This is a genomic window from Citrobacter rodentium NBRC 105723 = DSM 16636, assembly GCF_021278985.1.
GTDB lineage: Bacteria > Pseudomonadota > Gammaproteobacteria > Enterobacterales > Enterobacteriaceae > Citrobacter_A > Citrobacter_A rodentium.
This window is the reverse complement of sequence record NZ_CP082833.1, coordinates 5,221,966-5,277,992: the sequence shown is the minus strand read 5'-3', so window position 1 is coordinate 5,277,992 and position 56,027 is coordinate 5,221,966. Positions and strand designations below refer to the sequence as shown.

The window sequence follows — 56,027 nt, the reverse complement described above, 5'->3', positions numbered from 1 at the left end:
CAGCCATCATCTGACGGGAAAGCACATCAAACGCGTAGGCCGCAATTTCCGGGCGGCTGTCATGGCCATAAAAACGCACGTAACGTTTGAGTGAACCAGAAGCCCGGTACTCACCGGAGATGTAACACTCGACACCGAAGGCTTTACATACCAGGTCACACAGGATGTGCATATAACGCGGCGGCGTACTGGCATCGCTCGGCGCACCCGCGCTGGCAGCTTCCTGAATGTCGAACAATTCCGCGTCGTTTTCGCTGATACCATGCTGGCGCATATAAGCCTGGGCTTTTGCAATAGCGTTAGCGGCTTCTTCCGGGCTTGATGTTCCTCTGGCAAGGCGTAACAGTTTTTTGATTTTGGCAATGTATTTATCTTTCATGGTCGTCTGAACCTCAGCATCCTGAATTCTGAATTACGCAACTTCCGGCACGGCCTTCAGGAGCGTGGGGAGCTCGTTCTGGCTGCGGCGCTGAATGAACATCTGCTGTTGATTGAGAACTGGTCGCAAGACGATTAAAACAAACGATTGTCAGATTAATTTCGCGGACGAACTTTTTTTGCTTAGCGATATTCATAAATAAACTCTCTCTGATTCAGGCGTAAGCCAGCCCCGGCGGGTTTACGCCATATACAAATAAAATTAAAAACAGACTTATTAACTACGACGTTCAGCTTTCCGGTAATGGCGGTCAACAGACTTAACGAACGCCTTCACATCACGGGCAATCGAATCCAGCAGATAATATTCATCCAGCAGTTCCATTCCGCTGAATCGAATCTGAAAAAAATCAGGCTTATCTTTATATGACTCCATCAGGTCAATAAACCGCAGCTGACGCGGGAGGGATTCCTGCACACCTGAGATAGTGAGCAAATCATCTTCAAGGATGTATGCGAGGTCTTCCATATCCTTACAGTCAGACAGCATGGATATTCTTGTCAGTATGTTCCGTGTGGCGATATACAGCGCTGCTGTGTCATTCGCCATCATGGCGAACAAATCCCCCTGAATATAATCCCCCTTACTGGCCATAGCATTCCCGGCAATCTGTGCATCAAGTACCACATACATAAAATCGGCAGGTGCTCCCAGATGGCCCAGCAATGATGACGCCCATAACGTTACATTGGTTAACTTCTCAGATGAACGGGTAGCAAAACCTTCAGGAGTAACAATAAAATCCCAGACTTTATCTTTCATATACAAATCCCCTTAATTCAGGCGTAAGCCAGCCCCGGCGGGTTTACGCCTGTTTTAAATAACAATTAAAAACAAATTAAATTAATGCGGTGCTTTCAGTGTTTCGACTTTTACGAAATAAGGCTCGACATTAATTTCAACCACACAACCACATTTAAAATCTCTGGCTGGCGCAACAGTTTTCACCACACGACCACAACCAAACACTGCGCTGTCGGTATGTGTAAAACGAGTCCCCACCGGATATAGCTGATTAAAGTTCTTCGCATTCATGGCGTGGCCTCCAGCCCTTCAGGTGAGCGTTAGCGCAGAACTCCGCACGATGTTCAGCCCAGATGCGGCGCAGGGTGCTACACGGGCTTTGCGCTGCCTTACGCCACAGTTTTTCAGCCTCAGCATAATCGCCGCGTTGTTCTGCTCTGGACGCGCCCAGCGAATACGCCGCGCAACTATTTCCGGCTCTGTACTCTTTGATATCCTGATGCATGTTAAACCCCTGCAATATCAAGCGGGATTGCGCGGTATTCATCAGAATCACCGACGCGCTCATACACGCGGATATAGCTTTTGCTGCCAATCACCTGGACCGCTTCGCCAATCAGCGTCATGGCGTTATTCCAGCGTTCGTCCTCAATTTCGAGGCGACGCAGGGCCAGAACGCGCCCGGTATTAATGTTGCCTTCCTTGTCCGTGCTGAATGCCTCGCTGATGATGGCTTTTATTTCAGGGCGCGCACCTTCCGTCCAGTCAGCCAGGCAATCATCAATCAGCGACTTCGCGGTCTGAATGCGTTCATCAAACGCGATACGGTCCTGCATGGCGCGCTGAATCTTGTAACGCCCGTCAAAGCTGTAAAGCGTGATATTCCCTTTTTTACCGCCTTTCACAGCGCCGTATTTTTCCGCCGACAGGTCAATAAACGCCTGAATATCACCAAAGGCACGCAGTTTCAGTTCCCGCAGTGAGGCGGAGGCAGCAATCACCATCTCCACAAGCTCACCGACCAGCTGCTCGCGGTCGCGGTCAATATCTTTGATAAGGCTTTCAGGTGTCATTACGCCACGGGCATCCACCCAGTAACCTTCAGGCGCTTGAGTTTTCGTGTATTGCTTAACTTTATTTTCAGTCGTCATAATTAAATTACCTCAGTAATATTTACAGATTAATTTGTGTTATGTGCGCAAGGCGCAACGTTTTCAGAAAAAAGATTCACGCCGTTATAGTCATTTCTGAGCGTTTCCTTGATAACATCATGTAATCTTGTTGCCACCTGAAACTCCTTTTCGGAAGCTCCGTCCTTCGAATAACTCCCCGTGGTCTGGGTTAAAACACAGCCTTTTTCATTGGTATAGATAATTACTTCCAACTTAACCGCCATGTTTTTCTCCTTTGAAATCAAACGATTTAAAAATAATTTCGTTCATAAAACAGTGAGTTTTTATGATAATGTCGGAAACCTGCTCTCCCGTGACATCAGGCGGCAACTGATACGTCGCGACGGTTTTCTCCGGTTTACCAGGCCTGTCCAGGCTGAAAGTTAGCTCAAGCTCTAATGACATTTTCAGTTCCTCGTTTTACTGCCATACGACGGTGCAGCCGTCGATACAGGACGTTTTCACCACGCGGCGCAGGCCGCTGAATGTCTGGATGATTTCCGTTACCGGCCATACAGGACCACCCACAGGTGGGCAGGCATAAACCACAGGTAAACGGTGATGCTGCCCCGTTACACGACCGCCGGTGGTGTGGATGGCCACACGGGCACGGGAACGGACGGCGTTAATGGTCTGCTTGTCCATCGTCTTGTTCTCCATCAGTGAATTAACATTTCTGCGCTGCATTATCTGAGTGCAAACGCAAGTCGTGACTGATAACGGGGAAGACGGGCACACATACGCGCAAGACGATAAGCCCGACGAAACCCCTGTAAAGTCTGCTCAAAAGGAATAATCATTAATCGCGCACAGCATTCATCAACATCCCAGTCGTCGCTGGTATTTCCGGTTCCATTGATTTCCCGTTCACGGGAATACAAATCAATGCGCAGTTCACCCGGCACGAAGCAATCAACAAACGGAATAATTTCACCAGGGGTTCCATTAGAATAAACACAACCATTACGACCAATACTCTGTAGTGCCCTTATTTCATTTCTGAGAGCCATTTTTTCCATGCGCAAAACTCCAGTCACTTAATTAACATTTTGGAAAATTTCTCAATGGCTTCCACGCTCACCGGTACTTTGGTGACATCGCTCATCCGGTACACGCCACGCACCAGTTTGAACAGGCGACGGGCGTTACCACGCGAATATGTATAAAGCGCCTCGCCGATTTCTGGCGTTTCCGCTTCCGGCATCAATTCTGTGGCTATTGGAGTAAAATCCTCTGGCGACAACGTATTCCCCATATCAAGCGCCACGCCCACACGACTGTATAACTGAGCGAACTCCCCACGATTACCCTTAAGATTAGTCACAAGGCGCGGCATACCCGCCAGGACAATCCCGATACCCGCTTTGTCATGCAGACGGCGCAGAACCTCCAGTGCACGGTAGGGGAGTAGCTCGGCTTCATCCACCATCAGCAGACGACCGGAATCACGCAGTTCGCGCACACAGACATCAATCAGTTCGTGAATGTTGCCGCGAACCTTTACCCCCAGCTGGCGGCACAGCTCCCCGAGTAGCGCCCTGGCTGTATAGCCTGTGTCGGCCTCAATCAGTATCGCATCCCGGTTTCTGGCGGCGTATTCACGCAGAATCATTGTTTTTCCAAGACCAGCCTCGCCATGCAGCACACAGATTTCACAATACGCATGAGCATAAGAGAGCATTTCCAGTCCGTTATCTGCTATTTTCGTGGAGACAAATTGCGCTTTAACGCGACGATTACTTTGCTTCTCCAGCTCACGACTGACAAAGGAAGAGATACGCTCTTCAACGTCAGTAACGTCACCTACATATTTACCCTGTAAGTACTGGTTGATAACGGCGCTACTACGACCAATTGCGCGACCAACGTGGGTCTGCGTATAGCCGCAACGGGCCATTACGTCATTTAATTGCGTAATTAAACTCATATTAAATACCTTTTAAATTAACGGTTGTTTGTGCCGTCTTTCTTTAAATTGCGGTCACGCTCGGATGCAAAGAAATAAAGTTCTTCTTTTTTCTTTTCCTCCTTACGCTCCAGACCAAATCCAAAATTAAAGTCAGGTTTCTGCGTAATAGCCGGGGTAAGCTCGCGTTTAGCCTCTTCGATTTTCTGCGTGGCCCGTGCAATGCGGCCCCTGACGCGTTTCTCCAGTTTTTGCTCGATAACTGGTTTAGCGAAGGCATCAACCTTGTTACCGTTCCAGATGGCATCGCAGATATAAGAGCCATCAGCCCGCCGGACAATGACGCTGTTTGCATCATGAATATCGTAACTGACCCTGACTTCATTCCCGTGCTCTGCGGCCAGATCATATGAGTAATAAATATTGTTGAATAACTGAATTTCCCCGCGAAATGTTTTGCGCGTCACTTCCGGTCTGAACATTTCATGCAGTTCTTCCGGCGACAGGAAATCAATTTCAACATTCTGCTCTTTTATCAGTTTCCGGCGATACGCTGCCGGGCTGTAATGTTCGCCATCCTCTTTGCGGGGAAGGCTGCTGTGTGGCCGGTTGTTATAGCGTCTGACCTCCAGCTCTATGGCTGCCATCAGTTGCTCAAAGGTAGGGATTTCATCCCTCGCCTTAACCTGCCGTTTTGTCAGCTCTTTCCCTTTGTGGGTGGCCTTAATGGCTGACTGCATAATCCGTTGCTGCATCATTACGGTTTCCTTGTCTGCTCCCTTTGAGCAGTACGTCCGGAAACTCAGGGCCACATCCCGGGGAATTTCCTTGTTAAGCCTTTCAATCACCCCGCGCCCCTGTGGGTTACCTGGTATCCCCGTGTGATGCTCCACACCCAGCCGGGGCAAAATCCCGGTAATATCGGCGTCAAGCACCCGGTTTTTTTCGCCGCCCCCGTTATCGGAGTAATAAATCAGCGGTATCCCGTGCTGCGCCATGCCGTAACGTAACGCATCAGCAACGGCTATCACGTTCTCCGACAGGGACAGTGACCAGCCCACAACAAAGCGCTGCCCCGCATCCATAACCAGCGTCACCTCTGGCCGGAAAATATTGCCGGTCAGGGGGTTAAACGCGGTCATTTTCATACAGTGACCATCCCCGACCCATACCGCATTAACCGGTAGCGATGTCCAGTCGCGCCGCACAAAGGGATTGAGCGAACGCCAGGCTGAACCTGTGGAGCGGAAACGCTCCTTAACAATCACCGGGACGCTGCTTAACACCCGTCTTACTGCGTGAACTGAAGGCAGTGCCGCCAGCATTCCCGCATCATTCGCGTGCTTTTCATGCCACCAGGCTGAAAACTCGCGATACGCATATTCAACGGTCGGTCGCTTCCATGAACGATAGAACATAAAGAAATCGCTCAACCACCAGACCTGCTCCCACGGTGTTCCCTTATGATGACCGGGAGCCAGTAACGCCAGTAACTGATTGGCATCACCGCGCGCCATCAGCCAGGCGGAATACCATTCCTGCAAACTTCCCCAGCTGACGCCAGTTCGCTTACCCTGTCTGGCGTTTGCAGTGCCTGCGGCCTCAATAATGCGCTCAGGCAATGCCCCCTGACGAATACCATCAACGATGTGTTTTACTGCTGCTGTCCTGGACATTCCGGCATATTCACGCAGTTTATGCACTTCGGTAGCCAGCAATATCCGCGCATCAGCGATGGCCTTTTGCTTGTCGGTCAGTGCCTGGACTTCGCGTAATGCCAGTTCCGGGCATTTGACCATCACCTCCAGTTCATCGCGAACGGTGACGTTTTTAACTGCCTTCTGCTCAACCACTGCGGGCAGTTGCGTATCTTCCAGGACCTGATGGGTCAGGCGCTTACGTAAAACTTTCTGCGCTTCAGCGGGCAGGCAGTCGATGTGATACTCGAATGCTTTTGTGCCTTCACGCTTGCGCTTCCATTCCGGGTGCGTCTCTGTGATCCGATTGAGCGTCCAGCGCACCCCCTGAACTGTACCGGGCAAACCAGGAAGACCGGCCAGCTCATTGGCTGAATAAAACATTACGCCGCCTTACTGGCATACCGGCTTGGCCAGATCTCCGCAGGTTCCACACCAATAGCATCGGCTATGATGCGTTCATATTTAGGGCATGAGCGATACAGTGCATTTTTTAAAGAGTCTTTTTTTAGACCAGCGCGTTCAGAAAGTTCACGCAATGTAAAACCTTTGGTGTGCACAGCGGCAACGATGTACTCGCGGTGCCAGTCTTTGTTCATTACTTCATTTCTAACCATCATTAGGTTACCCTTAAAAGTTATCCGTGCGGATAACACCGCCGTGTTATCCCTTCGGATATAAGTATTGATCCATATGTAGCCCATGTAAAGCAAAAATAGCCCTTTCTTTGTATTTTCTTTTTGATTTTGGTCTTTATGTGGTTTTTGCAATTAAAATCAACTAGTTATAGAGGAAAGAAAAAATGACCAGAAATGATGATGCTTTTTCTTTTGTCGACCGGGGAAAAGAAAGTTTCAGAGAGCGTTTAGTAAAGCTGATAGGTAACCGCAGTGTCAGAACTGCTGCGAGTGATTGGGGAATCCCCCCTTCAACCTTAAACAACTACATTCATAAAGGAACAGAGCCTTCTTTTAAAATAGCTTGCCTTATCTCAGATAAAGAGCAAGTGAGCTTAAATTGGCTCGCTTACGGTGAAGAACCCACCGCCAAAGAAGGTTCTCTATCAAATCAAACAGCGCAGCCTTCTCCCGATATTACAAACGAGCTAGTTAACGAGTTATTGAAAAGAGCGTCCACAGAAGTTAAGGAGCAACTGATAAGTGCAATATGCGATATGGGCATTAAAGGAATCTTGGAACGCCTACAGCAACCCACCAAGCAAACTAAGCAGGCCGACAGCGACTTGGATGAACTGGAGAATGCCATCAGAAGATTAAACATCAGGGAATCGCTTAAAGACACTATTTGCATGGCATTGGCTGGTAATGAAGAAACTGACAAAGAGATTTTGCGCCGTATCGAATCTCGTATACGAGCTGGGTCGCCAGGTGGTCATACCGTTGCCACGCCGGAGCAAGAAACGAAGCCTGTAAGCAAAAAATCAGCATGAGCGCCTACTGCCTGGTGGGCGCATGCTGCCAACTAATTAGCGACATCCACAACAAGCCCAATACAGAAGACGGATAAGAAAGGAACAAATCAAGCAAGGTTAAAACAGTTTTTAAAATCTTTTAAAAGGCGATCGCTTTCCTGCACCACCAGATCAAAGTAGTCCAGAATAAAGCGCAAAAAAAGGCACTTTTGGTCATTTCTTTCAAAACGATCCAGAATCGGCAAAATCTCTCACATCCCGCACCACTCAAGGCTTGCAGGTTCGTCCAGGCTGCTCGGGCTCAGTCCAGAATTGATCACCACCCCACAGTTAACGGCATTTTGCTGGAAAGCGTCGGCTGTCCGCTGGTGACCGGCCAGCTGTGCCGGATTGAAAGCGCCGATCGTACCCTGATCGACGCCCAGGCGGTGGGTTTCAACCGCGACATCACCTATCTGATGCCCTTCAAACATCCCGTCGGCCTGATGGCGGGGGCGCGCGTTTTTCCGCAAGAGAAAGCCCAGGAGATCCTGATTAGCGACAGCTGGCTGGGCAGGGTCGTCAACGGCCTCGGCGAGCCGCTGGACGGCAAAGGTCGCCTGAGCGGTAGCGACGTGCTGCCGCCGCAGGCCCCCTCCATTAATCCGCTCAGCCGCCGGGCGGTGCATCAGCCGCTGGATGTCGGCGTCAGGGCGATCAACGGGCTGCTGACCATCGGCAAAGGCCAGCGCGTAGGACTGATGGCGGGCAGCGGCGTCGGCAAAAGCGTACTGCTGGGGATGATCACCCGCCAGACCAAAGCCGATATCGTGGTGGTCGGCCTGATCGGCGAGCGTGGCCGCGAAGTGAAAGAATTTATTGACCATTCGCTGGGCGCGGAGGGGCTGGCGAAGTCGATTATCGTGGCGGCGCCAGCGGATGAGTCGCCGCTGATGCGCCTGAAGGCCACCGAGCTGTGTCACTCCATCGCCGCCTGGTTCCGCGACCGCGGCCAGCACGTCCTGCTGCTGGTGGACTCGCTGACCCGCTACGCGATGGCGCAGCGGGAAATCGCCCTGTCGCTGGGCGAACCGCCCGCCACCAAAGGCTATCCGCCTTCGGCTTTCGGTATGATCCCGCGGCTGGTGGAGAGTGCAGGCAACAGCGAAAGCGAAGGTTCAATGACCGCGATTTATACGGTGCTGGCGGAAGGGGACGATCAGCAGGATCCGATCGTTGACTGCGCGCGCGCGGTGCTCGACGGTCACATTGTCTTAACCCGTAAACTGGCGGAGGCGGGGCACTATCCGGCGATCGATATCGGCCAGTCGATCAGCCGTTGTATGACGCAGGTGACCAGCCGCGAGCATCAGCAGGCCGCCCGTCAGTTGAAGCAGAACTACGCCGCTTGGATGGAGATCAAACCGTTGATACCGCTGGGCGGCTACGTGGCGGGCGCCGATCCCGGCGTCGATAAAGCCGTCAAACTCTATCCGGCGATTGAGCGTTTTCTGCGTCAGGAGGTCAGCGAACCCGCCTCTCTGGATCGGGTGCTCAACCGTCTGCAAACCCTGTTTCCGGTCGCCAGAAAAGCCGAAGGTAAATAACGATGCGGCAGATTATCGATACCCTGGCGCAGCTACAGCGCCTGCGCGATAAAGCGGTAAAAGACATGACGGCGCAGCTGGCGAAACAACAGCAGCTGTGCGCGGGCTATGAGAACAACATTAAGGCGCTGGGTTATCTGATTCAGAAGACCTCCGCCGGGGCCGGAGCGCCCTGCGTCGAATCGCTGAAGAACGTCACGGACTATAAAGGTACGCTGCGCAAGGTTATCGCCTGGCAGGAGCAGGAAAAGACGCTGGCGAAAATCAAGGAGGGGCGTATTCAGAAGAACCTTGTCGCCGCCGCCTGCCAGGAAAAGGTGGTGGCGATGACGCTGGATGAGAAGCGTAACGAACTACGCGACGAGGCTTTCGCCAAAGAGCAGAAGGCGGTGGACGAGATCGCCGGTCAGTGCTGGCTGCGCAATAAACAGCTGGGGCAGCGATGAAAACCGTCATCACCTTCGGCACCTTCGATGTCTTTCACGTTGGTCATTTAAAAATTTTGCAGCGGGCAAGCGCGTTGGGAGAGAGACTGGTGGTTGGCGTTTCATCCGATGCGTTAAACATCCGCAAAAAGGGGCGCGCGCCCGTGTACAGCCAGAGCGACCGTATGGACATTCTGGCAGGCATCAAGGGGGTGGATGAGGTCTTTCTCGAAGAGTCGCTGGAGCAAAAAGCGGACTATATTCGCCGCTTTCAGGCCGATATTCTGGTGATGGGCGACGACTGGCGAGGAAAATTCGATAACTTATCCTGGCTTTGTAAGGTGGTGTATTTTCCCCGCACCCCATCGGTTTCCACCACCTCCATTATTGAAGTCATCAGAATCCAGCAAGATTAACCAGCAAATGCGAAAGCATCAGGCTGTCTTTGCTTTTAATAATATCCTGAAGTGTGGCGGTGCGATAAATTTCCGGCGTCCAGGAGTTGTGCAGAGATATCATCCCCCCTTTCACCCTGGCGAGTAATTCATTCAGCGGTTGCGCTGGCGGCGTAAACCAGAATTTAATATAGCGGTTCCAGGGATTTTCATCCGCGACGGAAAGCTCGAGAATATTGCCGAACGCCTGCGCTTCCAGAATTTCATAATGCGGCTTCATCTCATCTTTCCTGAGCAGAGGGTTGATAATGGAATTGCCTACCCAGTCCCAGGGCAACGGCGAGGGGAGCGGCTGCGCCAGTCTTTTGCCGATTTCGGTTATCCATTGGTAAAGTAAAGGGTTTTGTCTGCGCTGACAAAACAGGATGGCAAGGTGGATCTGCTGACGTTGCTGATAACCGAAAGCGTACAGCGTTGCTTCGTTAAAAGCGCCGGTTGCAAAGGGATTGGCGGTCATGATGGTATCCACATCAATAAACATTCCGCCACGCGATAATAACACCCATACGGAAACCACATCGGATTGCATCGCCAGCGGCAGGTTAAAGAACGCTTCGCTGAGTAATGTTCCGGGCAGGTATTGCCGGATGTTGTCATGGTTAATAATTACTATCTTAACGCCCGGAATAGCCTTTATCCATGTCTGCATACAGAGCTTAAGATAATCCGGCATACTGCTGCCCGGCTGGTTTACCCAATAAGTATAAATGTGCATCGGTGGTGTCCTGAAAATAATGTTCCCGGGCGCTGGCGAAAAAGTGGCTAAAATAATTTTTTTTGCAGGCTGGTCAGGAAACGGTTTTCACGCACGAGCTCAGAATTGGCTATCGCTGAGATAATCTCCTGCGCCGCGCGCTCCCCGGCCCGGCCATCCATAAAAGGATCGCAGTAGTGCTGTCGAATATCGTCCAGCCGGGAGTGACGCGCCGCCCAGTCAGCGTTGATGGATAATGCGTCTCGTAGCTCGCCGGTATTACGGACAACCGGTAATACTTCCCGAAGGCGCTGTTCTGCGCTGTAAGGGCTGGAGTAGCTTTGCTGGCTGCGCAGAAGTGAGTCCAGGCCTGGCCAGTCGAGTAAAATAACTTTTTTACCCACATGGATCGCATCGAAAATAAACCCGCTGTTGTCCGTTAAGACATAGTCGGCGCAGGCCAGCAGCGGCAACACATATTCCGGCCCGTCGAGCCTTTTTCGCAGGTGTTTATTCGCCAGCGCCAGAGCGGTTTTTTCCTCGGGGCGCGAACAGGTTCCGTGATGCAATTTGGTGATGATATTGTAATCCCGGCTCAGGCTTTCGAGTTTCTCTGCCCAGTGCGGCAGCGAGCTGAGCGCGCCGTAGGTTGGCGCATACAGGAGGAGCGGTTTTCTGGCGTCCAGCTTCAGTGATTCGGGAAGCGAGGTATCCACCTTCCCCTGATGCCACAGGTCGAAGCGCGGGTTGCCGACAACTTTTGCGCTGCCATTAATATCCAGCGCCTGCTGGCTGTAGGGACCATAACACAGAATGCGGTGATAAAAGGCATTCCACCAGGCATGGTTCCACTCTTCTTTCGCCAGGCCGTACATCGCCCGTACCTGAATTTCCGCCAGATTATTAAGATCGGGAACGTAATAGGGGCTCACAAGGCATTTAAAGCGTTTCCCCTGCGCCATGATCTCAGATATCCGCACGCCGCCGAGGGCGGGATCGTTAATGGTTTTAATCGTGGCCAGCATTTCATCCAGAAACGGCTTATAGGTGCGATCGTTAATCAGCAATGTGCAGACGTGCCCCTTCGCCTGCAGCGCCGTAATGATTGGCCGGTAGATCGCGTAATGAAAGGCAGTCTCCATAAAGAAGGCGATAAGATTGTCAGTGGCCGCCGCGGAAGGGGGCTGTGCGGGGCGCGCAGGCTGAACGCTTGCCGGTGATTTATTGATTTTATTGAAATAAAAACCAATATTGTCGGTCTCTTTTTTCTCAATATCGCTGTAGCCTGGCCGCTGATAGCACAGGCTCGGATAGCAGGCCAGCCATTTGCCCTCACGCAGCAGCGGCTGCCACTGCGCTTCCGGGGTAGCGGAAGGATCGTGCTGCAACTGCTGCGCCAGCGTCGCGTAATAGCTGCCGTTTACCAGATAAGCGCAGACCTTCCGGCAGTCGCGGGCGTGAATCATGCCGTTCAGGCTTTTCAGCACCGTCCCCTGACGGATTTTACCGCCGAGGATCACCACCTCCCACGGCAGCTTCGTCAGCGCCCCCAGCAGGGCGTTGAGGACGCTGATGTGTTTCTCCTGCTTGAGGATCACCACGTCATCTTCCAGCAGCAGATAGTTGCGCCAGCCCTGCTGTTGCGCCATCTGTAGCGCCTGCTGGTGCGACTGGCGACGGCCCGACTGACCATTTTCCGCAGCGCAGGCCACCAGGCGGACAATCTTCTCTTCGGGTACGTTGAGCAGGGCCAGCTCCTAGCGGATCTGACTCAGGCGATCCGTTCGCCGATCGAGATTGACGATCACCAGCCGATCGAGCGCCTCCCAGCAAATCGGCTGATGGTGGGTGGCGTTATGCAGGCTCAGATACCAGTTACGCAGCAGCGGGTCGCGAACCGTCTGCTCAAGGGTGACGTCCAGCGGTTCGCTGGCCCCCAGCACAAAGTCTTTATCGAAGGTATTGTGGCTGTGCGAAATACACAGAATCGTGCGTTCGCCCGGCAGCTGAAGCGGGTTGGCAGTAAATTTATTGGTAAAAGCTTCCTCTTCGCTCAGGTTGCACTCATCGTCGTAGCGGTGCTTCTTCAGGTAGTTGCGGTGATAGCAGAAGGTGCCGTTAAGAATATTTTGCGGACCAAAGCTGCGGGTCTTAAACAGGCGGTTGAGATGGCTGTACCAGACGGGGATGCGATCGGAACCGGAGATCAGCGCCCGGTGGCGCTGCATCATCGCAATGGTGTAAGAGATTTTATCCGGCGGATAAAAGTCGTCGTCATCCATGCACAGGATGTATTCCCCTTTCGCCAGCGCGTTGAGCATATTGCGCTTTTTCCCCAGCGCCAGCCTCTGCGGATGATGGATATAGCGAATGTTGAACGCGGCGGGGTTGCCCTGGGTCAGCTGGTCGATAAGCGGCAGATGGCTTTGCGGCGAATCGTCAAGGATCACCAGCTCCCGGCGATCCGCCGGGTAATCCTGATAGCGAAACATATAGATAAGCCAGGGCAGAAAAGCGCCGCGATTCCAGGTCGGGGTGACGACGCTGACAAACGGTTTTTCGCGGCCGGTATCCAGCGTTTTGAAAACGCCTGCGGGAACGGTATGGGCTTTAGACGATTTTGACATGGTGAGATTCGCGAAAAAAAAACCGGGCCGTAGCCCGGCAAACGAGCGCTAACAAATCAGCAATGAAAAAGCAGACAGCAGGTGGTCGGTCGGCAACCGGCTTTCGGCCTGGCGGCGCAGGAAGGCGGCGCTTTCGCTGTGCCGCCAGCGTTCAAACAGGGCGAACAGCGCGAAGATATCCGCATGGCTCAGCGACGAACCGTCGAGCGTCCAGAGGCTGAACAGCGTACGGATCAGGAAAAAGTCACATGCCAGCGCGAAATAGCGTCCGGCGACGCCTTCTCCGTCATGCTGTGGGAACATATCGTGATACAGACGGTAAATCAGGTAATTGCTGAAAATCCACGCTTCGTGGGCAAAGTAACGCTCATGCGTCTCCTGCCATTGCGCCTGTAGCTGCTGCTGCAATAAGGCTTCGCTGTTGGCATCCTGTAGCGCCAGCAAGCTGACCTGCAGTGGCAGGCTTATCTTACGCGCGCCGTCAGGCAGCGTTTGCCAGTCAAATTCCTGGCCGCCGAGCAGGGTGATCAACCGGCACTGTAATTGCGGCACCGACGGCAGTAGCGCGAACTGTTGCTGTAATTTCCCCGACCGGGCAAGGTTGGCGAGGCTGGTCGGCAGCGATGCGATTTGCGCGAGCGTCTCCTCGCTGTTGCCCGGCAGTTTTTCGCTGTACGAAAGCAAAATGCCCAGCGCGTAGAGGCGCAGCTCCGGTTGCAGTGCGGGCAGGGTGACCGCGTTCAGCGCCGCCTGGTTCAGCGTCTGCTCGCGCAGGGAGAGCGGCTGGCCGTCCGGCATGGCTTCGCACTGGCTGGTATGCAGCGCAAAGGCGTGCGGATTGCCGAACGCCGCCTCGCAGCTGGCGGCGTCGGTTAGCGTCAGGCTGTGGCGGATTTCATCTTGCCAGACCTGACGGGTATGCAGCGGGGAGCCGGGATGGCGGGACAAAAACGTGCGGACAAAGTCCGGTTCATAGCATTCAATCATCTTCATTTCGTTTCTCGGATATCCCGCAATTTATCTCTGGCTGACCCTAAGCAAGTTGTATGCCGCTTTTACGCTGCAATGAAATCAACGCGTTACTGAAACAGAGGAAAATGCGCTTCCACCCAAAGGAAAGGGCGGAAGCTCAGGGCTGATAGATAAAATCGGCTTCGGTGCCTAAAAACGACTGAATAAATACATACTGGCGGATAAGCAGATCGCCGTTCTTTTCGTTGTAGGCTTTGCAGCGTTCCGCCTTATGTTCAAGACGTTGCCACCCGCTCCGGGCGGCGCTTTTCTGCGGCGCGGGCAGCCAGCTAAACACCTCTTCCATACCAGCCCGGCTGGCGCTTACTCCCAGCAGTTGCAGAAGCGTGCGCCGCTGCCTGCTGTTCTCTTTCAGCAGTTCATAATGGGAATGAATGGTTTCATTCACCGCCAGCAGCTCTTCGCTGGCGCGGCGGATCATGCACAGGCGCTGTTGCTCCAGCAGGTTTCGCAATCCGTCATACAGTGTGTCGTCTTCGCGGATCCCCTGCAGCAGCATTTTGACCTGTTGTAGCCTGGTGCTCACTTTTCTGGCCTCGTTTTAGCGGAAAAAGTTCAGCATATCGCCGGCTAACTGGTCGGTATCGACGCTCAGTTCGCCCGCCGCCAGCGCGGCCTGCATCTGAGCCACTTTGTCATAATCGATATCGCCCTGGCCGTCGTCGTTCAGCGCCTGTTGCGCCGACTGCAATCCCGCCTGGGTGATATCGTCAGCGGAAAGCGACGTGGCGCTTACGGCACCGCGCGCGGCGCTGTTTTTACTGCTGTTGCCAGCGTCGGCGGCCGCTGGCGTCGGGCGGTTGCCGGAGAGTGTCGGGGTAATTTTCATATCAACCTCGTGCCTGTCCCGTCTGGTTGTTCATCTGTTACTGGGGTAAAGCGGTTATTGGCGGCGAAAACTTTAATCAGTAGCCAAAAAAACGTTTAGCCGCTGGTGTTGAGGGGGGATACCACCCCGGCGTCGTCCACCACGCCGCTGATGATCCGCTGGCTGGCGGCGTTGCGGATCTTGATCACCTCGCCTTTACGACCGTTTTTCAGCGCCACGCCGGGCATGGCGGCGGTGATCCCTCCCAGACGGGAAACAATCATCACCGGCTGGTCGCGCTTCACCAGAACGGGGGCCACCAGCTGCGCGCGGTTAAGCGGTTTGCCGGGTTGCAGGGGGCGTTTACTGGTCATGCCGATAGCCTCATTCAGATCCATCAGCAAACCGCTGCGCTGACCGCTGACGTTGTACCGCTTTAGCAGCACATCGTCGGCGGTAATGACCGTGTCGCGCGCAATCAGCGACTTCGGCATCACGACCGGCACGTAGACGTCCGGGCGCACCGCCACGTTCACCTTCCATCCGCCCTTTCCTGGACAGCTGACCGTAAAGTTCATCCGGCTGAGCGCCATCTCCGCCGCAGAGGTGGGGGTGACGTGCGGCGTGCCCGGGCAAAGCGCGGCGGTGGCGATCGCAGAAGGGATAAAGACATTGAAGGTGTAGCGGTAGTCATGCCACTGCTGCCTGCGCGCCAGGGCGTCGATCTCCTGACCGGAGGCGCTGAGCACCAGCGCGTTGATCTGTTCCCGGGCGCTGTGCTGCACGGGACGGATGGCGGCATGAAGGGGGGAAACCAGCATCAGGGCAAGAAGCGTTTCCGTCATAAGGCGGAAAATCGTTTTCCGCCTGCGGCTCTGTATTGTCATAAAACCATTTCTCATCAGTCACTTAAAAGTTGGCATGTAAGTTGCTAATACAAGCAAAGTGAATGCAGGAGTGATGCAAGAAATGGGAATCAGTTTTCAGCAGGCTTTAGGTGTGCATCCGCAGGCAGTGAAGTTACGTCTTGAGAGGACCGAGCTACTGACTGCGAATCTGGCAAATGTCGATACGCCGAATTTCAAGGCTAAAGATATTGATTTTGCCGCTGAGATGCAACGGGCAAGTCGGACAAATGTGATGCCAGAAGTTGACGTCAAGTACCGCGTGCCGATGCAGCCCTCGGAAGATGGCAACACCGTGGAACTGAATACCGAACAGGCCCGGTTTTCGCAAAACAGTATGGATTATCAAAGCAGTCTGACCTTTTTAAACCTGCAAATCAGCGGGATTAAAGAGGCCATTGAAGGGAAATAAGGATGTCATTTACTGATATTTACCAGATCTCCGGCTCGGCAATGACGGCGCAAACCATTCGCCTGAATACCGTCGCCAGTAACCTGGCGAATGCCGAAGCGCCCGCCAGCAGCGAAGCGCAGGCCTATAAGGCCCGCAGTCCGGTTTTTGCTGCGGTTTATAACAATAGCCTGACTGGCGCGCATCATCGCCACGCGATAGACGGCGCCAGCGTTCAGGTGCAGGACGTACTGCAAAGCGGCGGGGCGGTGAAGCGCTATGAACCCCATCATCCCATGGCGGATAACAACGGCTACGTTTGGTATCCGGACGTCAACGTCGTTGAGCAGATGGCAGACATGATGTCCGCGTCGCGCGATTTTGAAACCAACGTGGACGTGCTGAATAACGTGAAAAGCATGCAGCAAAGTCTGCTCAAATTAGGGGAAGCGTAATGAACGCTCTGGCTCTGTATACCCGTTCTCAGGCGCTGTCCGCTGCTCAGGAACCGACGGCGGTCGCCGACAACCACGTTGACGCCGCAACGTCAGACGCCAGCAGCGCGTCGTCAACCACGGTAACCTCCGATAACAGCAGCACGACGGGGACGGCAACCACCACCACCTCAACGGAAAGCTCAGGCGTGGAGACGTTTCTGACCCTGTTTGTGGCGGAAATTCAGAACCAGGACCCGACCGATCCGGCCGATCCCACCGACTACATCGATCAGCTCTCGTCGATGGCGCAGGTGGCGATGATGGAGGAGATGAGCGTACAGGCGAACACCAACGCGGTGCTGATGAGCAATATTCAGGTGATGGCGCTGGGCAACCTGGTGGGCGACGACATCATGGTTCAGACCACCACTTTGCAGGTCAGCGATAGCGCGATTGAAGGGCGCGTCACCCTTGACGATGCCTGCACCACCGTCGATCTCCATTTTATCGACGCGGCGGGCGATGACTACACGGTGTCGCTGCTGCCGGAAGGCGGCACGTCCGTGGGGCCGGGCCAGGTGGATTTTGACATTAACCCTGCCGATTACGGCATTCCGCCAGGAGATTATGACCTTTCGGTGGTCACCAACACCGGGGAAGAGGAAGTGCCGGTTGAAGTCTCAGGTGAAGTAAAAGACGTGCGAATTCCGCTGGATGGCAGCACGCCGGTGCTGAATATCGACGGCGTCGGCGAAGTGCCGTTCACCATGATCAGTCAGTTCGGCGTACCGGATGCGGATAACGGTAGCGACAGCAGCGATGCGATTTGAATAATTTTTAAATACAGGATGAATAATGAGCTATGAAATTGCGGCGACGGGGCTGAATGCCGTCAACGAGCAACTGGACGGCATCAGTAACAATATCGCTAACGCCGGCACCGTCGGCTATAAGTCGATGACTACCGACTTTTCCGCCATGTACGCAGACAGCCAGGCGATGGGCGTTAGCGTGGCGGGCACCGCTCAGAGCATCGCCCGCGGCGGTTCAATGGTTTCCACCGGCAACGCGCTGGACCTGGCGATCAACAACGGCGGCTTCTTCGTGATGTGCGACAGCGCGGGCAATATTACCTATACCCGCGCCGGTTCGTTTGAGACTGATAAAAACGGCTATATCGTTAACGCCTCGGGCGCCTGCCTGCAGGGCTACCCGGTTGACGGCAGCGGCACGCTGCAAACCGGCACCGTCACCGATCTGCAGATCCAGACCGGCAATATTCCGGCCCAGGCGACCAGCAATATGACCTTCACCGCTAACTTTGACGCCAGCGATGAGACTGTCGATCGTTCAACGATGCCTTTCGATCTGAGCAACAGCGACTCTTACACCGACAGCTATACCACCACGGTTTATGACTCGCTGGGCAATGAGCACTCCGTCTGCCAGTACTTCACGAAGACCGACGATAATAGCTGGGAGGTGCAGTACAGCTTTGACGGCCAGATGGAAAGCGGCGTGGAGCCAGTGACCTTAACGTTCGACCCCAATACCGGCAAGCTGACCTCCCCGACGTCTCCTGTCTCCGTCGAATTCGAAACCGGCGCGGCCGCGCCGATCGACATGACCTTCGACTACTCAAGCTGCACCCAGTACGGTTCCGACTTCTCGGTCACCACCAACTCGGCGAACGGCTACGCTTCCGCGACCCAGAACGGCGTGCAGGTTGACGACGACGGCAAAGTTTACGCCACCTACAGCAACGGCGAACGGATGTTGCAGGGGCAGATCGTACTGGCGACTTTCCCGAACGAAAACGGTCTGGAGGCGGTCAGCGGTACGGCCTGGGTGCAGACCGGCGAATCCGGCTCCGCTCTGATTGGCGTACCCGGTTCCGGCTCCTGCGGCACGCTCTCCTCCGGGATGCTCGAAAGCTCCAACGTGGATATTACCACCGAGCTGGTGGAGCTGATGACCGCCCAGCGTAACTATCAGGCGAACACTAAGGTGATCTCCACCAGTACGCAGCTTGATGACGCTCTCTTCCAGGCGATGTAAGGCGCAGACCCATGGATCGCTTGATTTATACCGCCCTGAGCGGCGCCACGCAGACGCTGTATCAGCAGCAAATTAGCGCCAACAACCTCGCTAACGTCAACACCAGCGGCTTTCGCGCCGATATGGCGATGGCGCGCAACGACAAGGTTGACGGCAGTGGATTCGACACGCGCTACATGGCCCAGGAAAGTCCGAGCGGCGTTAACGACAGCACCGGCGTGGCGGAAAAAACTGAACGCCCGCTGGACGTCGCCATTCAGGGACGCGGCTATATCGCGGTAGAGGATAAGGACGGTAACGAAGTCTATACCCGCAACGGCAACATCCAGCAGGACGACCAGGGGCAACTGACCATTGACGGTAATCTGGTGCTTGGCGACAACGGCCCGATTGTCCTGCCGCCGAACGCCATCGCCTCTTTCGGCAGCGACGGCACGCTCTCCGTAACGCCGGACGACGGCGACGTGACCGCCACGATGGATATTGACCGCCTGAAGCTGGTGGATATTCCGGTCAACAACCTGGCGAAAAACGCCTAGGGGATGCTGGTGACCGCCGACGGCCTGCCGGCGCAGCGCGACGAAAACATCAAAGTGAGCGGCGGTTTTCTCGAAGGAAGCAACGTTTCCGCGGTCAGCGAAATGATGACCTCAATTGCGATGAACCGTCAGTTTGAAGCGCAAATCAAGATGATGAAAGCCGCTGAGGATCTCAGCGACGCGGGTAATCGACTGTTACGCGGCTCCTGAGCCGCGGTTTTTAATCGGGAATAAAGCTTTATGAATGCAGCGTTATGGATCAGTAAAACCGGCCTTTCGGCGCAGGACGCCGAGATGAGCGCGATTGCCAACAACATCGCCAACGTCAATACCACCGGTTTTAAACGCGACCGAGTGATGTTCCAGGATCTGTTCTACCAGACGCAGGAAGCGCCGGGCGCGATGCTCGATCAGAACAATATCATGCCGACAGGTATGCAGTTCGGTAGCGGCGTGCGCATCGTCGGCACCCAGAAAACCTTCACCGAAGGCAATGTGGAAACCACTGACAACGCCATGAACGTCGCCATTATGGGACAGGGCTTTTTGCAGGTACAGAAGGCCAATGGCGATATCGCCTACACCCGTGACGGCAACCTGCAAATCAATGCCGACGGAGTGTTGACTAACTCACAGGGGCTGCCGCTACAGCCGGAGATCGACGTACCGGCGGGGGCCACCAGCGTGGCGTTTGGCGAAGACGGCACGGTGACGGCGATCCTGCCCGGCGACAGCGACCCGACCGAGCTGGGCCAGCTGACGCTGGTCAACTTCGCTAACCCGGCTGGGCTGTCCGCCGAAGGCGATAACCTCTATCTGGAAACCGCCGCCAGCGGTCAGCCGACCGAAGGGATCCCCGGCGAAGACGGTCTGGGCACCCTGCAGGGGAACGCGCTGGAGGGCTCCAACGTCGATATCGTCAACGAAATGGTGGCGATGATCACGGTACAGCGCGCCTATGAGATGAACGCCAAAATGGTCTCCGCGGCGGACGACATGCTGCAATTTATCAGCCAGACGCTGTAACTCAATAACATAAATGGCCGGATGGCTCAGCGCCATCCGGCAGAAACAGGCAAATCGTGAAAAATTATCTCTGGCTGATAGCGCTGCTTCCCCTGCTGAGCGGGTGCGAATCACAGACGCTGTTGGTGAAAAAAAATGACGAGTTCTTTGCGCCGCCAAAAGCCGAAGCGCCGCCGCCAGCCGCGGGGCGCGCCGGAGGCGTGTTTGAAACAGGCTATAACTGGTCGCTGACGGCGGACCGCCGCGCCTACCGGGTGGGCGATATTCTGACGGTGCTCCTTGAAGAGTCCACCCAGTCCAGCAAGCAGGCGAAAACCAACTTTGGCAAGAACAACACCGTCGATATCGGCGCGCCGACGTTCTTCGGCCATACGAAGAAAAATCTCTCCGGCTCCATTGACGCTAACCGTGATTTTGACGGTAGCGCCACCTCACAGCAGCAGAACAGCCTGCGCGGGGAGATAACGGTGTCAGTGCACTCGGTGCAGCCGAACGGCATTCTCGAAATTCGCGGTGAGAAGTGGCTGACCTTAAACCAGGGGGATGAGTACATTCGCCTGAGCGGTCTGGTCCGCGCCGACGATATTCAGAACGACAACTCCGTTTCCTCACAGCGGATCGCCGACGCGCGCATTTCGTATGCCGGTCGCGGGGCGCTGAGCGACGCTAACGCGGCGGGCTGGCTGACGCGTCTGTTTAACCATCCGCTGTTCCCGATTTAATGCAGGAGTCTGAGATGCAACACACAAGCGGACGCTGGATGCAGGCGTTGTACGGCGTCGCTATCGCCCTCACGCTGGCGCTGCCCGGCATGGCGCAGGCGCAATCCCTGGAGTCGCTGGTTAACGTCCAGGGCGTCCGGGAAAACCAACTGGTCGGCTACAGTCTGGTGGTCGGGCTGGACGGCACTGGCGATAAAAACCAGGTGAAGTTCACCAACCAGACCATCACCAACATGCTGCGCCAGTTTGGCGTACAGTTGCCGAATAAAATCGATCCGAAGGTGAAAAACGTCGCGGCGGTGGCGGTCAGCGCGGTACTGCCGCCGATGTATTCGCGCGGGCAGACCATTGACGTCACCGTGTCATCTATTGGCGACGCCAAAAGCCTGCGCGGCGGTACTCTGCTGTTGACCCAACTGCACGGCGCGGACGGCGAAGTCTACGCGCTGGCGCAGGGCAGCGTGGTGGTGGGCGGGATGAACGCCACCGGCGCCAGCGGCTCCAGCGTCACCGTCAACACGCCGACGGCGGGGCTGATTCCCAACGGCGCGACGGTGGAACGCGAAATTCCCAGCGACTTCCAGATGGGCGACACCATTACCCTCAATCTGAAGCGCCCCTCTTTTAAAGACGCTAATAACATTGCCGGGGCGATCAACGCCGTCTTTGGCGGCATTGCCACCGCGCAAAGCTCGACCAACGTGGTCGTCCGCGCGCCGACCAGCCCGGGCGCCCGCGTGGCGTTTATGTCGCAGCTGGATGACGTGCAGGTGCAGGCCGAGAAGGTTCGCGCCAGGGTGGTGTTTAACTCGCGCACCGGCACGGTGGTAATGGGCGACGGCATCGCGCTGCACGCGGCGGCGGTCTCTCATGGCAGCCTGACGGTTTCGATTAACGAAACCAGCAACGTCAGCCAGCCGAACGCCCTGGCAGGCGGGCGCACCGCGGTGACGCCGCAGAGCAATATCGCGGTTAACCACGCCCGTCCGGGAATGATTAGCCTGCCGGAGTCGAGCAGTCTGAAAACGCTGGTTAACGCCCTGAACAGCCTGGGCGCGACCCCGGACGACATTATGTCGATTTTGCAGGCGCTGCACGAAGCCGGCGCTCTTGACGCCGATCTGGAGGTGATTTAATGAGCCAGTTCAAGGTTGACCACGGCGGCGGCGTCTCTGGCCATGACGCGCTGATGGGACCGCAAATTCGCAATCACGATATGCAGAAGGCCGCGGAGCAGTTTGAGGCGATCTTCTTACGCAACATGTTGAAAGAGATGCGTAAAACCAACGAAATCTTCGATTCGAAAGACAACCCGTTCAACAGCGACTCGGTGCGCATGATGCAGGGCTTTTACGACGACCAGCTGTGCAACACGCTGGCGCAGCAGCACGGCATCGGCATTGCGGCGATGATCGTCAAACAGCTTTCCGGGCATCACAGCAAGGGATAAAGAGCGTCCGGCGGCTTAAGAATCCGCCGCTTTTCGCCGCTCTTAAGCGAATAAGGTTGTTAACGATACACCGGGTGACAGTCCGGCAAGGATTTTTTGATGGATATGATTAACATCGGCTACAGCGGCGCTTCGACGGCGCAGGTGGAACTGAACGTCACCGCGCAGAATACCGCTAACGCGATGACCGACGGTTATACCCGCCAGGTGGCGGTGGTCAGCAGCATCGGCGCCAGCGCCGGTTCGCCGAACAGCGCGGGCAACGGGGTGCAGGTGGACAGCATTCGTCGCGTCTCCAACCAGTACCAGGTCAATCAGGTGTGGTATGCCGCCAGCGATTACGGCTACTACAGCACCCGGCAGGAGTACCTGACCCAGCTGGAAACCGTACTCAGCGATGAAAACAGTAGTCTGAGCGGTGGTTTTGACAACTTCTTCGCCGCGCTGAATGAAGCGACCACCAGTCCGGACGATGCCGCCCTGCGCGAGCAGGTGCTGAGCGAATCTGGCGCGCTGGCGTTGCGTATCGACAATACCCTGGCCTATATCGATTCGCAGAGCGACGAGATTGTCAGTCAGGAACAGGCGATGGTGACGCAGATCAACACGCTGACCAGCGGCATCGCCAACTACAACAAGCAGATCGCCCAGGCGGAGGCTAACGGCGACAACGCCTCCGCGCTATATGACGCCCGCGACCAGATGGTGGAACAGCTGAGCGGCATTATGGACGTGCAGGTCAACATCGACGATAAGGGCAACTATAACGTGACGCTGACTAACGGCCAGCCGTTAGTCAGCGGCCAGCAGAGTTCCACCATTGCGCTGGAAACCAGCGCCGACGGCTCCCGGAGCATGTCGCTGACCTTCGCCGGCACCACCGCCTCAATGACCACCGACACCGGCGGTTCGCTGGGGGCGCTGTTTGATTACCAGAACCAGGTGCTGACGCCGCTTTCCGATACCATCAACAGCATGGCCGCGCAGTTTGCCGACGCGGTGAACAGCCAGCTTGCGCAGGGCTACGACCTGAACGGTAATCCGGGCGAGCCGCTGTTTATTTACGACGCCGCCTCTTCCGACGGTCCGCTGGTGGTGAATCCGGATATTACCGCTGACAAACTGGCGTTCTCCAGCTCGCCGGACGAAAGCGGCAACAGCGATAACCTGCAGGCGCTGATCGCTATCTCGACCAGACCGCTGGAAATAGCCAACCTCGGCGAAGTCAGCGTTGGCGAAGCCTGTTCGGCGATCATCAGCAACATCGGCATCTTTAGCCAGCAGAACCAGACCGAAGCGCAGGCGGCGGCGAACGTCTATTCCGAAGCGCAGAACCAGCAGAGCAGCGTCAGCATGGACGAAGAAGCGGTGAACCTCATTACCTATCAGCAGATTTATGAGGCCAACCTGAAGGTCATTTCAGCCGGTGCGGAAATTTTCGATTCTGTACTGGAAATGTGTAATTAACCGGGAGAGCCAGCATGCGCGTTACCGCCCAACAATCCTATGTATCAATGACCCGGAACTTTAACGATCTCTCCGGCGATCTGGCGCACGTGGTCACCCAGATGGCGACCGGTAAGAGTATTCTGCTGCCGTCGGACGATCCGATCGCTTCGACGCGCATTACCCAGCTTAACCGCCAGCAGTCGGCGATTGAGCAGTATCAGAACAATATCGACTCCGCCTCGGCGGGGATGAGCCAGCAGGAGTCGATTCTTGACGGCGTCAATAATGCGCTGCTGTCGGTGCGCGACGATCTGCTGGAAGCGGCCAACGGCACCAATACCGCCGATTCGCTGGCCAGCCTCGGGCAGGACATTGCCTCCCTGACCGAATCGATGGTCGCCGCGCTCAATTATCAGGATGAAGACGGCCACTACGTTTTCGGCGGAACGGTAAACGATAAGCCGCCGATTTTGGCGGTGGACGATGACGGCGACGGCGTGACCGACAGCTACAGCTATCAGGGCAACGGCGATCACCGCCAGACCACGGTTTCAAACGGCGTAGAGGTGGATACCAACGTGGCGGTAAGTGATTTCTTCGGCAGCAGTCTCGACGTCCTCAATACGCTTAACGCGCTCTCTCAGGAGTTGCAGGACCCGTCGCTCGATCCGGCGGATCCGCAGATACAGAGCGATATTGCCAGCGCCATCGACGTTGTGGATCAGGCTGCGGATTCGCTGAACGCCTCTGTCGCCTCGCTGGGCGAGACGCAGAATACGATGACCATGCTGAGCGGCGCGCAGACCGATATCGCCACCTCGAACGACCAGCTGATCGGTTCGCTGAGCGATCTCGATTACGGTCCGGCCTCCATTACCTTTACCGGTCTGGAAATGGCAATGGAAGCGACGCTTAAAACCTACTCCAAAGTGAGCGAGTTAAACCTTTTTAGCGTGCTTTAACCCTTTAACGCGGCGCAGCCGTCCGGTCTGACGGCTGCGCCGACGCGTAAGCAATAACCAGGAATACTATGCAGGTTGGTTTAAACACATCGTCCCTCTCCGCTGGCGGAGCCCTTAGCTCCCCGGTCGGACAACATGCCGTCGCGCAGAATACGCCTGTCCGCCAGAAGCCGTCCGTCGTCGCCAGCGATTACCCGGCCTCGCCGCTGATCGCCACGCGGCCCCAGCGCTACAGCGTCCAGCTCAACGATCAAATCACCACGCTCCAGCAGGCCGACCACTATCTTGGACAGCTGGAGCAACAGCTGCTGGACTATCGCCACACCACGCGACGCGGTGGTCAGGGGCCGCAGCAAAAGGGAACGGAGATTGCCCGGCTGCTGGAGCAGCGCGTCACGTTGGCGGGCGGCGCGGTCGATCGCCAGCTTAAACCGGTGTTGCAGGGTGAAGCGCGGGTCGTCTTTCATGCGCCGGAACTGGTGCAGATGGTGCAGGAGCGAGCGCCGGGAGGGAAGATGTTCCGCATTTCCGACGGTCGTCAGACGCAGCTCGCGGCGGTGGCGGTGGGGGAAGAGAACGACGGCGGTCAGTACCGGGTAATGATGAATAACGCTCTGCGCCGCGTCGGCATTCAGCTGCATGAACGCCACGGTTCGGTCGCTTTCTCCACCGCTGAGGCGAAGTGGCCGCAGATCGCGCAGACGCTGAGCGTGCATCAGGAGGGGGAAACGCCGTCTTCCTTTACGCCGTTAAACGCCTTTGCCGAGCCGTCGCTGGCCGACGATCTGCTGCAAAGCGTGCGTCAGGGCGGTTCCCGCAGCGGCGATGCCGTTCAGCAGGCGCTTGATACTATTGGCGAGCAGCGTGCGCAGATGGCGGTGCAACAGGAAAAAGCCCGTCAGCTGATCGATAAAATGGCCCGTTTTCCGCAGGCGGAAAGCGCGGTACAGGCTTCCACGACGCTGGGGGGCGTGCTGGATAATGCCAGCCACAACTATCAGATTCTGGCGCAGGCGGTGAACGGACAGGCCCGGCTTTCAAGCCAGACCGTACGTAATTTATTACGTTAATCAAGCGGGCAGAGCTGATTGTTAAACAGACCCGCGTTGGCGATCATCATCCCGCCGACGTCCTCATTAAACATCAGGTTCTGCTTATCGTTTAAACGGATCCACCACGTACGCAGATTATGCTCATTTACAAAATAGCCGATATTCGATAACCGCACGTCGTTTTTATTCGTTTCTGCGGCGCTGAAGCGAAACTCTCCCTGTTTTGTCGTACCGGCAAAGCGATTAATGCAGGTGGAGACTTTAAAAATCGACGGCGAATTATCGCTCATCCCAAAAGGTAATACCGTTACTGTGCTTTCAGCGCCGTTCTGACTGATCAGTAAATCGTAATGCGAACTCTTTCCCGTCGCCAGATCGTAATTGGCAATTACCGTGTTTTCTATATTCGCCATCGCGCAGAACGATACTGGCAACGCACTAAGCAACAGGACAGGGAATAAAGGTTTAATTGCATTCAGGCATTTCATTTAACATTTTCTCCACTTCCTGATACATAACAGTATTCGTTTCATTATCTTTATTCTGCCAGTTCTCAAAATTCAGCGCTAACTGCCATTTGCTGTCGCACTGGTTATCGAGCACCATATCGAGAGTAAACTTGTTGAGTGCAAACTTATAGTAGAGGGTTAATTTAGCATTGCGTGCTTTCAGCAGTTCATTAATGCGCGCTATCGCCGGACTGATATGCTGAGCGAGCAGCGAGGTCGATTTTTTATTCGTCGTGGAGGTGTAAAGATGGTAGATCTCCATATTGTCGGCGTGATCGAATGTCTCTTTTACCAGCCGTGGAGAGTCGGGTGAGACGGGCGTCGTCGGCGCCTGAAAATAATAAATTAGACTTAATAAAAACAGGGCAATAACAGCAATGCCTGCGCCGATGAACAGCGTATTGCGCCGCCGGGAAGGTTCCGCTGGCGGCGGTACGACTGCCGTAGAGGGGAGCTGTTGATCGGCCGCTTCATCCGCCGTCAGGGGCCACGGCGCCGTTGCTTCTGCCGCCGTGAAATCTGTCGTGGTGAGGTTTTCCTTATTCTTGTTTTCACTCAGAACGACGTGTTCAGCCGCTTCGCTGGAATATTCAATCGTCAAGTAATCCTTATTAAAAAGATATCCCTTTTTAGGGATGGTCTTAATAATCTCCTGCTGTTTGCCGTCGTCATCAATGGCAACGCGCAGGGCGTGGATTGCGGTCGGCAGGCTATTTCCACCGACAATGCGATTCTTCCACACCTCCGCCATCAAATAAGAGCGGGATAGAACGCTGTCGGCATTTTTAGCTAATGTTTCTAACAGAATAAAATGGTATTCGCCCAGGCGACGAGTCTCACCTGTTTCACAATGAATTAACGCATTCAGCGAAGAGTCCATTCGCCAGTTGTTGACTACAATACTCATAGTTTTGTCTACCTGTGCAATATTCATAATATCCTTGATATCACACCGCTAAAAATCAGTGCATAAAAATAGTGAAACCAGCTGACGTGTCTTTTCGTGCTGTTCTGCCGTCCGGGAACCGCATTATTTTTATTGAGTGTTTTTTGGACTATCCCAAAATGGATTGAAAATGTATCTAAACAATCCGGGACTAACAATACAAAAGTGCGCGCCATTTGCAACGGAATGTAAATTTTCGCATCTATGCATTGTATTATTTTGGCCTTGCTTAAGGATATCCTTAATGTTTTCAGCCAATTAAATTCTGCCGACCAATGCCAGTAGCCATGCGACAGATATTGCGAATAATCTTTTTATTAATTCTTAATTGTGCGCTTCAGGCGGCGAAGAAGAGATTTTGCTCAATATTAAAATCCTTTTAAATCAATGGGGAACATGAAATCAAGGCCGTTTGTGGCATTGGCGCGTTTCTCTTTAGCTATTAGAGCGGTGGCCAACGGGGAAAATTTTTTTTGCGCCGACTTTAAGTTTTCCGCAGGGGAGGTCGTTTTTACAGGGTATCGAAGCTGACAATGATTATTCCCAAGGAGCTGTATCATGTTATCAATTAATACCAACAACGCTTCAATGGCAGCGGTTAATGCCATCAACAAAAGCAACTCTTCCCTGTCTACTTCTATGGAACGTCTGGCGACCGGTAACCGTATTAACTCTTCCGCAGATGACGCCGCGGGCAAACAGATCGCTAACCGTCTGACCGCGCAGTCCAGCGGCATGGGCGTTGCGCTGAGCAACATCAACGATGCGACCGCAATGCTGCAGACCGCTGACAGCATGTTTGATGAAATGTCTGACGTTCTCGGTCGTATGAAGGACCTGGCGACTCAGGCAGCGAACGGCACCTATAACGACGACGACCTGCAGGCAATGCAGGATGAGTTCGACGAACTGGGCCAGCAGATGTCCGATATGCTGCAGAACACCACCTACGGCGGCACCAACCTGTTCGGCGTTTCCGGCACCAGCAATACCGGTGAAGCGGGTCTGTTCCAGAGCGCGGTGACCTTCCAGGTGGGCGCGGAATCTTCTGACACCATGACCGTAGATATCTCCAGCCAACTGGGTACGCTGGTTGATGACCTGTCAGCAGTGAGCGCTTCCTTTGTTGCCGATCAGGCGGGCGGCACCACCATTTCCGGCGGCACCGAGTTGACCGCTTCTGGTTCTGCGAACTCGATGATCTCCACCATCTCCACCGCGATGGACGACGTTTCCAAGATCCAGTCCAAGCTGGGCGCATCGATCAACCGTCTGAACGACACGGCTAACAACCTGACCAGCATGCAGGACAACACGGAAGTGGCGATCGGTAACATCATGGATACCGACTACGCGACGGAAGCGTCCAACATGACCAAACAGCAGGTGCTGATGCAGACCGGTATCACCATGCTCAAGCAGTCCAACAGCATGTCCAGCATGGTTTCCAGCCTGCTGCAGTAATGTCTGCTTAGCGGTGAAAACTCGCGCTACACAACACCGCCAGCTGGCGGTGTTGTGCTTTCTGCGGCAGGGCCTTTTCAGGAAAACCTTTCCCCTCTGCGGAAAACACTTTTCCTCTTTTTATCTAAATTATTGATTATTTAGATATTAACTTAACTGGCATGGTTATTGCTTTTTATCTGCCAACGATGCACGGAGTCATTTATGATTAATCCAAGAACAATCGCGCAAGAGATTGCCTATGCCGATGTCGCCACCCAGGCGGCGAACCTGCAGAAGCAGCAGTCGGAGCTGGACGCGGAAAGCAACGGTCTGGATACGCTAAGCTCGGCGCTGAACGACTTTCAGACGGCTATTGATGCGCTGAACAGCGATACCGATGGTCCGGTCACCTTTTCCGCGACCGCAAATAATGACTCCGCCACCATCACCGCCAACTCGCAGGCTCAGGCGGGCACCTACTCCTTTTATGTTGAACAACTGGCGCAGGCGCAGCAGTCCACTTTTGACCTGAGTGACGACACCTTTTCCGCCACCGGCACCTTCGAGCTGACGATGGGCGACAGCACGATGGATATCGATCTTGCGGCCGCCGACCAGAACGGCGACGGCGATGGCTATATTGACGCCAGCGAACTGGTCAGCGCCATTAATCACTCCGACGACAATCCGGGCGTGTCAGCGGCGCTGGTGAAAACTGACGGCGCCACCACCATCATGCTGACCTCAGAGACCACCGGCGCGCAGAGCGCTTTTTCCGTTTCCATTAGCGGTCATGACGCCTCTGGCGACACCAGCGCCACCGCGCCGACGCTGACTGAAATGACCGCCGCGCAGGACGCCATTATCCATCTCGGCAGCGCAACGGGCCCGGCGATCACGAACAGTACCAACACCTTTAATGATGTGATCCCCGGCGTATCGATGACCTTTAGCGAAGTCACCGGCGAAAATGATGATCTCACCACCTTCACGGTGGCGGAGGACTCCAGCGGCACGCAGGCGAAAGTGCAGACTTTCGTTGACGCCTACAACACGCTGGTGGATACCGTCGACTCCCTGACCTCCAGCGGCAGCGACAGCACCAGCGCGGGCATCTTCGCCGGCGACTCCGGGCTGAAATCGCTGACCAGCCAGTTAGACGATCTCGCGCACGCCAGCTATGGCGGCGTATCGATTGTGGATTACGGCATTACCCTTGATGCTCACGGCCACCTGCAGATCGACTCCGACGCCTTTAACGAAGCGATGGAGGAGAACCCGGAGGGGCTTACTGCGATTTTCGTCGGCGATGACAGCATGGTCGCGCAAATGGATGAGCTGATGGAGAGCTATCTCGACTCCAGCAACGGCATTCTCACCCTGCGTCAGCAGAACATCGACGATCAGCAGGACAAAATCCAGAGCGAAGCCGATCGGCTGACCGAGACCTACAACAACAACTATGAGCGCTATGTGGAGGAGTACACCAATACCTTAATTGAGGTGTACACCATGCAAACCAGCATGGCTGCGTTTATGTAAGCCGCAGAACTAACAGAAGGATAGACGGTAAAGATGTACGACACACAGGACGGTTATTCGCAATACAAAGAGATCGATCTCGCCGCCCGCACGGCGGCGGCTTCGCCCCTGGAGCTGGTGCTGGTGCTTTTTTCCGGCCTGATGGATGAGCTTGAACGCGCCAAAAGCCATATCGAAAACAAACGCTTCGAGAAAAAAGCGCAGAGCATCAATAAATGTATCGACATTCTCAATGCCCTGACCAGCTCGCTGGAGTTTGAGACCGGCGGCGAGCTGGTGGTGAATCTGTCGCGGCTGTATGACCACTGCGTCTTTCGCCTGTATGAAGCCAGCGGCGAGCTGTCGCTGGAGAAGATCGACGAAGTGATCCTCATTCTGAGCAACCTGCGTGAAGGCTGGGACGGCCTGTCTGAAAAGCTGGGTTAAGACGATGGACAGAGAAAGCCAACAGCGGCAGCTCTTTGCGCTAATCGATGCGATGAATGAAGCCCTCGACAAACAGCGCTGGCGGCGGCTGCCCGCGCTGCGCCAGCAGCTGATGCGTCAGTTTGCGCAATATCAGGCGCAGGAGAGTTCAGAGACGGAGCTGCGCGCGGTGAAAGAGCGGCTGCGCGCCGCGTTCGCCGACCTGATTGAGCGGCGCAGCGAGCGCGCGGCGCTGCTGAAAGCGCGAATGGATAAACATCAGCAGCTGCAGGAAGGTGTGCTGGCGTACTCAATGATGACTTTAATTTCGGAGAAGGCATGAACCCTGTATTACTGGCCGCGTCCGGCGCATTAGCGGATACCGTACCAGAAAAGGGCGCGACGCCAGCGCCGAATGGGGCGCAACGCGCAGGGACGTTTTCACTGTCGCCGACGGCAACGGGCGAGGCGGCTGAACGGCTGCGCGGCGCAAAAATCAATCAGCAACGGGCGCACAACGGCGAACGCGAACAGGTCAACGATCCTGCTGCGATGCAGGTGCTGATGGCGCTGTTGCTTACCCCGCCGACGCAGCCCGCGGAACAGATGCCGCTGCCGGGCGGCGAAATAGTGAAAATGCTGGCCGCCGGGCAGACGCAGGCCGGCGTCGCGACAGCGGGTCTGCGCCAGCTGGCCGACGCGCTGACGCAAAAGGGCAGCGACGGGCAGCAAAACCCGCGCGATCTGGCCTCCTTATTGCCGACGCTGCAAGAAGTGCTGGCAACCCTGAGCCAGCAGACGCCGCAGGCCGGAGCGACCCCGGAACAGCAGGCGGCGCTCGCCACCTTCTCCGCGCAGAATTTACGCGCCATCGCGCCCGGCCAGCCCTCAACGTCGCAGCAGTTCGCCGCGCGGGCTAAACAGACGGATGGTTCTGTCGCGCCGCGCCCGCTGGCGATGAAAAAAAATGACGACGTTACGCTGCATGCGCCAGCGGCGCAGAATCTGCTCAACGTGGCGGTACAGAACCCTCAGCCGCTCAACGCGACGGTCAGCCACAGCATCACGGTCGCGCACGTTTCGCTGCCGACGGCGATCTCCGGCGATGAGCTGGGTGAAAAGCTGACGGCGCTGCTTAAAGACCGGATTCAGTTTCAGATTGGCCAGCAGCAGCAAATCTCGACGATTCGTCTCGATCCGCCGTCGCTCGGCAAGCTGGAGATCGCCGTGCAGCTGGATGCCGGCAAGCTGATGGTGCATATCGGCGCCAGCCAGAGCGACGTTTGTCGGTCACTGCAACAGTTCAGCAACGATCTACGCCAGCACCTGACGGCGCAGAATTTTATGGAGGTGAACGTTCAGGTCTCCTCTGAAGGGCAGTCACAGCAGCAACAGCAACCGGGTCATCAACAGGAAGAGGTGCTGTCTGCCTTATCGCTGAGCGATGAACCTCAATTTCAACAGAACGAATCCGTCCTGATCAAAGTGTAAGCATAAGATGAAAAGAATTGTTATGGCGAGTGTGATCAGTTCCATCATGGCCCTGGTAGTAGGCGGCGGGGCCGGATGGGGGGTCTATCACTTCGCGGGAAATGGAAAGACAGCCACCGCAGCGCACGCTGAGGCGGTAGAAAAAATGGATGAGAGCAAGAGTATCTTTGTTTCTTTGCAGGAAACGATCGTCACCCTGCATGACAATGACGGCGCCGATCACTATATGTCGGCGGAGTTAGTCATGGTGGTCGCCAGTGAAAAAGAGTCGGAGCAGATTAAGCAGCAGGAGCCGCTCTACCAGAGTATTGCGGTGGAACGGCTTTCCGAAATGAAATATGAAGAAATTCGCGCGCTGAAAATTTCTGAAATAAGAAAACTGATCGCCGAGGCGCTGCAAAAAGAATTAAAGGATCGCAAAATCGCCGCGCCTTATAAGGATATTTTGGTGAAAAAGGTCGTGTTTCAATAAGCGACAGTCCAGGGAATAACATGTTACAGGACGCTTACGAGTCAGAGGAATTCAGCGCGACTCCCGTGCTGACGCCGCAGCAGGAAAGTCATTATTTACAGGCTTACCTGCCGCTGGTGAGAAAAGTGGTGCGGCAGCTTGCGCCGCAGTGCACCTGCGTGATTGACCGGCAGGATATGGAACAAACGGCGTTGCTGGGATTACTCAACGCCATTCGGCGTTATGGCATGCCGGATGAAGGTTTTGCGGGCTATGCCATTCACCGCATCCGCGGGGCGATCCTCGATGAGCTGCGCAGTCTTGACTGGCGGCCTCGTCTGCTGCGTCAAAAATATCATCAAATCAAAGACCTGATTCGCGATATGCGCAAGCAGCTCGGGCGGGAGCCGGAGTGGCAAGAGCTGTCGCAGACCGGCCTGACGCCGGAGGATTATCTGGAGTTTCAGCAGCTGGAGGGGGCGGAAACGCTGGCCAGCCTTGATGAGCTGCTGAGCGGCGAAGGGCATGGCGCGCTGCCGGAGGGCAGGGGGCTCGAAGAGCAGTTCGTGAACCAGGAGATGCTCAGCTACGCCCTCGGACAGCTGAGTGAAAAAGAGGGGCTGGTGCTCTCAATGTATTACCAACACGATATGAATTTAAAAGAGATCGCGTTGGTTTTAGGGCTGACTGAAGCCAGAATTTGCCAAATGAATAAAAAAATCACGCAGAAAATTCGTGATTGTTTATATCCAGATTAACAATTCGAATTATTATGCGGAGGACTGAATGCAAAAAGTTTTAGGTTTACTGGTGGTGTTAGGCTGCGTATTTGGCGGTTATTTTGAAGCGGGCGGCCAGCTTATTGCTATCTGGCAGCCAGCGGAGATTGTGATTATTCTCGGCGCCGGTTTTGGCGCAATGATTATCGGCAACCCGAAGCACGTTTTAAAAGAGATCGCGCATCAGATAAAAGGGGTGATCGGTAAGAAACAGCTGGGGCCGGAGTTTCAGCGTCAGCTGCTGATGTGCCTGTACGAACTGCTGGAGATGGTGCAGAACGGCGGCCTGCGGATGCTGGATCAGCATATCGAACAGCCCGAAGAGAGCACCGTTTTCCAGAAGTACCCGCAGGTGCTGACCCAGAAGCGTCTGGTGACCTTTATTGCCGATAACTTCCGCCTGATGGCGATGGGGAAAATCGACGCTCACGAGCTGGAGGGGATCCTCGATCAGGAACTGGATACGGTGGAAGAAGAGCTGCTTGCGCCTTCGCGTTCGCTACAGCGTACCGCTGAGGCGATGCCGGGATTTGGCATCTGCGCGGCGGTGCTGGGAATTATCATCACCATGCAGTCCATCGACGGCTCTATTGCGCTGATCGGCCTGAAGGTGGCCGCGGCGCTGGTAGGAACCTTTCTCGGCGTTTTCTTCTGTTACTGTCTGATGGACCCGCTGGCTAACTCAATGGAGCAGCAGGCGCGCGCCGAACACTCTCTGCTGGAGTGCGTGCGCACGGTGCTGGTTGCCCAGGCGGGGGGGAAACCGACCCTGCTGGCGGTGGACGCCGGACGTAAACTTCTGCATCTTGCCTCTAAGCCGACCTTCGCCAACCTTGACGCGTGGGTGAATGCGATGCTGGAGCAGGAATAAGCATGAGAAAAGCGGCAAACCGTCGCGATCGTGGTGCGAAAACGACCATTATCCGGCGTCAAATTAAAAAGAATCACGGCGGACATCACGGCGGCGCGTGGAAGGTGGCGTTCGCTGACTTTACGCTGGCGATGATGGCGCTGTTTATGACGCTGTGGATCGTCAACAGCGTCAGTAAAACTGAGCGTGAAAACATCGTCGCGGCGCTGCACGGCCAGTCCATCTTTAACGGCGGCGGGCTGGCGCCGCTGAACAAAATCGGCAAACAGACGATAGTGCCGGGGGCAAGCAGCAAAAGCGTCACCCGCAGCCGGCCTGATAAAGCTTCACCGGCGAAAGAAGAGGTGAAAGTCAGCGAAGAGGTGGCGAAAAAGGCCAAAGACGTCAACGAGAAAACGGCGCTGCTGAAGAAAAAGTCGGCTACCGAGCTTGGCGAACTGGCGACCAGCATCCAATCTATCGCCCGTAAGGCGCATATGGAAACGAACCTGGAGATGGAAATCGTCCCTCAGGGGCTGCGCGTGCTGATCAAAGACGACAAGAACCGCAATATGTTTGAGCGCGGCAGCGCGAGGATCATGCCGTTCTTCCAGTCGCTGCTGACCGAACTGGCGCCGGTGTTTGATTCGCTGGACAACAAAATCATCATTACCGGTCATACCGATGCGATGGCTTACAAAAGCGATATCTATAACAACTGGAACCTCTCCGGCGACCGGGCGCTTTCGGCGCGCCGCGTGCTGGAACAGGCGGGGATGCCGGAGGATAAAGTGATGCAGGTCAGCGCGATGGCGGACCAGATGCTGCTCGACGCAAAAAATCCAGAGAGCGCAGGCAACCGCCGTATTGAGATCATGGTGTTGACCAAAAGTGCTTCCGACACTTTGTACCAGTACTTTGGCCAGCACGGCGAGAAGGTTGTACAGCCGCTGGTGGATAAGCTCGACAAACAGCAGCAGGTCACCTCGCTACGGCATCGTCCGCCCACCGCGCAGTAACGCTTTTTCCGCCCCCGCGCAACGCGGGGAAACCCCTTTCAGGAGAAGACAGTGATAGATGCCAGCGAAATCATCCCTCTGGATATTCATGACGGACAGATTGCCGACGCCGTCTGCCAGGGGGCGCATTATGACGCGCACTCCGGCGTCTGGTATGTGGAGCCGCACGAACTGACCGACGCGCTGCGCAACTTTGCCTATGATGCCGTCGATTTTAATATCGTCGCGCCTTATTACCTGGTGATCACTTCAAAAGTGCAGTGCAGTAGCTGCCGCCAGCCGACCGATATTATCGCCGTCATGTTCACCCGTTACCTGAAAAAAAGCCAGGACGGCAGGCGCTGGCTTTCGGTGACCGGCAACAGCTTTCTTTTTCATATCAACCAGCTGCCCGAGGCAATCAGAAAAAATATTAAGGCGAAAAATTACTATCCCGATAAAAGTAAAACCTCCGGGCTGCGCTACTGGATGAACCACTGCGAAGTGTGCGGCGAACGGCTGAGCGACTACGCCCTGTTCTGCGTGGAAGAAGATCTGTTTAAACGGATGCCGGTGGAACGGCTGCTGAAAGCTGATATCAGGAAAGTGAAGCGTATGTTTGTCTGCCAGGCCGGTAATCCGGCCGATGACAGCCGCCCCTGCCCGGTGAACTTTACCTGCGAGGCGCGTTTCCGGCTGCGTGGTCCGCGCTAGCTCCGTCATACCGCCGCTATTCACGCACTTCTCATTCGATTTATATACTGTATACTTAAACAGTATGGCGGGAGGTGAGTGATGCGCAAAATCATACATGTCGATATGGACTGTTTTTTCGCGGCGGTAGAGATGCGTGATAATCCGGCCCTGCGCGATATTCCCATCGCCATCGGCGGCAGCCGCGAGCGCCGTGGGGTGATCAGCACGGCGAACTATCCTGCGCGGAAGTTTGGCGTGCGCAGCGCAATGCCCACCGGGATGGCGCTGAAATTGTGCCCGCATCTCACCTTATTACCCGGACGCTTCGATGCCTATAAAGAGGCTTCAGAACATATTCGCGAAATTTTCTCTCGCTATACCTCGCGCATCGAACCCCTGTCGCTGGATGAAGCCTATCTGGACGTCACCGACAGCACCCACTGTCACGGCTCCGCCACGCTTATCGCCAGAGAGATACGCCAGACTATCTTCAACGAGTTGCAACTGACCGCTTCCGCTGGCGTCGCGCCGGTCAAGTTTCTGGCGAAGATCGCCTCCGATCTCAACAAGCCGAACGGACAATATGTGATTACCCCGGAAGATGTGTCCGACTTCCTGCGGACGCTGCCGCTGGCGAAAATTCCCGGCGTAGGGAAGGTTTCAGCCGCAAAGTTAGAGGAGATGGGCCTGCGCACCTGCGGCGATGTACAGCAGTGCGATCTGGCGCTGTTGCTCAAGCGCTTCGGCAAGTTTGGCCGGATTATCCGGGAGCGCAGCCAGGGCATTGACGAGCGCGACGTCAACAGCGAGCGGCTGCGCAAATCCGTCGGCGTCGAGCGGACGATGGCGGAAGATATTCATCACTGGCCGGAGTGTGAAGCGATTATTGAGCGTCTCTACCCGGAGCTGGAGCGCAGGCTGGCAAAGGTGAAACCTGATTTACTGATCGCCCGTCAGGGGGTGAAGTTAAAATTCAACGACTTCCAGCAGACCACTCAGGAACACGTCTGGCCGCAGCTGAATAAAGCGGATCTGATTGCTACCGCGCGGAAAACCTGGGATGAAAGGCGGGGTGGGCGCGGCGTGCGGCTGGTGGGATTGCACGTCACCCTGCTCGATCCGCAACTGGAGCGGCAACTGCTGCTGGGGTTATAAACAGGGCCGGATACGCTGTGAACTGCGCTTATCCGGCCCGCGCTTACAGGCAGGCCGGATAAGGCGTTACGCCGCCATCCGGCATGGTTGAGATTACTTCGCCGGAATTGCCTTCAGCAGTTCGGTCAGCAGCGTCCAGTAGTGGGCGACGCTCTCGATATGAACCTGCTCATCCGGGGAGTGCGGACCGGTAATGGTTGGCCCGATGGAAACCATATCCATCTCCGGATACGGTTTTTTGAACAGACCGCACTCCAGCCCGGCGTGGATAATCTGGATATTCGGCGTTTTGTTGAACAAACGCTGGTAGGTTTCACGCACCAGATGCATCACCGGTGAGCTGGCGTCCGGCTGCCAGCCAGGATAGCCGCCTTTCGCTTCGGTTTTCGCGCCCGCCAGCTTGCCGAGCGAGTCGAGCATACTGACCACGTAGTCTTTACCGCTGTCGATCAGCGAGCGGATCAGGCAGTGAATCTCCACGTTGTCGTCGGTCATCGTGACCACGCCTACGTTCAGCGAGGTTTCCACTACGCCTTTCGCCACGTCGGAATTACGGATGACGCCGTTTGGCGTGGCGTTGAGCAGACGAATAAAGCTGTCGCGGGACTGGGCGGTCAGCGCGGCTTTATCGTTCACCGCCGCGTCGAGCAGCAGCGCCAGATTCTTCTCTTTTTCCGCCAGTTCGTTTTTCAGGATATCCTGATACGCACTGACCCGCGCTTTCAGGGTATCGACCTTATCCGCCGCAACCGCAACGGTGGCAAAGGCTTCACGCGGGATCGCGTTTCGCAGCGTACCGCCGTTGAAATCGACCAGGCGCAGATCCAGTTCTTCAGCATGTCCGGCGAGGAAACGCACCAGCAGCTTGTTGGCGTTGCCGAGGCCGACGTGAATTTCACCGCCGGAGTGGCCGCCTTTCAGCCCTTTCAGCGTCAGCTTAAAGCTCTGGAAGCCCGCAGGAACGGCTTCGCGCGCAAGCTTCAGGTTAGAGGTAAAGTCGATGCCGCCCGCGCAGCCCATATAGATCTCACCCTCTTCTTCAGAGTCGGTGTTGATCAGAATGTCGGCCTGCAGCCAGTTGGCCTGCAAACCGAACGCGCCGTCCATACCCGCCTCTTCGGTCATGGTCAGCAGCACTTCCAGCGGGCCGTGAACAACGCTGTCGTCCGTCAGCACTGCCAGCGCGGAGGCCATGCCGATGCCGTTATCCGCCCCCAGGGTGGTGCCGCGCGCCTTCACCCATTCGCCGTCGATATACGGCTGGATAGGATCTTTGGTGAAATCGTGCACGGTGTCGTTGTTTTTCTGCGGCACCATGTCGAGGTGCGCCTGCAAAACGACCGGCTTGCGGTCTTCCATACCGGCAGTGGCGGGTTTGCGAATCAGGATATTACCCACCTGGTCGCGCTCGACGTGGAAACCTTTCTCTTTCGCCCAGCCGACAATATATTCAGCGAGCTGTTCTTCGTGATAGGACGGATGCGGAATGGAGCAGATTTTGGCAAAAATATCCCACAGCGGCTGTGGTGATAATTGAGACAGTTCAGACACGTTGAGTCTCCTCATCGGTGCGCTGCAAAAACAGGCTTGCAGGACACAGGGTTAGCAGGTTAATCATTACCACAAGTCAGGCTTGCGCAATGCGCTTGAGAATACCACTTTCTTTGTCGGCGGGTAGCATAAAGCACGTAAAAAGAGGGACGGATGCCGCGAAACACTGGTTTTTGCTGCGTCAGATCTCTATAATCTCGCGCAACCATTTTCCCCCCCCGAACAACTTTTTAAGCCGTAGATAAACAGGCTGGGACACTTCACATGAGCGAAAAATACGTCGTCACCTGGGACATGTTGCAGATTCACGCACGCAAGCTGGCAAGCCGCCTGATGCCTTCAGAACAATGGAAAGGCATTATTGCCGTCAGCCGTGGTGGTCTGGTGCCGGGCGCATTGCTGGCGCGTGAACTGGGCATTCGTCATGTCGATACCGTTTGCATTTCCAGCTACGATCACGATAACCAGCGCGAGCTGAAAGTTCTTAAGCGCGCTGAAGGCGACGGTGAAGGGTTCATCGTCATCGACGATTTGGTGGATACCGGCGGCACCGCGGTAGCTATCCGTGAAATGTATCCAAAAGCCCACTTTGTCACCATTTTTGCAAAGCCGGCTGGCCGTCCGCTGGTGGATGATTATGTGATTGATATTCCGCAGGATACCTGGATTGAGCAGCCGTGGGACATGGGCGTGGTCTTCGTTCCGCCTATTTCCGGTCGCTAATCTGCGCAGATTTCAACGCCCGGCACTGCCGGGCGTTGTTCTCTTTACGCCCTGACAGGTTACAATAAGCCTCAGTAAGCATTTATGGAGGCTGCACCCATGACACAGGCTAACCTCAGCGAAACCCTGTTCAAACCCCGCTTTAAACATCCCGAAACCTCTACCCTGGTTCGTCGCTTCAACGCCGGGACGCAGCCGCCTGTACAATCCACCCTCGATGGTAAAAACGTACCGCACTGGTATCGCATGATTAACCGCCTGATGTGGATCTGGCGCGGCGTTGACCCGCGTGAGATTCTCGACGTACAGGCGCGCATCGTCATGAGCCAGGCCGAACGCACCGATGACGATCTGTACGATACGGTGGTCGGCTACCGTGGCGGTAACTGGATTTATGAGTGGTCGAAGCAGGCGATGGAGTGGCAGCAGAAAGCCGGTCAGGAGGAGGACGCCGGGCGCAGTGGCCGCTACTGGCTCCATGCCTCCACGTTATACAACATTGCCGCCTATCCGCACCTGAAGGGGGACGAGCTGGCGGAGCAGGCGCAGGCGCTGGCTAACCGCGCCTATGAGGAAGCCGCGCAGCGGCTGCCCGGCGCGCTGCGTGAAATGACGTTTACGGTGCCAGGCGGCGCGCCCGTCAGCGGCTTTTTACATATGCCAAAAGGCGACGGCCCCTTCCCGACGGTGCTGATGTGCGGCGGCCTCGACGCGCTGCAAACCGACTATTATACCCTGTACGAACGCTACTTTGCCCCGCGCGGCATCGCCATGCTGACGCTGGATATGCCGTCGGTGGGCTTCTCCTCAAAATGGAAGCTCACCCAGGACTCCAGCCTGCTGCATCAGCACGTGCTGAAAGCCCTGCCTGACGTGCCGTGGGTCGATCACACCCGCGTGGCGGCGTTTGGTTTTCGTTTCGGCGCCAACGTCGCGGTGCGCCTGGCCTACCTGGAGTCGCCGCGCCTGAAGGCGGTGGCCTGTCTTGGGCCGGTTGTCCATGCGCTGCTAAGCGATGCGCAGCGCCAGCGCGCCGTACCGGAAATGTATCTTGACGTTCTGGCGAGCCGTCTGGGAATGCACGACGCCTCTGATGAAGCGCTGTGCGTCGAGCTTAATCGCTACTCGCTGAAGGTCCAGGGGCTGCTCGGCAGACGTTGCCCGACGCCAATGCTGTCGGGCTTCTGGAAGAACGATCCGTTCAGTCCGGAGGAGGAGTCACGTTTAATCACCTCTTCCTCTGCCGACGGCAAACTGCTGGAGATTCCTTTCAATCCGGTGTATCGCAATTTTGACAAAGCGTTACAGGAAATCACCCACTGGATCGAAAAGAGATTGTGTTAATAATTTGCTAATTTCTACTGTTTTGGTAAAACAGTTGCTTCATAACAGGAGATCGCAATGACGTTACCGTGTGGGCACCCGAGAAGCAGGTTGATTAAGAAGTTTACCGCGCTGGGCCCTTACATCCGCGAAGGCAAGTGCGAAGATAATCGATTCTTTTTCGATTGCCTGGCAGTTTGCGTCAACGTGAAGCCTGCGCCTGAGCTGCGCGAATTCTGGGGCTGGTGGATGGAACTGGAAGCGCAGGAAAATCGCTTCACTTACAGCTATAAATTTGGTCTGTTTGACAAAGCAGGCGACTGGACGGCGGTGCCGATTAAAGACGCCGAAGTGGTCGAACGACTGGAGCATACGCTGCGCGAATTTCACGAGAAGCTGCGTGAATTGTTAAATTCTCTCGAACTTTCTCTGGAACCGGCCGACGATTTTACCGACGAGCCGGTGAAATTAAGCGCATAAAGTAAAATGCCGGATAACGTATCCGGCATTTTTTCGCTGGCGGGTGGCTGTCAGAACTGATAGGTCATACCCAGCGCCACGATATCGTCGCTGCTGACGCCCAGCTGATTATCGTCATCAATCTGGTTGATTTTATAATCCACGAATGCGGACATGTTTTTGTTGAAATAGTACGTCATGCCGACATCGATATATTTCACGATATCCTCATCACCGATCCCTTCAATATCTTTGCCTTTCGACTGCACATAGCCCACCGACGGACGCAGACCAAAGTCGAACTGATATTGCGCGACGGCCTCGAAGTTTTGCGCTTTATTGGCAAATCCGCCGGAAATCGGCGCCATATTGCGGGTTTCTGAATAGATAGTCGCCAGATACACATTGTTGGCGTCATATTTCAGACCGGTCGCCCAGCCTTCCGCATTTTGCCCCTGGCCCCGCGCCTGCAGGTTCTGCTCGTTGGTGCGATCGAAATTGGCGTAGGCGCCGATAATGGCGAAGTCGCTGCCGCCGAAGTCGTAGCTCAGGGAGGTGCCGAAGCCATCGCCGTTCTGTTTCTTCACGTCGCGGTTTTCGTTTTTACCCTGATATTGCAGCGTCAGATTAAGACCATCAACCAGGCCGAAGAAGTCGGTGTTACGGTACGTCGCCAGACCGCTGGCGCGCTTGGTCATAAAGTTGTCGGTCTGCGCCATGCCGTCGCCGCCGAACTCCGGGAACATATCGGTCCATGCGGCGACGTCATACAGCGCGCCGAGGTTGCGGCCATAATCAAATGAGCCATACTCGCCAAACTTAAGCCCGGCGAACGCCAGACGCGTTTTCTGGCCGCTTTCGCTTTCTGGTTTATTGCCCGCGAATTCGGCTTCCCAGCGACCGTAGCCGGTCAACTGGTCGTTAATCTGCGTTTCGCCTTTGAAGCCGAAACGGACATAGGTCTGGTCGCCGTCTTTGGCGTTGTCATCGCTGAAATAGTGCATCGCCTTCACTTTGCCATACACATCCAGTTTATTACCGTTCTTGTTATACACTTCTGCTGCCTGCACGGATGCCGATGCAGCCATTCCCATCACCACTAATGCCAGAGTGCTCTTTTTCATTTTCAGTCCTGATTTATCTTACGCGCTAATATTTGTCGGGAGTGTCCCGCGAAAAACAGGATGGTTTTTATCGTCCGGTAATGAAGGTTTTATGACAAAGTAAGAATGTTTTTAAAAAAGAATGTTTTTTTATTACCGTCATAAAAACGTCAAAATCTGCCGCTACGCTTGCTGATCCTGCGCAACAAAAACCGATGCTTTGTATGCTGCCGGTTGGCAACCGGAGCCAGTCCTGCTAAAACGTTCGTTTGATATCATTTTCCCTATTTTGAACGGCAGAGAATCATGAGTGACAGCCAGACGCTGGTGGTAAAACTCGGCACCAGTGTGCTAACGGGCGGATCGCGCCGCCTGAACCGTGCCCACATCGTAGAACTTGTTCGTCAGTGCGCGCAGCTCCACGCCGCCGGACATCGTATTGTTATCGTCACTTCTGGCGCGATCGCCGCCGGACGCGAGCATCTTGGTTATCCGGAGCTGCCGGCTACCATCGCCACTAAGCAACTGCTGGCAGCGGTAGGGCAGAGCCGTTTGATTCAACTGTGGGAACAGCTGTTTTCCATTTACGGTATTCACGTCGGGCAGATGCTGCTCACCCGCGCGGACATGGAGGACCGTGAACGCTTCCTTAACGCGCGCGATACGCTGCGTGCGCTGCTGGATAACAACATCGTGCCGGTTATTAACGAGAACGACGCGGTGGCGACGGCGGAGATTAAGGTTGGCGATAACGACAACCTTTCCGCGCTGGCGGCGATTCTGGCAGGGGCTGACAAGCTGCTGCTGCTGACCGATCAGCAGGGGCTGTTTACCGCCGATCCGCGCACCAATCCGCAGGCGGAGCTGATTCAGGACGTCTACGGCATTGACGATGCGTTGCGCTCCATCGCTGGCGACAGCGTTTCCGGGCTGGGAACGGGCGGGATGGGCACCAAGCTGCAGGCCGCCGATGTCGCCTGTCGCGCCGGGATCGACACCATTATCGCCGCCGGCAGCCGGCCGGGGGTGATTGGCGACGTGATGGACGGTATTTCCGTAGGAACGCGTTTCCACGCACAGGCGTCTCCGCTGGAGAACCGCAAGCGCTGGATTTTCGGCGCGCCGCCTGCCGGGGAGATTACCGTCGACGAAGGGGCGACCGCCGCCATTTTGCAGCGCGGCAGCTCATTACTGCCGAAAGGCATTAAAAGCGTGACAGGCAACTTCTCGCGTGGTGAAGTGATCCGTATCTGCAATCTGGAAGGGCGCGACATCGCCCACGGCGTGAGCCGCTACAACAGCGACGCGCTGCGCCGCATTGCCGGACACCACTCGCAACAGATTGACGCGATTCTGGGCTACGAATACGGTCCGGTTGCCGTTCATCGTGATGACATGATTACCCGTTAAGGAGCAGACAATGCTGGAACAAATGGGCAAGGCTGCCAAAGCCGCGTCGTACAAGCTGGCGCTGCTCTCCAGCCGTGAAAAGAATCGCGTGCTGGAAAAAATCGCCGACGAACTGGAAGCGCAAACGGATACTATCCTTCGCGCCAACGCGCAGGACGTGGCCGACGCGCGTGAGAATGGTCTGAGCGATGCGATGCTCGATCGCCTGGCGCTGACGTCTGCGCGTCTGAAGGCGATTGCCGATGATGTGCGTCAGGTTTGCCATCTGGCGGATCCGGTCGGTCAGGTGATGGATGGCGGCCTGCTGGATAGCGGGCTGCGTCTGGAGCGTCGTCGCGTACCGCTGGGCGTAATCGGCGTGATTTACGAAGCGCGCCCTAACGTGACCGTAGACGTCGCCTCTTTGTGCCTGAAAACCGGCAATGCGGCGATTCTGCGCGGGGGTAAAGAGACCTGTCGCACCAATGCGGCAACCGTGCGCGTGATTCAGCAGGCGTTAACAGCCTGTGGCTTGCCTGAAGCTGCCGTACAGGCCATCGAAAGTCCGGACCGCGCGCTGGTGAACGAGATGCTGCGGATGGATAAATATATCGACATGCTGATCCCGCGCGGCGGCGCCGGGCTGCACAAGCTGTGCCGCGAACAGTCGACCATCCCGGTGATTACCGGCGGGATTGGCGTTTGTCATATTTTTGTCGATGACAGCGCTGAGATTGCCCCTGCGCTTAACATCATCGTTAACGCCAAAACCCAGCGTCCGAGCACCTGTAATACCGTAGAAACGCTGCTGGTGCATCAGGAGATCGCAGGGCGTTTCCTGCCGGCGCTCAGCGAAAAGATGGCCGGGTGCGGCGTGACGCTGCACGCGGATGACGTTGCGATGCCGATATTGCAGGGACCAGCTAAACGCGTGCCGCTACAGCCAGAAGAGCTGGATAATGAATTTCTGTCGCTGGATCTGAACGTGGTGATTGTTCAGGATATTGACGATGCTATCGCGCATATCCGTGAGCATGGCACCCAGCACTCTGACGCGATCCTGACGCGCACGATTCACAACGCCAGCCGCTTTGTGAACGAAGTGGATTCTTCAGCCGTTTACGTCAACGCCTCGACGCGTTTTACCGACGGCGGGCAGTTTGGCCTAGGCGCGGAAGTGGCGGTGAGCACGCAAAAACTTCACGCCCGCGGCCCGATGGGGCTGGAAGCGCTGACCACCTATAAGTGGATCGGCATCGGTGATGATACCATTCGTGCGTAATTGAAACCGGGTGATGCAAAAGTAGCCGTTTGAATCACAAGGCCATTGACGCATCGCCCGGTTAGTTTTAACCTTCTACCCCGTGTTCACGTTCGTGGATACGTCCTTTCAGGGCCGATATAGCTCAGTTGGTAGAGCAGCGCATTCGTAATGCGAAGGTCGTAGGTTCGACTCCTATTATCGGCACCATCTAAATCAAGCAGTTACGTTAAAAAATCCCTTTATTTAAATCAAGCTTCTTTGCGTGTAACTGTATGTGTAAGTGAATTTCATCAACGTACATCATAAACTTCAGGAGTATCAGTCTGGCTCATTTTTGTCGGTTTTCACTTTGATGAAAAAATGTTCACTAGTAGTTATAACAGAACGATTTTTTGTGATAGGTACGCATTGCTAAACTGCTATTCTGGCTATCGATTGCCAGAATAGCAGTTTAGCAAGCCTGTAACATCATCATGAATCCCGTTAATAAGCAGAGAGGTAAAAGAGTTAATGGGTAAAATAATATTAGCATTAATGCAAAAATACAGGATAAATCGCTTTTCAGGTATGTGGAATTGAAACTATGATCAACCTATCATATAGGGCAGGATCGTCTACCGGGGCGGGGTCAGTCCAAGCGGAAAATAGAGAACCACCCGCCATGCGGATGGTTCTGATTCGTTTGTTGCATTTGATGAAACAGAACCGATAGTCTGAATGAGACACTCACGGTTCTTATCGTATTCTGTAATCTTTTGACCAACGTTTCTGAGAAAAGTCATTTCTAAAAAACGCTTATAAGGCTTTAGTTAGTCAATATCTGTTGGTTGTGTCCTTCCCAAGGAAACTCTGAAATCACTTCTTCTTACAGTGTGATCTGGTGTTGCTGGTACTGTTGTGGAGCGTAAATGTGTTGTCGGTTTACCATGTTCTCGAACATAAAAAACACCTTTACCATTATAGCCAGATACAGAGACGTCAATGCCACGACATTCAAATTCTTTGTATACTTTTGTTGCTAATGAGCACTGTTCACCAAATAATGCCCGAGCTAACCATCCAGAGTTAGGAGTTAAAGCCTTTTTAATCTCTTCAGGAGAGAAATCCTTGTTTGCATAAATGTCCGCTGAATGACAGGATGTTAATCTGATGTCTTTTATTTTATGGAGGTTATTTTCATGAAGTCTATTTACTATATTTGAAGGTGATAACATTTCATCACCGCACTGAAGAACAGGTAGTCCAGATAAACCTATTCCAGGTATATATATTTTCCGATAATCACCCGGTGTTAGATTTTCGGGTAATAAAACATTCATCTCAGTTATTACAATGTGCGCTGCTGCAGTTACAGCAACATCCTGATCGCTGGATTTTAAATGTTCTTTATTTATGTCAGGGTAAATATACTCCATTTTCTTTTCTTGAAAATCATCTCTTGTATCTTTTTTCAAAAATAATAAATCATATAATGGTTTTCCGGTTATAGCTCTGCAAATATTTTGCCCTATAATGTTTAGCGTTTGTTGTCCTACGGATTTTTCACCTAAAAATACGAGTAGTCCTTTTTTTTCTGGTGTTGTTTCTATTGTCCTTTTGCCAAGAATACCTAAAGTATTGCTATGGTTTTCTGCAGGAACTGATACGCTTGCACTTATTGGTAGGTATCCTTTTATACTAAACATTACAACCTCCTTATTTAGAATTAATTACAGAGTTTTATTGGTTTGCTTTTTATGCTAGATTATGAGTCCATAATGATATGGTTTCATATTATACTGCGGACTTGTGTTATTTGTATTGTGAAATCATAACAATAAGTCTGGTTTTTACTTGTTTTACTATTTTGAATATTAATGTTGTGCATGTATGGGAGATAAACAGACTATAGTGTGTCGTGGTCTTGCAATAGCAGAGGTAACTTGTTTAAATTAAATATTTAAGATGATAATAAATACCCTTAGTTGTTCTTGGCAAGAATAGCTGCCATCCATTTCAGCTATTATTTTTAAATGAATAAGTTAAAACTTAGACCCTTGTTTCTTGGATTATTTCAAAGGTGTCAACATAATTTGATGGATTATGATGTGGTGAATTGCCACCTTCGATATCGATGACCACATCCTCCGGTTTTGGATGTTGATGTCCAACGGGTACGCCTTCTTCCATAGCTTTTATGTCTGCGCCTGTTACACGGGCAATGTCTTGCTTATTTGGGAATAAAGCTCCTTCCCGTGCATGGAACCATATACGAGGGTAGTCAGTGAACCGCACTTTATCAAATTCGGCTTTATTTAAATCAGCAGCTCCAAATGTCGCGCCTGCCCACCATAAAATAGTGTCTGGCTTTAATCCGGGGGTATTACATTGTACGGCATGCCCCGCTGCTTGCCCAAGCATTGCACCGACATGAGGGGACAGCATTGGATCTATGCCGGGGACTTTGGATACCGCAAACCCTCCAGCAGCACCAATAGCATTTGCGGCAGCATTGGTAAGGATGGCATATTTGGTATTAGGATTATCTAAATCCCACTTAAAATGCGCACCAAACTCCAGTCCAAGAGTTGCCTGTAATGGCGATGTTCCATATTTAAAATCTGCTTCTCCCGGCCTGATAACCCATTCTTCCGTATAATTGGCTTTGGGGCCATCTGGAGTAAGAGGTGTTTCCCCTACAAGCTTCCATCCATTTTCGGTTTTGACTATAGGAAGTTCTACACCATGATTACGAACCACTTGAGCAGTTAATCCAAACCATGGCATTGGGTCGTTTGGTGTGGGGGCTACAGTCGATGCAGTAGCCGATATACTGCTGTTGGTTAATGCATTTTTTAATGGGCCAGGAAGATCTTTGAAGTTAAAACCTATTTCGTCATGCAGAGGAAATAGCTGTAAAAAATAGTTCCCGGTTGTTGGATGTATGTCTGGTTTTACAATGTTCATCTGAACACCATATTTACCAGATATGCCTGGAACGGAACTGGGTATCTCTAATGCCATTTGAGTAACATTGAATAAACCAAACGTATCCAATGCTTTTTTCCCAAGGGAGCCTTCTTCAAGGTGAGGAGCAAGATATTTATCTAGTCCTGAGAGCAGGCCTTCATCTTTTATCAAGCTTAATAGAGCCGTTGTTTCACCACATTCCGGTACATGTTGCTGTATATCCTCTGGAATATGCACAACAAATCCAGCTTCGCAATTTGGAGGTAAATCTGATCGCGGTATTGAGCTAGAGACAGGCACTTGTTCTGCGTGATGATGTTGTTGATTATTCTGTGTGGTGATTCCGGAATGTATGTTCGGTTGAATGTTCATAATAAATCCTTACATAGTTTATATCCATTAATAATATCAATCCATTGATATTATCAGTGTCACATATTCAATGTAGACATTTTATGTATAGCCGTTTAAATTTTTAATTAATGTGATCGTTGTCTCAAAAATTACTTATTAGGCTAATGTGCTAATTATTAATGTATTTTTATTGAATATTAAGTATTTTTATTCTTTTTGTAATGTATGAAATGGTTGTTGTTTTGAGTTTTAATTATGTATTTATGTTTTTTTAATTTATTGTGTGATATCAAGCACATCAATTAATTGTATTTGGTGATGTTTTATATTGTCTGCGTTATTTGGATTGGTTGTGTGGATTAATTGTTTTTTGTTTTAAGATCTATAAATATTATTGTTTATCTTCTCTTTTGCTATGTAATTCTTAATACAAATGTGGGACAAAGTCGAGACGCATACTGCTGCGCAACGGCTGATAAAGCTTTACATGTTTTTAGGTAGTGAGGTGTGTGAGCGCTGTGTTGATGGTGTAATGGTTTGACTTATAATTGGTAATACGACGGTCGTAGGTTCGACTCCTGTTATCGGCACCATTTCAAACTCTTCCCAAGTTGTAGTGGCGCACTGAATTTGGCCACCTGAACAGAGGTGATATGCTCACCTCAGAACATTACAGGTGCTCCAGTGAAAAGAAGAAATTTCAGCGCAGAATTTAAACGCGAATCCGCTCAACTGGTCCTTGACCAGAACTACACCGTTGCAGATGCAGCCAGTGCTATGGATACCGGCCTTTCCACATTGACGCGATAGATGAAGCAGTTGCGTGATGAGCGACAGGGAAAAACACCAAAAAGATGGGGCGCTGGCTTGCTGGCAGGCTAATGAAAGAACCGGGGCTGGTCAGTTGTCAGCAGCCGGCTCATCGGTATAAACGTGGTGGCTATGAGCACGTCGCAATCCCGAAACACCCTGAGCGGCAGTTCGCAGTGACAGAGCCAGACCAGGTGGGGTGCGGTGATGTGACCGGTATCTGGACAGGTAAGCGCCGGGCGTACCTCGCCGTTGTTCTCGACTTATTCGCAAGAAAAGCAGTGGGCTGGGCAATGTCGTTCTCGCCGGACAGCAGACGCACCATGAAGGCGCTGGAAATGGCATGGGAAACGCGCGGTAAGCCCGTTGGAGTGATGTTCCATAGCGTCCAGGGGAGCCATAACACAAGCAGACAGTTCAGGCAGTTACTGTGACGGAACCGAATCAAACAGAGTATGAGTCGACGTGGAAACCGCCGGGATAACAGCGCGATGGAGCGCTTCTTCAGGAGCCTGAAGAATGAATGGGTACCGGTGACGGGTTACATAAAATTCAGCGATGCAGCCCACGCCATAACGAACTATATCGTTGGGTATTACAGTGCGCTCAGACCGCATGAATATAACGGTGGGTTACCCCCAAACGAATCGGAATACCGATACTGGAAAAACTCTAACATGGTGGCCAGTTTTAGTTGACCACTAAAAAATGACAAAACAAGAAGGGGAGAAGGAACTTCTGAATTCTGAAGTTGAGCGTCTTAAAGCTGATGATGGGAGGCTTTTAGCGGAACTTTCTGAAAAGGCCACAGAGCTTCAGCAATTAAGGAAACAGACCGTATCGATGGAAGCCACGAAGCCAAACTAAACGCCGGAAAAACCATTTCAACCACCTTATAGGATACCCTGAACACATTGACTACAGCTTTAGACAGCATCCTCAACCTTCGCACTCAGTGACTCCGGAGAGGGAACTCCTTGGGACTGAGGAAACCCCAGAAAAATGAGAAAGGCATAGCGTGATGTGATCTACTGATTCTTCGACAAATTCAATGAGATCACTGTTATGCCTACACGTAAAGTATGCCAGAATTTTTTTCTGAATCGCCTTCGCTCTATTTCATAGTAGCGACAAAATGGCTTGATTGATGCGACAATTACCTTATTTAACAGCGCATCGGTTACTCTGATAAGCATAGGACGTTTTTACAGGGACTGGCTCAGGTTAAAATAATATTAAACGTGTTGATCGTCTGCTGGGGAATGAATAACTTCAGAGGATATACCGCGGGCTTTTAAACACATTATATCAATGCTGATCTGCAAGTTATCGTTATGTGTTATCACTGTAGACTGGAGTGGTTACCTATCCCAGGAACACTATGTTCTTCTCATCAATCTTCTTTGCGACGGCAGAGCAATACCATTATGAGTAATTTATCTTTTATTGTCTGAAATTTATCGTTTTGCGTCTTTTTTTTTGTGTGGAAGTCATGTTGAATATATGCAACGGGTATTTTTGATTCAAGGGTAATCATATGCCTCTCATTGAAAATGATTTTAGTCGTAATTACCTACTCATTTAAAGTTGAAATGAGTGCGGTAGCCATGATTCAGTATATATTGGGGTGATTACCTGAGAAATAATGTACCAAACTTTATTTTTTATACGTTAGTCATGCAATAAGGGGTTGCGTAACGGTGCTATTTGAGGAGAGCTAAAACAAAAATCCGTCTAATTGCGCAGATAATTAGCTGCCAGGGGCACTTATTTGATTGATTATTAATATATTTTAGTATATTAGAACCATCAGCGTAAAAACAGATATTCAGCAGATCTTGCTGTCATATACATAAACGAGGTTGCATATATGAAACTTATAGGAAAATTCATTGGTTTTGCGATTATGACAATTAGCTTCTATTCATTTGCCGGAGGGGGAGCATCTTCCTGGATTCCAAATGTTGCTCCTTCAGCCTGTGTAAATATTGATGAAAGTCGAATTTCGTTTACCTGGAATAATAATCCTGAATGTGAAAAGGCCATAAGTTCAGGGTATGCATCAGGAGTTCGTATAATGGGCTCTGCTTCATACGTACCCGATACTACTATTGCTCAGTTTAACAAAGTATTAAAACGAAACATGTCCCTTACTATTATTGATTTAGATATCTATGGCTCAGTTAACGGATATCCAGCAAAGCTTGCCACTATGCCAATTTTTAGGTGGGAATCATAATAAAAAGCGAAAGCATATTGCTGTACAAAAATCAAAGTGCTCGTCATATGTTAACATGACGAGCACTTCGCGTATAATCCAAAAATATTTTCTACTTCACATTATGCGTAGGTTTATGAGTTAATATTGTTGCGCCAATATGTACTTGTTGCAGGTAATTATTTCATATAATTGCACGATGTTACTTCACTGACTGCCAGGTTTACCGGGGTAGAGTTATTAACATAAAATCCTTTTAATATGTTTGAAATATGATATGTGTCTTTCAAGTGCATATATTAATTATTTATTTCAAGGGTTAATGAACTGAAATTATCAATATTGAGGGGCTGCATTACCAGTCATGATATGTTGACTTGAATGGCAAGATGAATAAGATAATATTAGAAGATATAAAAAGATAAATATGTTTATAGATTACAAAAGAAAATAAATTCACGATTTTTTATGGGGGGTGAGTCATAAAAAAACATGATAGAAGCGTTCATTCCAACATTGTCTCTTATTCTTTTACTTAAGTGTGCAATGAAAAAAAGATTGTTCGTAATTGTGTTATATCTTATCATTTTTAATATCATTTTTTTTATCTTTGTTTTTGGTAAAGGTTCCTGGGGGGTTATTAAAACAAGTTATATGCTGGCTCCTTTTGCTTTATCCCTAATAATAAATATGCAAGTTGTGCTAGCTATTTATTTTCGTGAAAAAGGTGCTGGTTATGTGCTTCTTTCGTCGTTTTTTCCTCCCCTTTTTTTTTCTTTTTGGAGCTTTGACCTTATTATGCCATCTCACCCATTGATGATTTTCTATCAATTCGATGAGCTTTACAAGATTCTTCCTCGATTTAATAAAAACATCATAAATATCATTATAATATATGCTCTTCCATTCTTTTTTTTATTGCCGCTAAGAAAATCCATGCTTTTAATTATAATTATGTTGCTGATGTTTTTTATTAGATGGGGCTTGATTGAATATGAAAAACTGGGTATTAAAGTCTTGGTTGTGCAGACGGGGATGTTTTTATCAAAACATGAAGAAATAGTTGAACTAAGAAACGAGATTTTTAAATATAACAATGCTGATATCGTTATTTTTTCAGAATCGCCAGCTATTGGTTTTAAAGAAGGTAGCAGAACAGCTTTTACTCGTGAGCTTCTTGATGAAATAAAAGGAAAAAATGATGGCAAACTATATATTCTGAATAATTATGGCTTTGTTGATGACAAAAAATATAATTATAATCTAAGTCTATACATTATGAATGGTAGTATGCGTATTAAAGCTAAAAATAAACTTGTCCCTTTATGGGAAGTTCCCGGGCTTTTTTATAGTAAAAGTGATTGGGATTCCCCATTTTTTTCTGTTCCATCGGAAAAGATGATTGAACAATATAAGTTCAGGGGGTTATATATAAATTCATATATTTGCTATGAAGCCATGTTTACGAAGCATAATTCTGATGTTAATGATTTGACTATAATACAATCAAATTATGAGTCCTTTAAGAAAGGATACGATAGAATAGTAAAGAATGGAAATGTCCTTGCCTATGTAAATAAATCATCTAGTTTTAAGAATTTTATATCTGTGCAAAATATGGGAGGGACGATTTTTGTTGATAATACAGGTAAGTTTCATTGGGATGTATATAAAAAATCCCTAAAACAAGCAATATTCCTTTTGGAAATTTAAGATAATAAAAAACCTAACCCTAACTTAAAAACAGAATAATGTTAATACAACATATTCAATTTATTTATATTTCGGATAAATACCGTTGGAGTCATCACCATTTATCGAATCATAGAGATTATTCCCTGCGTCATTTGCCGACTTAAACCTGGGAATTGTCCAGCAATAAAACCAGTGAAGGTTGGTGAAGTTTCCTTTCGCACAGATTAATGCGATTTATGGCATGCTGCTGGAGTTTGGTGAAACGATCCATTAGGTCAGGGCTGCATTAAACAAAGATTCCCCGTCAGCCCTGTAGCGGATGAAGGCGAAGCTGTCCCCGTATCTCATCACTGCGCTGGAAAATCAGTACGATAGGCCCAGTGAGCCGGGCGTGTAGATAGATGGGCTTGAAAAATAGCCTAACAATGTGGCACTACAGAATGAAACCTGTAAAAGGCTGATGGAAATTCCCGGTATTGGGCCGCGGATTGCTACGGAGGCGGTAGCCGCTATGGTTGAAGTCTCAGCGTTCAAATCCGGACGGCGTATTAGGTCTGGTGCCAAAATAAACTGGTTCTGATGTAAAAGTCCGCCTGCAGGGGATAAACAAACGCGGCGATAAATACCTGCGAATCCTGTTTATCCACGGCGTAAGAGCAGCGTCATTATCAGCAAAAGAGCCGGGTTATGGATAACCGAACTGAAAAAGCGGCGTCCATCAGGTGTGAGCATAGTGGCGATGGCGAACAAGCTGTCCCTAACTGTATGGGTAACAGCGGTGCATGTCCGTAAGTACGATAAGAATTACATCAGTATCAGGTTATGTTAATCGCTAATACCGGTAAATATTGACTCTTTCCAAAAAGTTGTCAGGACAGCCAGAGTAATAACAAATACGGTAAGACCGTGACCTGAGAAACCTGAATAACTGCTTGGACATGAAGTCCGTACAGAGAATGAAAATCAGGTCAGCGAATCTCATCGTGGCCTACAGATCTGGCTATGGAGATTGAGGAGAAAGTATTCGTCGATGTCAGAGCAATGGAAGCCTTGCAGGCGGGGAGCCGTTCATACAGGCGAATTTATGATCCTTGTAAACAGCTTGAACAGAAAGACATCGAGAAGGGCAGGGTAGAAGGACTCCAGCTCGGTGAACAAACAACGTTGAATTGAAAAAAACGAACGATAATCACCACTAAAAATAGCAGCACCAGGCATCAGAACGGTATTGTCTGCAACATAGTCATGAAAATGATCGGTTTGATGTAAGAATACCAGCTCAGAAGCGCCACTAATCATGCTTTCATGATGCTACCTGCCTGGTCCGCTGGCGTAAACTGGCAGGGAAGGGCGGTACATTCTCAGGCCTTCCTGACCTGTCCCCTTTATCCGGGTGCTGAACATTCAGCACTTCTGGCTCATGCCTGAGGAAGTGGGCATACTTACCGGTATTAACACCCTGACTCATACAGCGACTGATGTGGTGGTTGTTTTAGGTCTATTTTTATAAAAGTCATTACCGATGAATTGTTACAGACTTTGTTCTCATGTAATCACAATGATGAAAAGGGAGAAGAAGCCGAATGCCCATTAAGTTTCTCAGTGCTGCGTTACGTCTGTTGACAATAATGATGGCTCAATAATTCTCAACTTAAATTATCCACTCCAGTCACCTCTGGAAACGCCGTTCGTTCAGATTAACCGACACGGAATCCATACTCCTGCACTAAAATACTGTAAAAAAACTTTCCTATGAGAAATCCTTCATTCTGCCAGTATAGCTCAACGAAGGGCGTAACGAATAAACTATGAGTGAAAATATGCAGGGGATAATTTGATACAACCTAAATAACTGCTCGGAATAGTAGATAGCTTATGGAGAACTCAGTCCGATTCATGCGATCTAATCAATCGCTAAATATCCCAAATCACCAGCCGGGCTGAGCAATGCAGAGCATAGCACCAATCCGCAGAACTGAACGATGCTTTGTAGTTAACAAAGATCTAGGCTGATTTACGTCATGGATAACGATATGTTTTCATTGAAGACTTTTGCAGTTTCCTTGCGGGTGGAAAATTGCTGGCATCTACTGAAAAATATTGGTGGTACGCCTGGACGGATGATGGACAGATATATGCCTTTACGTCTGAAAGAACCCGCAGTTCTGCTTTAAGTGCCATCTTGTCTCTTTGCTTACGTAGCGTGCTGAGCTGGGTTGTCAGATTCTTCATACCCAGCGAAGCTAGCTAAAACCATTAACTTTATTAATGTGAGCGATAAAAATATTAATAATTTCTCAGTAAAAATATTGTAATAATAAAGTGCATAACAAATGCAATGCGTTAAAATATTAAATGAAAAATATTATTGCCAGACTCATTTGTTTACTTTTGAGGACATGGAGTGGATTCTTGCATCTGCATTTTGAGAAAATCCAATAAATATTTTAAATGCAGCTATGATATATATTTTTATAAGTGATATATATTTATATACATTTATCAAACACAGAGCCTTCTACACGTATTAATTTGATGTTTTTCCCCAAAAATTAATTTTATTTGGTATCACGCACACTTTATCTGAAATGACCATGACAATGAGGGGGAATACATATGAAATATCCAGATAAAAATTATGGACATTGTTAAGTATGAGCATTTATATACTAGAGGCTATTATAAGTCTTAAGGAGAATATCAGATACGCCTTAACATTTATATTGTTTTTATCACTTAGCTTCCTTGGAGTGATCATCACTGATTCATTAATTTACAGTGTGTCAATGCAGGCAGAAAAAGAATTAAAATCTAGAGGGGATAATATAATATCAATTGAGTTATATCAGCATGAAAAAAAAGATAATATAGATAAGGTATTAAATAAGTATTATACAAAATTGTCTTATTCAC

59 protein-coding genes, 1 tRNA gene and 5 pseudogenes (2 of these 65 only partly in view) are annotated in these 56,027 nt (G+C 52.2%); 40 read left to right on the top strand and 25 right to left on the bottom strand.

All coding sequences use genetic code 11. The features are described from left to right. From K7R23_RS25145 to K7R23_RS25090, 12 genes are all read right to left on the bottom strand, one after another. Positions 1-379, bottom strand: the 5' portion of a protein-coding gene (locus K7R23_RS25145; RefSeq protein WP_012904649.1) for a DUF2786 domain-containing protein. The gene continues 332 nt to the left of window position 1, outside the view; the window shows 379 of its 711 coding nt (coding positions 1-379); it begins with the start codon at positions 377-379; its stop codon lies off the left edge, out of view. A 276-nt stretch (positions 380-655) separates the two neighbouring features. Then, complete coding sequence (locus K7R23_RS25140; RefSeq protein ID WP_043013324.1) at positions 656-1,201, bottom strand: hypothetical protein; 546 nt, start codon at positions 1,199-1,201, stop codon at positions 656-658. 81 nt (positions 1,202-1,282) lie between these two features. Then, on the bottom strand, positions 1,283-1,474 hold the full coding sequence (locus tag K7R23_RS25135) for a hypothetical protein (RefSeq protein ID WP_012904652.1): 192 nt from the start codon (positions 1,472-1,474) through the stop codon (positions 1,283-1,285). Continuing rightward, positions 1,455-1,688, bottom strand: a complete 234-nt coding sequence (locus K7R23_RS25130) for an ANR family transcriptional regulator (RefSeq protein ID WP_012904653.1) — start codon at positions 1,686-1,688, stop codon at positions 1,455-1,457. Before K7R23_RS25130 ends, K7R23_RS25135 begins: the two co-directional genes overlap by 20 nt. Before the next feature lies 1 nt (position 1,689). Beyond that, the gene (locus K7R23_RS25125) at positions 1,690-2,334 is read right to left on the bottom strand and encodes a DUF3164 family protein (RefSeq protein WP_000206136.1); all 645 of its coding nucleotides are present in this window, start codon (positions 2,332-2,334) and stop codon (positions 1,690-1,692) included. A 29-nt stretch (positions 2,335-2,363) separates the two neighbouring features. After that, the gene (locus K7R23_RS25120; protein WP_012904654.1) at positions 2,364-2,579 is read right to left on the bottom strand and encodes a hypothetical protein; all 216 of its coding nucleotides are present in this window, start codon (positions 2,577-2,579) and stop codon (positions 2,364-2,366) included. Next, positions 2,569-2,760 (bottom strand): hypothetical protein, encoded by a 192-nt coding sequence (locus K7R23_RS25115; RefSeq protein WP_012904655.1) that lies wholly within the window; start codon positions 2,758-2,760, stop codon positions 2,569-2,571. The genes K7R23_RS25120 and K7R23_RS25115 overlap by 11 nt, the downstream gene beginning before the upstream one ends. 15 nt (positions 2,761-2,775) lie before the next feature. Next, positions 2,776-3,015: a hypothetical protein gene (locus K7R23_RS25110; protein ID WP_232796103.1), complete on the bottom strand. Its 240-nt coding sequence runs from the start codon at positions 3,013-3,015 to the stop codon at positions 2,776-2,778. Between the two features lie 26 nt (positions 3,016-3,041). After that, positions 3,042-3,374, bottom strand: coding sequence for a hypothetical protein (locus K7R23_RS25105; protein ID WP_148222057.1), 333 nt, complete (start codon positions 3,372-3,374; stop codon positions 3,042-3,044). Between the two features lie 14 nt (positions 3,375-3,388). Beyond that, complete coding sequence (locus K7R23_RS25100; RefSeq protein ID WP_012904658.1) at positions 3,389-4,282, bottom strand: AAA family ATPase; 894 nt, start codon at positions 4,280-4,282, stop codon at positions 3,389-3,391. A gap of 17 nt (positions 4,283-4,299) precedes the next feature. Further along, positions 4,300-6,342, bottom strand: a complete 2,043-nt coding sequence (locus K7R23_RS25095) for a Mu transposase C-terminal domain-containing protein (RefSeq protein WP_012904659.1) — start codon at positions 6,340-6,342, stop codon at positions 4,300-4,302. Next, positions 6,342-6,578 (bottom strand): helix-turn-helix domain-containing protein, encoded by a 237-nt coding sequence (locus K7R23_RS25090; RefSeq protein WP_000989761.1) that lies wholly within the window; start codon positions 6,576-6,578, stop codon positions 6,342-6,344. The genes K7R23_RS25095 and K7R23_RS25090 overlap by 1 nt, the downstream gene beginning before the upstream one ends. A gap of 182 nt (positions 6,579-6,760) precedes the next feature. Here K7R23_RS25090 and K7R23_RS25085 point away from each other — a divergent pair, with 182 nt between their 5' ends. The 4 genes and pseudogenes from K7R23_RS25085 to K7R23_RS25070 all read left to right on the top strand — a co-directional run bounded on the left by K7R23_RS25085 (position 6,761) and on the right by K7R23_RS25070 (position 9,817). Beyond that, entirely contained in the window at positions 6,761-7,408 is a 648-nt protein-coding gene (locus tag K7R23_RS25085; RefSeq protein WP_012904660.1) for a helix-turn-helix domain-containing protein, read from the top strand. A 311-nt stretch (positions 7,409-7,719) separates the two neighbouring features. Beyond that, positions 7,720-8,976: pseudogene (gene fliI / locus K7R23_RS25080) on the top strand (flagellar protein export ATPase FliI); the annotation flags it as partial. Positions 8,977-8,978: 2 nt separating this feature from the next. Further along, the gene (gene fliJ / locus K7R23_RS25075; RefSeq protein WP_012904661.1) at positions 8,979-9,422 is read left to right on the top strand and encodes a flagellar export protein FliJ; all 444 of its coding nucleotides are present in this window, start codon (positions 8,979-8,981) and stop codon (positions 9,420-9,422) included. Then, positions 9,419-9,817, top strand: a complete 399-nt coding sequence (locus tag K7R23_RS25070) for an FAD synthase family protein (protein ID WP_012904662.1) — start codon at positions 9,419-9,421, stop codon at positions 9,815-9,817. Before fliJ ends, K7R23_RS25070 begins: the two co-directional genes overlap by 4 nt. Here K7R23_RS25070 and K7R23_RS25065 read toward each other — a convergent pair. The 6 genes and pseudogenes from K7R23_RS25065 to flgA form a co-directional block, all read right to left on the bottom strand. Continuing rightward, positions 9,798-10,571 carry a capsular polysaccharide synthesis protein gene (locus tag K7R23_RS25065; protein ID WP_012904663.1) on the bottom strand — a complete coding sequence of 258 codons (774 nt, stop codon included), beginning with the start codon at positions 10,569-10,571 and terminating at the stop codon, positions 9,798-9,800. The genes K7R23_RS25070 and K7R23_RS25065 overlap by 20 nt on opposite strands. Positions 10,572-10,618: 47 nt before the next feature. Next, positions 10,619-13,177 (bottom strand): annotated as a pseudogene (locus K7R23_RS25060) (glycosyltransferase). Positions 13,178-13,225: 48 nt separating this feature from the next. Beyond that, complete coding sequence (locus tag K7R23_RS25055) at positions 13,226-14,170, bottom strand: hypothetical protein (RefSeq protein WP_012904664.1); 945 nt, start codon at positions 14,168-14,170, stop codon at positions 13,226-13,228. A 136-nt stretch (positions 14,171-14,306) separates the two neighbouring features. Then, the gene (gene flgN / locus K7R23_RS25050; RefSeq protein ID WP_012904665.1) at positions 14,307-14,735 is read right to left on the bottom strand and encodes a flagellar protein FlgN; all 429 of its coding nucleotides are present in this window, start codon (positions 14,733-14,735) and stop codon (positions 14,307-14,309) included. A gap of 15 nt (positions 14,736-14,750) precedes the next feature. Next, positions 14,751-15,038, bottom strand: a complete 288-nt coding sequence (gene flgM / locus K7R23_RS25045) for a flagellar biosynthesis anti-sigma factor FlgM (RefSeq protein WP_012904666.1) — start codon at positions 15,036-15,038, stop codon at positions 14,751-14,753. A 95-nt stretch (positions 15,039-15,133) separates the two neighbouring features. Further along, positions 15,134-15,904: a flagellar basal body P-ring formation chaperone FlgA gene (gene flgA, locus K7R23_RS25040; RefSeq protein WP_012904667.1), complete on the bottom strand. Its 771-nt coding sequence runs from the start codon at positions 15,902-15,904 to the stop codon at positions 15,134-15,136. An 82-nt stretch (positions 15,905-15,986) separates the two neighbouring features. Here flgA and K7R23_RS25035 point away from each other — a divergent pair, with 82 nt between their 5' ends. The 12 genes and pseudogenes from K7R23_RS25035 to K7R23_RS24980 all read left to right on the top strand — a co-directional run bounded on the left by K7R23_RS25035 (position 15,987) and on the right by K7R23_RS24980 (position 26,026). Beyond that, entirely contained in the window at positions 15,987-16,334 is a 348-nt protein-coding gene (locus tag K7R23_RS25035) for a flagellar basal body protein (RefSeq protein WP_012904668.1), read from the top strand. A gap of 2 nt (positions 16,335-16,336) precedes the next feature. Then, the gene (flgC, locus tag K7R23_RS25030; protein ID WP_012904669.1) at positions 16,337-16,768 is read left to right on the top strand and encodes a flagellar basal body rod protein FlgC; all 432 of its coding nucleotides are present in this window, start codon (positions 16,337-16,339) and stop codon (positions 16,766-16,768) included. Next, complete coding sequence (locus K7R23_RS25025) at positions 16,768-17,580, top strand: flagellar hook capping FlgD N-terminal domain-containing protein (RefSeq protein WP_012904670.1); 813 nt, start codon at positions 16,768-16,770, stop codon at positions 17,578-17,580. The genes flgC and K7R23_RS25025 overlap by 1 nt, the downstream gene beginning before the upstream one ends. A gap of 25 nt (positions 17,581-17,605) precedes the next feature. Continuing rightward, positions 17,606-18,808, top strand: a complete 1,203-nt coding sequence (gene flgE, locus K7R23_RS25020) for a flagellar hook protein FlgE (RefSeq protein ID WP_012904671.1) — start codon at positions 17,606-17,608, stop codon at positions 18,806-18,808. An 11-nt stretch (positions 18,809-18,819) separates the two neighbouring features. Continuing rightward, positions 18,820-19,557 (top strand): annotated as a pseudogene (locus K7R23_RS25015) (flagellar basal body rod protein FlgF). A gap of 30 nt (positions 19,558-19,587) precedes the next feature. Next, a complete protein-coding gene (gene flgG, locus K7R23_RS25010; RefSeq protein ID WP_012904672.1) occupies positions 19,588-20,373 on the top strand; it encodes a flagellar basal-body rod protein FlgG in 786 nt (261 codons plus the stop codon). A 56-nt stretch (positions 20,374-20,429) separates the two neighbouring features. After that, entirely contained in the window at positions 20,430-21,095 is a 666-nt protein-coding gene (flgH, locus tag K7R23_RS25005) for a flagellar basal body L-ring protein FlgH (protein WP_012904673.1), read from the top strand. Further along, positions 21,095-22,231 (top strand): flagellar basal body P-ring protein FlgI, encoded by a 1,137-nt coding sequence (locus tag K7R23_RS25000; RefSeq protein ID WP_012904674.1) that lies wholly within the window; start codon positions 21,095-21,097, stop codon positions 22,229-22,231. The genes flgH and K7R23_RS25000 overlap by 1 nt, the downstream gene beginning before the upstream one ends. Continuing rightward, positions 22,231-22,545, top strand: coding sequence for a rod-binding protein (locus K7R23_RS24995; RefSeq protein WP_012904675.1), 315 nt, complete (start codon positions 22,231-22,233; stop codon positions 22,543-22,545). Before K7R23_RS25000 ends, K7R23_RS24995 begins: the two co-directional genes overlap by 1 nt. A gap of 99 nt (positions 22,546-22,644) precedes the next feature. Continuing rightward, on the top strand, positions 22,645-24,012 hold the full coding sequence (gene flgK, locus K7R23_RS24990; protein WP_012904676.1) for a flagellar hook-associated protein FlgK: 1,368 nt from the start codon (positions 22,645-22,647) through the stop codon (positions 24,010-24,012). 14 nt (positions 24,013-24,026) lie between these two features. Continuing rightward, the gene (gene flgL / locus K7R23_RS24985; RefSeq protein WP_012904677.1) at positions 24,027-24,956 is read left to right on the top strand and encodes a flagellar hook-associated protein FlgL; all 930 of its coding nucleotides are present in this window, start codon (positions 24,027-24,029) and stop codon (positions 24,954-24,956) included. A gap of 68 nt (positions 24,957-25,024) precedes the next feature. Continuing rightward, positions 25,025-26,026 (top strand): hypothetical protein, encoded by a 1,002-nt coding sequence (locus K7R23_RS24980; protein WP_012904678.1) that lies wholly within the window; start codon positions 25,025-25,027, stop codon positions 26,024-26,026. On the opposite strand, the gene K7R23_RS24975 is transcribed toward K7R23_RS24980, so the two are convergent. From K7R23_RS24975 to K7R23_RS24965, 3 genes are all read right to left on the bottom strand, one after another. After that, on the bottom strand, positions 26,023-26,421 hold the full coding sequence (locus tag K7R23_RS24975; RefSeq protein ID WP_148222059.1) for a hypothetical protein: 399 nt from the start codon (positions 26,419-26,421) through the stop codon (positions 26,023-26,025). The two genes, K7R23_RS24980 and K7R23_RS24975, sit on opposite strands and share 4 nt — an antisense overlap. Before the next feature lie 52 nt (positions 26,422-26,473). Next, positions 26,474-27,424, bottom strand: coding sequence for a transcriptional regulator (locus K7R23_RS24970; protein ID WP_024132493.1), 951 nt, complete (start codon positions 27,422-27,424; stop codon positions 26,474-26,476). Between the two features lie 407 nt (positions 27,425-27,831). Continuing rightward, entirely contained in the window at positions 27,832-28,023 is a 192-nt protein-coding gene (locus K7R23_RS24965; protein WP_232796102.1) for a hypothetical protein, read from the bottom strand. Here K7R23_RS24965 and lafA point away from each other — a divergent pair. From lafA to dinB, 11 genes are all read left to right on the top strand, one after another. Beyond that, positions 28,022-28,927: a lateral flagellin LafA gene (gene lafA, locus K7R23_RS24960; protein ID WP_012904682.1), complete on the top strand. Its 906-nt coding sequence runs from the start codon at positions 28,022-28,024 to the stop codon at positions 28,925-28,927. The two genes, K7R23_RS24965 and lafA, sit on opposite strands and share 2 nt — an antisense overlap. Before the next feature lie 204 nt (positions 28,928-29,131). Continuing rightward, positions 29,132-30,451 (top strand): flagellar filament capping protein FliD, encoded by a 1,320-nt coding sequence (gene fliD / locus K7R23_RS24955; protein ID WP_012904683.1) that lies wholly within the window; start codon positions 29,132-29,134, stop codon positions 30,449-30,451. A 33-nt stretch (positions 30,452-30,484) separates the two neighbouring features. Further along, positions 30,485-30,877, top strand: coding sequence for a flagellar export chaperone FliS (fliS, locus tag K7R23_RS24950; protein ID WP_012904684.1), 393 nt, complete (start codon positions 30,485-30,487; stop codon positions 30,875-30,877). Between the two features lie 4 nt (positions 30,878-30,881). Continuing rightward, positions 30,882-31,199, top strand: coding sequence for a flagellar chaperone protein (locus K7R23_RS24945; protein WP_012904685.1), 318 nt, complete (start codon positions 30,882-30,884; stop codon positions 31,197-31,199). After that, positions 31,196-32,347, top strand: a complete 1,152-nt coding sequence (locus tag K7R23_RS24940) for a flagellar hook-length control protein FliK (RefSeq protein ID WP_012904686.1) — start codon at positions 31,196-31,198, stop codon at positions 32,345-32,347. The genes K7R23_RS24945 and K7R23_RS24940 overlap by 4 nt, the downstream gene beginning before the upstream one ends. A 7-nt stretch (positions 32,348-32,354) precedes the next feature. Further along, positions 32,355-32,819, top strand: a complete 465-nt coding sequence (locus K7R23_RS24935) for a flagellar basal body-associated FliL family protein (RefSeq protein WP_012904687.1) — start codon at positions 32,355-32,357, stop codon at positions 32,817-32,819. Positions 32,820-32,839: 20 nt separating this feature from the next. Beyond that, positions 32,840-33,556 (top strand): FliA/WhiG family RNA polymerase sigma factor, encoded by a 717-nt coding sequence (locus K7R23_RS24930; protein WP_012904688.1) that lies wholly within the window; start codon positions 32,840-32,842, stop codon positions 33,554-33,556. 28 nt (positions 33,557-33,584) lie between these two features. Next, positions 33,585-34,448 carry a flagellar motor stator protein MotA gene (motA, locus tag K7R23_RS24925; RefSeq protein WP_012904689.1) on the top strand — a complete coding sequence of 288 codons (864 nt, stop codon included), beginning with the start codon at positions 33,585-33,587 and terminating at the stop codon, positions 34,446-34,448. A 2-nt stretch (positions 34,449-34,450) separates the two neighbouring features. Beyond that, entirely contained in the window at positions 34,451-35,446 is a 996-nt protein-coding gene (gene lafU, locus K7R23_RS24920) for a putative lateral flagellar export/assembly protein LafU (RefSeq protein WP_012904690.1), read from the top strand. A 51-nt stretch (positions 35,447-35,497) separates the two neighbouring features. Then, positions 35,498-36,139, top strand: coding sequence for a hypothetical protein (locus tag K7R23_RS24915; RefSeq protein WP_012904691.1), 642 nt, complete (start codon positions 35,498-35,500; stop codon positions 36,137-36,139). 81 nt (positions 36,140-36,220) lie between these two features. Then, on the top strand, positions 36,221-37,276 hold the full coding sequence (dinB, locus tag K7R23_RS24910; RefSeq protein WP_012904692.1) for a DNA polymerase IV: 1,056 nt from the start codon (positions 36,221-36,223) through the stop codon (positions 37,274-37,276). Between the two features lie 93 nt (positions 37,277-37,369). On the opposite strand, the gene pepD is transcribed toward dinB, so the two are convergent. Continuing rightward, the gene (gene pepD / locus K7R23_RS24905; protein ID WP_012904693.1) at positions 37,370-38,827 is read right to left on the bottom strand and encodes a cytosol nonspecific dipeptidase; all 1,458 of its coding nucleotides are present in this window, start codon (positions 38,825-38,827) and stop codon (positions 37,370-37,372) included. Between the two features lie 264 nt (positions 38,828-39,091). On the opposite strand from pepD, the gene gpt reads away from it, so the two are divergent. From gpt to crl, 3 genes are all read left to right on the top strand, one after another. Then, a complete protein-coding gene (gpt, locus tag K7R23_RS24900; protein ID WP_006685917.1) occupies positions 39,092-39,550 on the top strand; it encodes a xanthine phosphoribosyltransferase in 459 nt (152 codons plus the stop codon). A gap of 99 nt (positions 39,551-39,649) precedes the next feature. After that, positions 39,650-40,894: an esterase FrsA gene (frsA, locus tag K7R23_RS24895; RefSeq protein WP_012904694.1), complete on the top strand. Its 1,245-nt coding sequence runs from the start codon at positions 39,650-39,652 to the stop codon at positions 40,892-40,894. A 57-nt stretch (positions 40,895-40,951) separates the two neighbouring features. Continuing rightward, positions 40,952-41,353, top strand: a complete 402-nt coding sequence (gene crl / locus K7R23_RS24890) for a sigma factor-binding protein Crl (protein WP_012904695.1) — start codon at positions 40,952-40,954, stop codon at positions 41,351-41,353. A gap of 50 nt (positions 41,354-41,403) precedes the next feature. Here the strand turns inward: crl and phoE are convergent, their stop codons facing one another. Then, positions 41,404-42,456, bottom strand: coding sequence for a phosphoporin PhoE (phoE, locus tag K7R23_RS24885; RefSeq protein ID WP_012904696.1), 1,053 nt, complete (start codon positions 42,454-42,456; stop codon positions 41,404-41,406). A gap of 285 nt (positions 42,457-42,741) precedes the next feature. Between phoE and proB the strand changes: the two genes are divergently transcribed. The 3 genes from proB (at position 42,742) to K7R23_RS24870 (ending at position 45,295) form a co-directional block, all read left to right on the top strand. Beyond that, the gene (proB, locus tag K7R23_RS24880; protein WP_012904697.1) at positions 42,742-43,845 is read left to right on the top strand and encodes a glutamate 5-kinase; all 1,104 of its coding nucleotides are present in this window, start codon (positions 42,742-42,744) and stop codon (positions 43,843-43,845) included. A 10-nt stretch (positions 43,846-43,855) separates the two neighbouring features. Next, positions 43,856-45,106, top strand: coding sequence for a glutamate-5-semialdehyde dehydrogenase (gene proA, locus K7R23_RS24875; RefSeq protein WP_012904698.1), 1,251 nt, complete (start codon positions 43,856-43,858; stop codon positions 45,104-45,106). 113 nt (positions 45,107-45,219) lie between these two features. Next, positions 45,220-45,295: transfer RNA gene (locus K7R23_RS24870), tRNA-Thr, on the top strand. A gap of 602 nt (positions 45,296-45,897) precedes the next feature. Here K7R23_RS24870 and K7R23_RS24865 read toward each other — a convergent pair. Further along, positions 45,898-46,773, bottom strand: a complete 876-nt coding sequence (locus K7R23_RS24865) for a hypothetical protein (RefSeq protein WP_012904699.1) — start codon at positions 46,771-46,773, stop codon at positions 45,898-45,900. A 343-nt stretch (positions 46,774-47,116) separates the two neighbouring features. Next, positions 47,117-48,409 carry a hypothetical protein gene (locus K7R23_RS24860; protein WP_012904700.1) on the bottom strand — a complete coding sequence of 431 codons (1,293 nt, stop codon included), beginning with the start codon at positions 48,407-48,409 and terminating at the stop codon, positions 47,117-47,119. A 666-nt stretch (positions 48,410-49,075) separates the two neighbouring features. On the opposite strand from K7R23_RS24860, the pseudogene K7R23_RS24855 reads away from it, so the two are divergent. The 7 genes and pseudogenes from K7R23_RS24855 to K7R23_RS24825 all read left to right on the top strand — a co-directional run. Further along, positions 49,076-49,899 (top strand): annotated as a pseudogene (locus K7R23_RS24855) (IS3 family transposase). Positions 49,900-49,909: 10 nt separating this feature from the next. After that, a complete protein-coding gene (locus K7R23_RS24850; RefSeq protein ID WP_160291593.1) occupies positions 49,910-50,068 on the top strand; it encodes a hypothetical protein in 159 nt (52 codons plus the stop codon). 1,003 nt (positions 50,069-51,071) lie between these two features. Continuing rightward, positions 51,072-51,440, top strand: coding sequence for a hypothetical protein (locus K7R23_RS24845; protein ID WP_012904701.1), 369 nt, complete (start codon positions 51,072-51,074; stop codon positions 51,438-51,440). A 471-nt stretch (positions 51,441-51,911) separates the two neighbouring features. After that, positions 51,912-53,132 (top strand): hypothetical protein, encoded by a 1,221-nt coding sequence (locus K7R23_RS24840; RefSeq protein ID WP_012904702.1) that lies wholly within the window; start codon positions 51,912-51,914, stop codon positions 53,130-53,132. A gap of 178 nt (positions 53,133-53,310) precedes the next feature. Beyond that, a pseudogene (locus K7R23_RS24835) lies at positions 53,311-53,943 on the top strand (transposase); the annotation flags it as partial. 1,192 nt (positions 53,944-55,135) lie between these two features. Beyond that, positions 55,136-55,288: a hypothetical protein gene (locus tag K7R23_RS24830; RefSeq protein WP_232796101.1), complete on the top strand. Its 153-nt coding sequence runs from the start codon at positions 55,136-55,138 to the stop codon at positions 55,286-55,288. A 480-nt stretch (positions 55,289-55,768) separates the two neighbouring features. Next, positions 55,769-56,027 carry the start of an FtsX-like permease family protein gene (locus K7R23_RS24825; protein WP_042623153.1) on the top strand. 872 nt of this gene lie beyond the right edge of the window, so the window shows 259 of its 1,131 coding nt (coding positions 1-259); it begins with the start codon at positions 55,769-55,771; the stop codon falls past the right edge of the window.

What these genes read in the sequence shown, in the direction of transcription:
- K7R23_RS25090 (WP_000989761.1), bottom strand. Translation starts at nt 6,578, where the DNA reads ATGATGGTTAGAAATGAAGTAATGAACAAAGACTGGCACCGCGAGTAC.
- K7R23_RS24940 (WP_012904686.1), top strand. Translation starts at nt 31,196, where the DNA reads ATGAACCCTGTATTACTGGCCGCGTCCGGCGCATTAGCGGATACCGTA.
- K7R23_RS25055 (WP_012904664.1), bottom strand. Translation starts at nt 14,170, where the DNA reads ATGAAGATGATTGAATGCTATGAACCGGACTTTGTCCGCACGTTTTTG.
- K7R23_RS24865 (WP_012904699.1), bottom strand. Translation starts at nt 46,773, where the DNA reads ATGTTTAGTATAAAAGGATACCTACCAATAAGTGCAAGCGTATCAGTT.
- K7R23_RS25100 (WP_012904658.1), bottom strand. Translation starts at nt 4,282, where the DNA reads ATGAGTTTAATTACGCAATTAAATGACGTAATGGCCCGTTGCGGCTAT.
- flgG (WP_012904672.1), top strand. Translation starts at nt 19,588, where the DNA reads ATGAATGCAGCGTTATGGATCAGTAAAACCGGCCTTTCGGCGCAGGAC.
- K7R23_RS24935 (WP_012904687.1), top strand. Translation starts at nt 32,355, where the DNA reads ATGAAAAGAATTGTTATGGCGAGTGTGATCAGTTCCATCATGGCCCTG.
- fliJ (WP_012904661.1), top strand. Translation starts at nt 8,979, where the DNA reads ATGCGGCAGATTATCGATACCCTGGCGCAGCTACAGCGCCTGCGCGAT.
- K7R23_RS24850 (WP_160291593.1), top strand. Translation starts at nt 49,910, where the DNA reads ATGACAAAACAAGAAGGGGAGAAGGAACTTCTGAATTCTGAAGTTGAG.
- lafA (WP_012904682.1), top strand. Translation starts at nt 28,022, where the DNA reads ATGTTATCAATTAATACCAACAACGCTTCAATGGCAGCGGTTAATGCC.
- K7R23_RS24980 (WP_012904678.1), top strand. Translation starts at nt 25,025, where the DNA reads ATGCAGGTTGGTTTAAACACATCGTCCCTCTCCGCTGGCGGAGCCCTT.
- flgL (WP_012904677.1), top strand. Translation starts at nt 24,027, where the DNA reads ATGCGCGTTACCGCCCAACAATCCTATGTATCAATGACCCGGAACTTT.
- K7R23_RS24845 (WP_012904701.1), top strand. Translation starts at nt 51,072, where the DNA reads ATGAAACTTATAGGAAAATTCATTGGTTTTGCGATTATGACAATTAGC.
- K7R23_RS24830 (WP_232796101.1), top strand. Translation starts at nt 55,136, where the DNA reads ATGGATAACGATATGTTTTCATTGAAGACTTTTGCAGTTTCCTTGCGG.
- flgM (WP_012904666.1), bottom strand. Translation starts at nt 15,038, where the DNA reads ATGAAAATTACCCCGACACTCTCCGGCAACCGCCCGACGCCAGCGGCC.
- K7R23_RS25070 (WP_012904662.1), top strand. Translation starts at nt 9,419, where the DNA reads ATGAAAACCGTCATCACCTTCGGCACCTTCGATGTCTTTCACGTTGGT.
- flgA (WP_012904667.1), bottom strand. Translation starts at nt 15,904, where the DNA reads ATGACAATACAGAGCCGCAGGCGGAAAACGATTTTCCGCCTTATGACG.
- K7R23_RS24995 (WP_012904675.1), top strand. Translation starts at nt 22,231, where the DNA reads ATGAGCCAGTTCAAGGTTGACCACGGCGGCGGCGTCTCTGGCCATGAC.
- fliS (WP_012904684.1), top strand. Translation starts at nt 30,485, where the DNA reads ATGTACGACACACAGGACGGTTATTCGCAATACAAAGAGATCGATCTC.
- K7R23_RS24965 (WP_232796102.1), bottom strand. Translation starts at nt 28,023, where the DNA reads ATGATACAGCTCCTTGGGAATAATCATTGTCAGCTTCGATACCCTGTA.
- K7R23_RS25065 (WP_012904663.1), bottom strand. Translation starts at nt 10,571, where the DNA reads ATGCACATTTATACTTATTGGGTAAACCAGCCGGGCAGCAGTATGCCG.
- K7R23_RS25125 (WP_000206136.1), bottom strand. Translation starts at nt 2,334, where the DNA reads ATGACGACTGAAAATAAAGTTAAGCAATACACGAAAACTCAAGCGCCT.
- K7R23_RS25095 (WP_012904659.1), bottom strand. Translation starts at nt 6,342, where the DNA reads ATGTTTTATTCAGCCAATGAGCTGGCCGGTCTTCCTGGTTTGCCCGGT.
- K7R23_RS25025 (WP_012904670.1), top strand. Translation starts at nt 16,768, where the DNA reads ATGAACGCTCTGGCTCTGTATACCCGTTCTCAGGCGCTGTCCGCTGCT.
- K7R23_RS25110 (WP_232796103.1), bottom strand. Translation starts at nt 3,015, where the DNA reads ATGGAGAACAAGACGATGGACAAGCAGACCATTAACGCCGTCCGTTCC.
- proB (WP_012904697.1), top strand. Translation starts at nt 42,742, where the DNA reads ATGAGTGACAGCCAGACGCTGGTGGTAAAACTCGGCACCAGTGTGCTA.
- K7R23_RS24945 (WP_012904685.1), top strand. Translation starts at nt 30,882, where the DNA reads ATGGACAGAGAAAGCCAACAGCGGCAGCTCTTTGCGCTAATCGATGCG.
- K7R23_RS25085 (WP_012904660.1), top strand. Translation starts at nt 6,761, where the DNA reads ATGACCAGAAATGATGATGCTTTTTCTTTTGTCGACCGGGGAAAAGAA.
- K7R23_RS25035 (WP_012904668.1), top strand. Translation starts at nt 15,987, where the DNA reads ATGGGAATCAGTTTTCAGCAGGCTTTAGGTGTGCATCCGCAGGCAGTG.
- K7R23_RS24860 (WP_012904700.1), bottom strand. Translation starts at nt 48,409, where the DNA reads ATGAACATTCAACCGAACATACATTCCGGAATCACCACACAGAATAAT.
- K7R23_RS25115 (WP_012904655.1), bottom strand. Translation starts at nt 2,760, where the DNA reads ATGTCATTAGAGCTTGAGCTAACTTTCAGCCTGGACAGGCCTGGTAAA.
- K7R23_RS25130 (WP_012904653.1), bottom strand. Translation starts at nt 1,688, where the DNA reads ATGCATCAGGATATCAAAGAGTACAGAGCCGGAAATAGTTGCGCGGCG.
- frsA (WP_012904694.1), top strand. Translation starts at nt 39,650, where the DNA reads ATGACACAGGCTAACCTCAGCGAAACCCTGTTCAAACCCCGCTTTAAA.
- K7R23_RS25000 (WP_012904674.1), top strand. Translation starts at nt 21,095, where the DNA reads ATGCAGGAGTCTGAGATGCAACACACAAGCGGACGCTGGATGCAGGCG.
- fliD (WP_012904683.1), top strand. Translation starts at nt 29,132, where the DNA reads ATGATTAATCCAAGAACAATCGCGCAAGAGATTGCCTATGCCGATGTC.
- K7R23_RS25105 (WP_148222057.1), bottom strand. Translation starts at nt 3,374, where the DNA reads ATGGAAAAAATGGCTCTCAGAAATGAAATAAGGGCACTACAGAGTATT.
- K7R23_RS24840 (WP_012904702.1), top strand. Translation starts at nt 51,912, where the DNA reads ATGATAGAAGCGTTCATTCCAACATTGTCTCTTATTCTTTTACTTAAG.
- proA (WP_012904698.1), top strand. Translation starts at nt 43,856, where the DNA reads ATGCTGGAACAAATGGGCAAGGCTGCCAAAGCCGCGTCGTACAAGCTG.
- flgK (WP_012904676.1), top strand. Translation starts at nt 22,645, where the DNA reads ATGGATATGATTAACATCGGCTACAGCGGCGCTTCGACGGCGCAGGTG.
- K7R23_RS24970 (WP_024132493.1), bottom strand. Translation starts at nt 27,424, where the DNA reads ATGAGTATTGTAGTCAACAACTGGCGAATGGACTCTTCGCTGAATGCG.
- phoE (WP_012904696.1), bottom strand. Translation starts at nt 42,456, where the DNA reads ATGAAAAAGAGCACTCTGGCATTAGTGGTGATGGGAATGGCTGCATCG.
- K7R23_RS25135 (WP_012904652.1), bottom strand. Translation starts at nt 1,474, where the DNA reads ATGAATGCGAAGAACTTTAATCAGCTATATCCGGTGGGGACTCGTTTT.
- K7R23_RS24975 (WP_148222059.1), bottom strand. Translation starts at nt 26,421, where the DNA reads ATGGCGAATATAGAAAACACGGTAATTGCCAATTACGATCTGGCGACG.
- K7R23_RS24930 (WP_012904688.1), top strand. Translation starts at nt 32,840, where the DNA reads ATGTTACAGGACGCTTACGAGTCAGAGGAATTCAGCGCGACTCCCGTG.
- K7R23_RS25120 (WP_012904654.1), bottom strand. Translation starts at nt 2,579, where the DNA reads ATGGCGGTTAAGTTGGAAGTAATTATCTATACCAATGAAAAAGGCTGT.
- flgC (WP_012904669.1), top strand. Translation starts at nt 16,337, where the DNA reads ATGTCATTTACTGATATTTACCAGATCTCCGGCTCGGCAATGACGGCG.
- crl (WP_012904695.1), top strand. Translation starts at nt 40,952, where the DNA reads ATGACGTTACCGTGTGGGCACCCGAGAAGCAGGTTGATTAAGAAGTTT.
- motA (WP_012904689.1), top strand. Translation starts at nt 33,585, where the DNA reads ATGCAAAAAGTTTTAGGTTTACTGGTGGTGTTAGGCTGCGTATTTGGC.
- K7R23_RS25140 (WP_043013324.1), bottom strand. Translation starts at nt 1,201, where the DNA reads ATGAAAGATAAAGTCTGGGATTTTATTGTTACTCCTGAAGGTTTTGCT.
- flgE (WP_012904671.1), top strand. Translation starts at nt 17,606, where the DNA reads ATGAGCTATGAAATTGCGGCGACGGGGCTGAATGCCGTCAACGAGCAA.
- dinB (WP_012904692.1), top strand. Translation starts at nt 36,221, where the DNA reads ATGCGCAAAATCATACATGTCGATATGGACTGTTTTTTCGCGGCGGTA.
- lafU (WP_012904690.1), top strand. Translation starts at nt 34,451, where the DNA reads ATGAGAAAAGCGGCAAACCGTCGCGATCGTGGTGCGAAAACGACCATT.
- gpt (WP_006685917.1), top strand. Translation starts at nt 39,092, where the DNA reads ATGAGCGAAAAATACGTCGTCACCTGGGACATGTTGCAGATTCACGCA.